This window comes from uncultured Eudoraea sp. (genome assembly GCF_947490415.1).
Lineage (GTDB): Bacteria > Bacteroidota > Bacteroidia > Flavobacteriales > Flavobacteriaceae > Eudoraea.
In genome coordinates this window covers 288,358-346,028 of the sequence record NZ_CANLGX010000004.1, presented here as the reverse complement: position 1 = coordinate 346,028, position 57,671 = coordinate 288,358, and the positions used below count along the sequence as shown (strand labels likewise).

Sequence of the window (57,671 nt, the reverse complement as noted above, 5' to 3'; positions counted from 1 at the left end):
TCGCCATCTGTAATAATTCCAACGATCTTGTCATTGCTAATAACAGCAGTCACGCCTAACATTTTTTCAGAAATTTCAATAATAACCTGCTTTACATCGGCATCAACGCCTACCTGAGGCTTTAAATTGTTTCCTACAATATCGGATACTCTCAGATAGAGTTTTTTACCAAGAGTTCCTCCCGGGTGATATTTAGCAAAATCCTGACTGCTGAATCCCCGCAATTCCAAAAGACAGATAGCGAGCGCATCTCCCATTACGAGTTGTGCAGTAGTACTGGTTGTTGGAGCCAGGTTATTTGGGCAGGCTTCTTTTTTCACAAAAGTGTTTAAAACAAAATCTGCATTTTCAGCAAGAAAAGAATCTAAATTGCCACACATTCCAATTAACTTATTATTTCCCAGTTTAATAAGCGGTACCAACATTTTTATTTCAGGGGTATTCCCACTTTTCGAGATGCAGATCACTACGTCATTTTTCTGGATTGTGCCGAGATCACCATGTATAGCATCAGCTGCATGCATGAAAATTGCCGGTGTCCCTGTAGAATTTAAAGTAGCTACTATTTTAGAGGCTATGATAGCACTTTTGCCAATACCTGTGATTACTACACGCCCAACTGATTCATAAATGCAATTTACAGTACTTGCAAATTGATCATCTAAAAGTGTGGACAAGTGCGCAATGGCGTCACTTTCAGTTATGATGGTATTTTTAGCCGTAGCCAATATAGCTTTGTGATTGCTCAATATGGTTCTAAAATTATGTGTTTACGGTTTTAGAAATTAACTTAATAAGTAAACAGATTTTAAAAGAATGTATTATATTTAAGAAAACAAAATTACATAAACTTATTTTATAGGAGATTCTAAACTACAAACAATATAATTTATCATTTCACCTTCCTGAAAACAAGAAGATATATCTTAAATTTAATAACGAATATCACTATAATAGCAGACTCGATATACTAAATTTGCAATGATTTTGAATGAAATTGAACTACATGCGGCGCTAAAAAAGTATTTTGGTTTTTCCAAATTTAAAGGACTTCAGGAAGATGTTATAAAAAACGTCATTCAAAACAAAAACACCTTTGTAATTATGCCTACCGGAGGTGGAAAATCACTTTGTTATCAGCTTCCTGCTCTTATAAAAGAGGGAACTGCTATTGTGGTATCTCCTTTAATAGCACTAATGAAAAATCAGGTTGATGCAATCCGGGGTGTTTCATCACATCACGGTGTTGCTCATGTACTGAATTCTTCATTAACCAAAACTCAGGTAAAGGAAGTAAAACAAGATATTTTAGACGGGATAACAAAATTGCTTTATGTAGCACCCGAATCCCTCACGAAGGAAGAGTATGTAGATTTTTTACAATCTGTACCTCTTTCGTTTGTGGCGGTAGACGAGGCGCATTGTATTTCTGAGTGGGGACACGATTTCAGACCGGAATACAGAAATCTAAGAGCTATAATAAACCGGCTGGGCGATGACATCCCCATCGTTGGTTTAACAGCAACAGCTACCCCAAAGGTTCAGGAAGATATTATTAAGAACCTTGCTATTACAGACGCGAAAGTTTTTAAAGCTTCATTTAACAGGCCCAATTTATTCTACGAAGTAAGGCCTAAGACAAAAAATGTTGATGCAGATATTATTCGTTTTGTAAAGAAGAATAGCGGTAAATCGGGAATAATTTATTGTCTAAGCAGGAAAAAAGTTGAAGCCTTAGCCCAAGTATTGCAGGTTAATGGGGTGAGTGCTGTACCTTATCATGCAGGATTTGATGCCAAGACACGTTCCAGGTATCAGGATATGTTTCTTATGGAAGATGTGGACGTGGTCATTGCAACTATTGCTTTTGGAATGGGAATAGACAAGCCAGATGTACGCTATGTAATTCATCATGACATTCCCAAAAGCATTGAAAGTTATTACCAGGAAACCGGCCGTGCGGGCAGAGATGGAGGTGAAGGTCACTGCCTCGCATTTTATTCTTATAAGGATGTGGAAAAGTTGGAGAAATTTATGTCCGGAAAACCGGTGGCTGAACAGGAAATTGGGAACGCCCTTCTTCAGGAAATTGTTGCGTATGCCGAAACATCTATGTCCAGAAGAAAGTTCATTCTTCATTATTTTGGAGAAGAATTTGATGAGGTGAATGGCGATGGTGCAGATATGGATGATAATGCCAGAAACCCGAAGAAAAAGGAAGAAGCGAAGGAAAATGTTGTCAAGCTAATCAAAGTAGTGCGGGGCACTAAAGAAAAGTTTAAGGCCAAAGAAATTGTTTTGGCACTTATAGGTTCTACTAATGCTCTTATTGCTTCTCACAAAACTGATGAAAAACCTTTTTTTGGCATTGGATCTGACAAAGACAAAGGTTACTGGATGGCATTAATCAGGCAGGTTCTGGTTGCGGGATTACTCAAAAAAGAAATTGAACAATACGGTATATTGCACATTACCAATGCGGGATCTTCTTTTCTTGAGAACCCTACTTCTTTTATGATGACAAAGGATCATGTTTATAACGAAGAAAATGATCAAGCCATAGTTACTGCTGCTAAAAGTGCAGGAGGTGCTGCAGATGAAAAATTATTGCGATTACTTAAAGACCTCAGGAAAAGTGAAGCAAAGAAATTGGATATCCCTCCTTTTGTCATATTCCAGGATCCTTCCCTTGATGATATGGCCCTGAAATACCCTATTTCCATGGAGGAAATGTTAAATATTTATGGAGTGGGTGAGGGTAAGGCAAAAAAATATGGAAAGCCCTTCTTGTCTCTTATTAAAACCTATGTTGAGGAGAATGAAATAATTCGCCCCGATGACCTTGTTGTGAAGAGTACCGGAGCTAATTCTGCTCTTAAGTTATATATTATTCAGAATGTGGATAGGAAGTTGCCTTTGGATGATATTGCCTCTGCAAAGGGTCTTGAATTGCAGGATTTAGTAAAGGAAATGGAACAAATAGTTTTTAGCGGTACTAAATTGAATATTGGTTATTGGATAGACGAGATACTGGATGAGGATCAACAGGGTGAAATTCATGAATATTTTTTGGAAGCTGAATCAGACAATATAGAAGAAGCACAAAAAGAATTTGATGGTGAATATGAAGATGAAGAATTGCGACTTTACCGTTTAAAATTTATGAGCGAGGTTGCCAATTAGGACAAATAGCATATCATTAGTAACAAAAAAAGGGCCCTCAGCATGAGGGCCCTTTTTGTAAGTCTAATCCGTTAAATTGTCTTTTTAAAAATATTCACTGGTAATGAAAGCAGCTATAACTCCGAAATAAAGGATCCCGAATACGAGGTATATTAGGGCCAGGGCCATTCCGACATAAGACAAAATACGGCCGCTTCTGACACTTTCATATCCCGAATAATTTTGGGGATGACTCTGATAGAGACCCTCTGCTTTATTAGCACTGCTTAAACCAATAATGCTAAATATTATTGCAAAAGGACCACAGCAAGTGATGGCTCCTATGATTGAAATAATGCCCATTGTTAAGGCATTACTCGCACCGGGTAAAGGCTGTTGATTCATAAAATATATTTTTCGAGGAGAGTTATTGCTCCCATTGTTCTCTCATTTCATTAACTTGTTCCATGTAGGCGTCCCAGCCGCCAATAGCAGAAATTGAATATAGGGCCCAGGCAAACCAAACAATTCCCAGAACTATTCCAATGATCGCTAAAATTTTAGCTGTTTTAAGCTGGCTGTAGTTGGAATATATTTCCGGATTTTCTTTATACTTATTTTCATCCTTATACACCAGAAAATAAGCAATACCTGCAAGAATGGCCGCCGGAAGGCCACCAAAACAGCAGCATAGATATGAAAGAATTGCCAGTACAATGGCTATGGTTACATTTGGTAGTTTTTGTTGTTCCATGAAGTATTGGTTTAATTATAAAAATTTTAAAATATAGTTGATCAGAATTGTTGTTACCGTGGCTATCATTAAGAATATACTAATCTTATTTGCGTATTTTATGGTCATTAAATTATCCAACAACAGAAAACCCATAAGTAGTATTAAAGGATAAATTGCGGGATACATTTTAAAAGCCTCAACAAATTCACCATGAAAGAGCAAAACAGCAGCCCTTTGAATACCACAGCCAGTGCATTCTATGCCTAAGAGCTGTTTATTCATACAGGGTAGCATATAATCTTCATTTATAAAAAGCAGGATAGATGAAGCGATTTTCATTTTGGCAGATTAATCAACTGAAAAATACTATTATTTTTGAGGAATGAAAACAAATCGAATCATTTATTTTTTGCTTATCATCGCAGGTACAACTATTATGGCAACAGGAGACCAATTGGTGAAGAAAGAGTATGCCATGTGTATTGGAATAATTTTACTGATGTTCGGAATTTATAAATCTTCGAAAGTTTGGTCAAAAACAGATGAGTAAATAATGAGAATGGACAATGAGAAATTTTAAAGAAGGAGACCGGGTAGAAGTCATAGACGACAACATTACAGGGATAGTTATAAATATTATGGACGATTTTATAACTATACGAACTGAAGAAGGGTTTGATATGGATTTTACAACATCTGAATTGATGCATATAGTAGGAATGAATTCCATAAAAGTAAGCAACTTAGAAGCTGCCCAGGTGAAGTCAGTCAAGGAACAGGCAGGGAAACCAAAAATCAGAAAAGTTAGCTCAAAAGAGCGCAGTGCGCCCAAAATGGAAGTTGATCTGCATATTCACCAACTCATTTCTTCTTCAAAGGGAATGACCAATTATGATATGCTGAATATACAACTGGAAACTGCTAAACGACAACTTGAATTTGCCATTCGCAAAAGAATACAAAAAGTTGTGTTTATTCATGGTGTTGGAGCCGGTGTTCTTAAAGAAGAATTGAATTATTTATTTAAACGGTACGAAAATGTAAAATACTATGATGCAGATTATCAAAAATATGGCTTAGGGGCTACTGAAGTCTATATTTATCAGAATTCTTGAACGCGTTACTCTTTGGTAGTTATGGTGCCAAAATCATTAATTATCAGGTCTGTTATCCTCAGACCTTCTGAATTTACAAGAGAAATACCACTTAATTCAATTTTGTGTTCATAGATCGTTGTATCATTTTCACTTTGCACTGTTGTAATAAATACTTCTCCACCTTGTCCTTCAAACTCCTCAACTACAGTTGGTGTGATTGGCGGTACCGCATCACAGAAATAATTTTTAGAGACATTGTCGGAAAAAGTCCGGTATGTTAACAGGGATTGCCCCGGAATTGCACTCTTTATTGTATCTGCAGAAACTTCATTCTTTAAGAGGCCACTTTGCAACTCAAGAATTAAAGCTTCGGCTGTATTGAGTTTAAAAAATAGCGTGCTGTTAACAGTTGTGGTAGATTCACAGAATGTGATACTGGTATCGTTAAAATCTATCGTTTCAATTATTAGATCACCATCATCACATGAGCTGAAGAAGCACAAAATAAAAATTAATAATATTCTGTTCATGCCTCAAATTTAAATGAATTTAAGGCTATTATCCTAGTGCATTGAGTTGATTTTATGAAGAGTTTAAGTTTATTTCGATTATTTTTGGCCTTGTTTCTCAATACACGACTTATACATGCAAAAGATCTATTTTGATAATGCCGCTACAACCCCCGTTCGGGCAGAAGTAATTGCAAAAATGCAGGATGCCCTGGTCAACTCTTATGGCAACCCTTCTTCTACTCACGGATTTGGAAGAAGCGCCAAAACAGAAATTGAGCAAGCACGTAAGACAATTGCCAAATATTTGAATGCCCAACCTTCTGAGATTATTTTCACATCAGGCGGTACCGAAGCAGATAATATGATCTTAAGAAGTGCAGTCAGGGATATGGGAGTAAAAACTATTATTACTTCAAAAATAGAGCATCATGCCGTATTGCATACGGCAGAGGCCCTGCAGAAGGAATTTGGAACCAATATTGAATTCGTTGACCTTGATAGTTTTGGTAATGCTGACCTTAAACATTTGGAGCAGTTGTTAGTAGCAGATGATTCAAAAAAATTGGTCAGTCTAATGCATGTAAACAATGAAATTGGGAATATTTTGGATATTCATAAGATAGCATTGATATGTAAATCAAAGGGGGCTCTTCTCCATTCAGATACAGTTCAATCTATCGGTCATTTCAAATGGGACGTACAAACCACACCTATTGATTTTATGGTGGCCGCAGCTCATAAATTTCATGGACCTAAAGGGGTTGGGTTTGCTTTTATAAGGAAAAACACTAATATAGAACCTCTAATACTGGGCGGTTCTCAAGAACGCGGATATCGGGCAGGAACAGAACCATTTCATAATATTGTCGGGTTAAAAGAAGCGTTCGTTTCTGCCTATGATAATCTGGAAGAGGAAAAAAAATATATTTGCGGATTGAAAGAATATTTTATCAAAAAAATCAAAGAAGCTATACCTGAGGTTAAATTTAACGGATATTCGGAAAACTTGGAAATGAGTACTTATACTTTGGTGAATGTTTGCCTGCCTTTTAGTAAAGAGAAATCTCAAATGCTTTTATTTCATTTGGATCTTAAAGGGATTGCTTGCTCAGAGGGGAGTGCCTGTCAATCCGGTGCCAATGGTGGTTCACATGTACTTGCAGAAATTTTGTCTGAGGAAGAACTGGAAAAGCCCTCTGTCAGGTTTTCGTTTTCAAAATATAACACCAGCGAAGAAGTAGATTATGTGGTTGAGGTTTTGAAAGAGTTTAATCAGACTTAGGATTTTTATTCATTCTCAACCTTTCCTTGTCATATGGAAATTTACGCACCAGTCTTTTCATCATTTTATCAATCAGGTCGGCTGTATTTCTTCCTGATTTTTTATTGATTTCATTCTCGTATTTCCAAAGTAATTTACCGGTTTTTCCATCACTTATTTTAATACCGATTCGACCGTAATTAGCATCACCAAGGATATAGTCCATAAAGCTAAACTCAACCGGAATTCCTTTAGAAATCAGGATATTTATGTCCAAATTCCCACTTATAATAGCATCCACCTCAAGTATTTCACAAAGTTCTTTAATGGTATAGGTGTCTATATTATTGTAAGTAATGTTTTTTTTGGCGAGAATGGCATTGGTGTTTTTAATATTTTGAAAATCTACAGTAAATTTTTTCTTTTTCTTTCCCAGTCCAAAATAAGTCTCCAGGGCATCCTGTACGGCATAGCCTTCTTTTTCTTCTAACTTCTTTGATTCTTCTTTGGTAATATTTTCCTCTAATGCAAGATGAGTAAAAAATGGAATAATAGCCAGCACATTATGATCCTTACTTAGGTCATCAAATTTACTGCTTTCGTAAACATTTTTTTGGGCATTGATTAAAGTGCCGCAGGCAAAAAGGGAAATAAAAAGTAATTTTTTCATTCTAAATTAGCTAAAAACGCATGCTTAATTTCAGGTTGAACACACGGGATGTCATATAATTGGGAACTGCAAACTCCAGTTTACTGTCCACGTCTCTTACCCATGTGTTGGTTATGGAGTTTTGATTATTAAATAAGTTATAAATCTCAAAACCAATATTTAATTCTTCAAAGCGATATAACCAGTGGCCTTTTGGGTATTGTTTGTTTAATCCTGCAAAAATATAGGAAATACCCAAATCTGCACGTTTATAATCTCTTAATCTATTCTGAAAATTATAAGGATCTGCATAACTTGGTGAACCTCCGGGTACTCCGGTATTGTAGACAAGATTCAAGTACATCCTTAAACTGGGTATAGTAGGGATGTAATCCTGCCACAATATGCCTATCTGAAATCTTTGATCTGTTGGCCTGGAAATATATCCTCTGTCATCTATATTTTCTTCAGTTTTAAGGAAACCCAGGCTTACCCAGGATTCTGTTCCCGGAACAAATGCACCATTCATTCTCATATCAAATCCATAAGCATACGCTTTTGCGTTATTTGTCGCGGCGTAACGAATTCTAACATCATCAAGCGTATATGGATTTACATTGGTCAAATTCTTATAATACAATTCACTTATCAGTTTAAAAGGCCGGTTCCAGAGTTCAAAGCTATATTCGTTGCCAAGTACAAAATGCACAGATTTTTGTGCTTTTACGTCCGGTTGAATTGTACCGGTGGGATCTCTTAATTCCCGATAAAATGGGGGTTGCTGATATACCCCTGCGGCAATTCTAAATAACATATCGACCTTCCAAGAGGGTTTTATTGCAAACTGGCCTCTTGGGCTGAAAATAATCTGAGAATTACTGGAAAATCCATCCCCGCTGACTGTCCAATATTGGGTTCTTAAACCTAAGTTATAATAAATGTTATTGGTATTCCACAGTGTTCTTCGGCTATATTGAAGATATCCGGATAAACGATTAGTTTTTACAAAATTCAAAGCAGAAACGGATGTGTAAGGAACTATTGCTGCGTTAAAAGGTTCTTGCGGTTGGTTGTTTATAAACTCATCAGTGGGTGGCCTTACAGAATAGCCTAAAGAGTCTAAAAACTCAGATTCACGAATCTGATCTCTAAAGTCCTCATGGGTATATTTAATTCCCCATTCCCAGGATTCCTCATTTTTACTCAGTTTGCCATTGTGTGCCAGATTCACTATGAGTGCGTCAAGGTCATTTCTTGCCCTGTTAAACTGGGTGCCCAATCCCCTTGTGGAAGTTACCTCCCCGAGATTATTGCTGCCAAGATCTGTATCAATCTCACCTAATTCATATTGTGAAATGACATCGGAATACTCTTCTTCCGTTGTATGGTATAGGGAGGTTATAAAACTTAGTGAAACATTATCATTTATATAATAATCCGCTTTTAGTGCCCCAAGACTGGTTTTATAATTATTATTTTCTTCGCCCTGATAATAGACCACAAGGGCCTTAGGATCTGTAATCGTACCAAAGTTGGTTTGTCTGGAAAGGGGGACATTTTTATAATCATTAACAGAAAGATTTCCTAAAAAGTTAAGGCTGAATTTTCTGGAGAAATGGTAAGTAAGATAAGTTTGTAAATCTGCAAAAGCGGGTGTGAAATTGGTATTGGTTTGCTGACTATTTACCAAAAGACTATTGTCTCTGTAGCGGAGGCCGGTTACACTGGAAAAATTGCTATTTTTAGATAAAGTTTCAAGTGTAATTCCTCCCCCAAGAAAACTAGCCTCTACATTCAATCCGAATTCTGTTGGATTTTTATATGTAATATCTAAAACGGAAGAGAGCTTATCCCCATAATGAGCCTGAAAACCACCAGCCGAGAATTCCAGATTTTGGACCATATCGCTATTTACAAAACTTAATCCTTCTTGCTGACCAGAACGCACAAGAAAAGGCCGATAGACCTCAATACCATTGATATAAACCAGGTTTTCGTCATAATTCCCGCCTCTTACAAAATACTGAGTGCTCAATTCATTATTAGAAGAAACTCCTGGGAGTAGCTTCAGCACATTTTCAACACCTGCATTGGCTCCCGGAATTTTTCGTACAAGTTGAGCAGAAATGGTAGTAATACCTTCTGCGCTTTTTTCTCCGGTTGCCGTAACTTCAACGCCATCTACCTGAATTACATCAGTTTTCATTACCGGGTTGAATTCAAAAGTTTCATTTGTGCTAAGTATTAAGTTTTCAAGGATTACATTTTTATGGCCTAAATGTGTGAAAATTATCGTTATTTCCTTATCGGCAATTACTTCCAATAAATAAAATCCGGTTGAATCCGTATAGGTGCCATGACCCTCGGTGGTGATATTTACATTGGATAATGGCTCTTCATTAATTCCCAGGACCACCCCGGTAATTGACGCCTTTTGCCCGCTCACCAAAGTAAGCGAACCCAAAAAAGAAAGAAGGAATAAGAGTTTAGAACACTTCAAAAGTTTATTTTCTGTAAAAACTACTGGTAAAGGTATTTGAATTCCCTACGTTATCTGTAACGATTACTTTAAGTTCACATTGCGTTTGATTTAGAATTTTATCGTCAAAATTATAGGTAAGTGTTTTTGTTTTGGGTTCGTATTCCATTAATATCCATTCACCATTTAATGTAGCAGAATAAGTGTCAATGCCACTTAAGTCATCAGAGACTATTAAACTGAGATAACGGTAGTTATTTAACCACTGCTTTTCCTTAAAGTTTTTGGAACGTATTTTCGGTGGAATTGTATCCTGTGCTAGGGTATAGGTCCCCAGGCTTCTGGTTCTGGTTGTGAAGGTTGTCCCTCTTTTAAAAGTGGTCATATAATTAGCTTTCTTTTTTTTGTCGAGACGGGCGATAAACAAATTTTTTCGTTCCTGCGGAGAGTATTTGGTTACATCAAAAGTTATTGTAAAGTTTTTGTGTGCCGGGATCCTGTTATTGTGAATTACAACCGTATCCGTACCTTTTTGCAGGTCCATATAAAAATTATCATAAAACGTATTTGCCGGAAAATAGACTTTTGCAGCACCCAGGTCATAATTATTAGGCTGCTTGGCGATAATAAAATAATCTGTCTTCAATTCCTCCTCAATTACCAGCGGCGGCTGTCTTTTTCCTTCAACGGGAATAACTAATTTTACAAGATTATCCTGCAGATCCTTTATAAGGATTTCCACCTTATAAAAAAGTCCTTCGTCTACATTAATTTTTCCTTCATTATAGATTTGTTTATATATTTCAAGTCGATTTCCAGGAGCAATAAAGCAGCGTTGTATGCGCTCGTTATATTTTCCAAAATGGTCATAATCTATCAGAGTGTTGATATATCGGGTTTCGTTAAATGAAAATGATTCGAAATTGAAATCGGTGTAAATTTTTCCATTCACTAATTGTTGTACAGAATAGATTCCATTCTTGTTGGCCGCGAGATCTTGCCTGTCATAGGTATTTATTCCAAAACCAATTGTTCCGGAGGCGTATACATTATCTGCCAGATAAGATCCATCCTTTTGTTTGTTGAATTTAATTTGAATCTTCTTACTACTTCTATTTACCTGTGCGTCTTCAGACAATGGATAAGCAAATAAGCTTACAAGGGTTGGATTGGTAGCATCCCGCACCTCTAAACCATAAAGAAGCGGGTTTGTTGGTTTTTCTGATATACTACTTCTTATTTCAAAATGCAAATGTGGCCCCGCAGATCCTCCGGTGTTCCCGCTATAAGCTATTACCTGATCTTTTAAGACCTTAAGGTCACCGTAATCCGGAAATACTTCAACTTCATATGATTTTTTCTCATATTGAAGCTTCTTAATAAAGGATTCAATTTCCGGAGAAAACTTTTGAAGATGTCCGTATACTGAAGTATAACCATTGGGATGGGCGATGTATATAACTTTCCCATACCCCCAAAGGCCTATTTTTATTCTTGTTACCGTACCATTCCCTATAGCATAAACCGGTAATCCTTGTCTCTGTTGGGTTTTTATGTCAATACCAGAATGAAAATGATTGGATCGTAATTCACCAAATGTACCAGCCAGGACTAAGGGTATGTCCAAAGGAGGCCTGAAAGTGTTTAGGGGGTACTTGTCCTGGCTCAATCCTGTAAGAAAGGAAAGAAGAAGGAGACTTAAAATAAGTATTCTCATAGCTGCTAAGTTGATGCGAATTTAATTAATACGAGTTAAACTTGAAAAAAAGGTCTTTTATCTACCATAATTTTCTTTAATATTTATTTTAATTTTTGGAATGGCCCAAATTATTGGATTTAAAGAATCACTTAAAGAATAATTGCAAAAACTATTGCGAAGTCGTTGGAGGTGTGTTAACTTTGTGTAAAACGTATTGTAATTTGCATATGAGCGAATTGGTTGAAATCGTTGATTCCTTAGAAAATAAAATTAGCAAGCTTCTGCATAAAATAGAATTGCTAAATCAATCTAAAATAAGATTGGAGCAGGAAATTGTGACACTTAGAAATGAGGATGAGACCATTAGGAATACCATTTTGGAATGGGAAGAAAGATATAATTCTCTCAAGCTTGCAAGCTCAATACTGGGCAGTGATAATAATAAGACTGAAGCAAAGCTCAAAATAAATACATTAATTAGAGAGTTGGATTATTGTATAGCTCAACTTGCTGAATAGTTGTAATAAGAAATATGGGAGAGAAGCTGAAAATAAAGCTCTCTATCGCAGATAGGGTATATCCTTTAACCATTGACCCGAGTCAGGAAGAAGGACTAAGAAAGGCTGCAAAGAATATAGAACAGCTTGCCAAGAAATTTGAGCAAAATTATGCCGTTAGAGACAAACAAGATGTTTTGGCTATGTGTGCCTTGCAGTTTGCCTCTAAGATTGAACAAAGAGGCATAGATAATACAGAGGATACCAAAGAAGTTACAGAACGTTTAAGGGCGTTGGATCAGCTGGTAAACTCTAAGCTTAGTATAAAATAAGTTCTTTAACATAATACAAAGTTACTGCCCACATTGGTATTTAATTTTTGACGAACTCAACACTAATTTGTTTGAAAAGGGTGAGTTTAGGTTGTAAAAGCAGGCCTTCTTGTAAAGGATCCTTGATCAACTTGTTAGCCCTAAACCTGTTTATTGGAGTTTGTACAGAACTTCACCAATGTGGGTTTTTTTATTTAAAATTGATTTTATGAATCATTTTGAGGCCTGATCTCGATTTGTTTTTCCCCGTTGGGGATTAGCAATAATAGTTTTAAAGTCAAATTACTTAGTGATTGCGCGGATCTTTTTAAGCGCTGCATTCATGCTTTAACCAGGGGCAGGAAAGTATTAATTATTAAAATAGGTTATGGATATTACAACAATTGCAATAGCAGCTTTAGTTGGTTTGGTAATAGGATTTATTGTTGCAAAGGTCTTAGAGAAAGGTAAGGCATCAAAGACTGTGACGAATGCAAGAAAAGAAGCAAATTCGATCTTAAAAACCGCCAATATTGAAGGCGAGAATATTAAAAAGGACAAGATTTTTCAGGCGAAGGAAAAATTTTTGGAATTAAAAGCAGAACACGAAAAGGTAATCATAAACAAAGACAAAAAGATTGCGGAATCTGAAAAGCGAACCCGTGATAAAGAATCGCAGATTAGTGGAGAACTGGCCAAGAATAAAAAGCTAAATGAGCAGCTTGAAATAAAACTTAAAGATCTCGAACACAAATCTGAATTTTATGATAAAAAGCAGTCTGAACTTGAAAAACTTCATAAAAGTCAGATTCAGCAGTTAGAAGTTATTTCGGGCTTATCTGCGGAAGATGCAAAAGATCAGCTCCTCGAATCTCTGAAGGAAACTGCCAAAACAGATGCAATGGCTTATTTACAGACCACGATGGAGGATGCTAAACTTACTGCTCAGCAGGAAGCGAGGAAAATCGTCATAAATACCATTCAGCGCATTGGAACTGAAGAAGCTGTTGAAAACTGTGTATCTGTATTTAACCTGGAATCTGATGATGTCAAAGGTCGTATTATTGGAAGGGAAGGACGGAACATCAGAGCACTGGAAGCTGCAACAGGTGTAGAAATAATTGTTGATGACACCCCTGAGGCAATTATACTATCCTGTTTTGATTCTGTTCGAAGAGAAGTGGCCCGACTCTCTTTGCATAAGTTGGTTACCGATGGAAGAATTCATCCGGCCAGGATTGAGGAGATTGTACGAAAAACTGAAAAGCAAATAGAACAAGAAATCGTGGAGGTTGGAAAACGAACGGTTATTGATTTGGGTATACATGGATTGCATCCTGAATTGATTAAAGCTGTGGGCAGGATGAAGTACAGATCTTCTTACGGACAGAACTTATTGCAGCATTCAAGGGAGGTAGCAAAACTTTGCGGGGTAATGTCTGCAGAATTAGGTTTGAACCCTAAAATAGCCAAGCGAGCAGGTTTGTTGCACGACATAGGTAAAGTACCAAATACTGAAGCAGAAGTAGAAACGCCGCATGCCATTTTAGGGATGCAATGGGCCGAGAAATTTGGGGAAAAACCGGATGTCTGTAATGCAATAGGTGCCCACCATGATGAAATAGAAATGAAGACTTTAATATCACCTATCGTACAGGTATGTGATGCTATTAGCGGTGCTCGTCCGGGAGCAAGAAGACAGGTATTGGATTCCTATATTCAACGACTAAAAGATCTCGAAGATATTGCCTTTGCTTTTGGAGGTGTGCAAAAAGCCTATGCCATTCAGGCAGGAAGGGAATTGAGGGTTATTGTTGAAAGTGAGAAAGTGAGTGATGAGAAAGCTGCACAACTTTCTTTTGAAATCTCGCAGAAAATTCAAACAGATATGACTTACCCGGGTCAGGTAAAAGTTACCGTTATACGTGAAACCCGTTCGGTTAATGTAGCGAAATAAGGCGTTTTCTTATACGAATTTAAAAACGAGCTTTAAGCTCGTTTTTTTGTTTCATATATATTTGGTTGTCCTGGTAAAGGACATTCGTATATAATGGCGGATATTTTAATCAACGACAAATTTAAAACCGGCGGTAATAATACCAGCACTTAAACCGGTATTTCTTTTATAATAATTATACCTTAAATCAATACTCTTCAAACCTACTTTCAATTTGTGTTGTTTCATGATAATATTGGTATAATTAATACCAAAACCAAATTGATTCGCATTGTATTCAGACAGGTCATAATCTGAAGTATAGAATTGCGAGGTGGAAAGATGTTCGTTATAAGGGGCAAAATAATCCGCGGCCTTTTGGTTGTAAAAACGATAAGATGGATATAAAGTGAACTTTTCTGCTATTTTTACAGGGACTTCAATACTTAGCGTATTGGAATAAATCCCCCAATCATCAAAATAATATCTATAAAATGAGCGTACTACCAGATATTCATTGATGAAAAAGTTGAGTCGGCCTCCCAGTGCAACTTTAAACCTGGAATCCGGCAAGCGTTCAATATCATCAGCCAGATGGAAATTATCTATAAAAGAATCTGCTACATCACTAAAATAGACCCGTTGAAAAGGTGTGGAAAGCAAACCTTGCTGCAGGACAAAATCGGCTAAAAAAGCTCCTTGTATGTTTTTGGAAAGAATTTGCGACAAACCAACGCCAAAAGAATAGGAATTTCGATTCTCATCCGTTAAAACAGTAAAAGACGGGTTGTAATCAGGGTTTCCTGTAATGGTGTTTTCTAAAAATAAAAAATCATTCAATCCCCTGCCACCCGGGGCAAAAGGACGAAGTTCATAGGGATATATAGCTTTCCATTTATCAAGAAATACATTTGCACTAAATCCAAGTTCTGTATTTTTCTCATTAAACAACCTGGTATAACTACCTCCAAAACCCAGTGAGGTGTAGTCATACTCCGTTGAAAATGAAAGTTTTCCGCTCCAGATAGAATTTCTGTCATCCGAACTATGGCTGTAATTCCCTGTAAGATTAACCCAGGTATCACTCTGCGAAGCGCCAGAGGCAGCGACAAAGGGATCTGCAAAACCTTTGTCAAATGGATTAATATTACTGGAAGAGGCAGAGGTATATGCCGATATACCAGCATCCACTGTTAGCACGTCATCATCATTTATAGGAATTGATATTACAAAAGTTCCGGTAACATCTGTTAATTCTTCCGTGCCAAGTCCACCTGTTACCGCTGCATTATCGCCATCCTGGGAATAGTAACTAGTTAAAATGTCTATTTCAGCGGTTTCCAAAACTCTTTTTTTATAATCCCCGTCATTTTCTCCCTGATTCTGAGCATGACAAATACCAAAGACCATGAAGAGAAAAATAAAAAAAATGAGTTTATATATTGTCATAGTTTTTCTATAACAGGATAGCGTTGAATTACTCTCATCCTCATATTAATTGCATCCACAACCTCCGCCTGTTTTACCGCCGTTTGCACCAACCGCTGCTTCGCGATAGGAATGAAAAATTGTAATATTTCTGTCGCACAACTTTTCTGATAGCTCCATATCAGGATCATTAATATTTACTTTTTCATATCCCTTTACAGCAACACAGCTGCTTAAAACTATTGGGATGCATGCTACTAAAACAATTTTTTTAATCATATCCTGTCTATTTCTATATTATCGGAAGTAAATACTTTCCCTTCTTTGTCGATAATTACGCACTCAACTTTGGGTAATTGATTTATTCTGTTTATTCCTGTTTCAATGCCCATTACAAATACAGATGTTGCAAGGGCATCGGCCAATTCTGCTTTTGGAGCAAATACAGTTACACTCAAAATACCGGTTGCGGGATAACCTGTTCGCGGGTCGATAATATGCGCGTATCGAATCCCGTTAAATTGCACAAATTTTTCATAATTACCCGAGGTTACTACCGCACCATTGGAAATTGGCAAAACGGCGGCTGCCTTGGTTTTATTTAGTGGATTTGTAATAGCTACGGTCCATTCATTACCATTGGGTTGTCTGCCCCATGTATTCATGTCTCCTGAAGCATTAATAATACCTGCCTGTACGTTGTTTTTGAGTAATAAGGCTTTTGCCTGGTCTGCTGCATATCCCTTTCCTATGGCTCCGAATCCAATTTTCATTCCTTTATCTTTAAGGAAAACCGATTTATTCCTGGAATCCAGAATTATTTTCTGGAATCCAACCTTAGAAACGGATGACTTTATTTCCTCTTTTGAAGGCATTTTTTTCATACTACCGTCAAATTTCCAGATTTTGTCCATAGACGCATAACTTATATCAAAAGCGCCATCGGTTAGACCTGAAAGACCAATAGCCCTTTCAATTAAGTCATATAATTCTGCACTTACTTTAACCGCCTTAATTCCGGCATTCATATTGATTTCAGATGTTTCGGAATTAGGGTCCCAGGAAGAAATAAGTTTTTCAATTCTTGAAATCTCGCCAATTGCAAGGTCTATTACTCTATTGGCCTCCGTTGAATCTTTTACGACCACAGTAATTTGAAAACCACTGCCCATTAATTTTAGGCTTCGATGAAAAGACTGCTGTGCCGATATGGGAACAGCAATTAAAAGAATAATAAAAAGGGTGCCAATTTGTTTCGCCATTTACCCGGAAAAAGATTCTAAAAGACTGATATATTCTTTAACTGATATTTTCTTATAACCGGTTTGTCCCAAAACCTTGCCATCTTTATCCAGGACAACAACCAATGGAAAGTAACCCTTGCTATTATATGTTTCCGCCAGTTGCTCATTCTTTTTCTGCTGCTCGGCCGGGAGCATATTTTGTTTTTTACGCGGGAAATCTGCCAGCAACATAACAAAATGGTCTGAAGAATAATTTTTGAATTCTTCAGAGCTCCATATCTGCTGATCAAGTTTTATGCAAGGTGCACACCAATCTGAGCCTTGAAAAACTAAAATTATCGGATTATTTCCAGATTTAGCCATTTCTTTGGCTCTCTCAAAATCGGTCTGCCAATCCTGGGCAAAAAGTGTTCCGGAAGCAAGGAAGATAGCTAATAACACGGTTTTTATTTTCATATGCAACGTTAACGCAATATTTAAATATTTCGTATTGGTTATCAAGGAATTTAAGTTTCTTTTATTAAAGGTATTAAATAGTGGTATAAACTATTATTCTTGCGGAATTTAAAAAAAAAACACTAAGTCTGGTGTGCTTCTTTAATAATATTGAATAAATCATCCGTATTAATTACCATTGCAAATTCATTGTGTAAACTGGCTAATTCAACTTCATGAATCATTTCAGCTTTGTATTTTGTTCCGTCGGCACCTACTTTATCAAAAGTAGCTGTTGCGTCTGCAACTAAAAATGTATCATATCCCAAATTCCCTGCCATTCTTGTACTACTGGATACGCAATGATCTGTAGTAAGTCCAACTATCACTACTTTTTTGATTTCCAGTTTATCTAATTGTTGTTTTAAATCTGTACCAATAAAAGCGCTGTTCACCTCTTTCTCTATAACTTTTTCGTTCGCCAATGGCTCTACAATATCCTTGAATTGGTTCCCAGGCTGGCCCTTGGCAAGCGGGGAATTTGGATTGGTTGAGTTGTGTTTAATATGAAAAATGGGAAACTTATGATTTCTCCAGAAGTCGAGGATTTTTCTTGCTTTTGATTCAGCTTGAAGATTATTTCTATGGCCGCCATAGTAGTCAATATCATCCAACCCTTTCTGAATATCGATAAGAAGTAATGCCGGTTTACCATCAGAGTTCATATTATTCAATTTTATAGAGAATTGGATTGAACGCTTTAGAAGCAACCATTACTTTATCCCCAATATTCAGGGATTGTACTTCAGATTTATCAGCAATTACTTTAACTACATTATTTTGAATAAGAACAGAGACAACAATGACAACATCCTGGGGCTCTATCTTCAATACTTCCCCTATAAATTTAAATTTACCGCTGATTTTTTTGTTAGAAAAGATCTCATTTGGAATCCCTTTTCTGGAAATTTTACCGTGTTCAAGCACAAAAACCCTATCAGACAGTTTCATAATTTCACCTATATCATGACTCACCAATAAAGTGGTCAGGCCATATTCATTATGAATTCTTGTAATGTAATCCTGGAGTTTCAGGCGAATTTTATAATCGAGAGCGGCAAGTGGCTCATCTAACAGGAGAATATCGGGTTTACAAACAAGAGCTCTTGCCAGGGCCACCCTTTGCTGTTGTCCTCCTGAAAGTGTTTGTGGTTTTCTATTATGCAGATCACCAAGTTCCATCATTTCTATAAGATCTGTAATTACTTTTTTATCCTGTCCTTTTTTAGATGCGAACTCCAGATTTTGTAGGACAGTCATATTTGGAAATAATGCATAATCCTGAAATACATATCCGATATTCCTATTTTGGGGAGCTAAAAAGATTTTATTTTTAGTATCAACCCAACTTGTGTTATCCAATGTTATTTCACCCTTATCTGGCTTCAATAATCCGGCAAGGATTCTTAAGGTAGAGGTTTTGCCTGCACCTGATTCACCATATAGTGTTACGAATTCACCTTTCTCAATTTGGCATTGAATACAAAGATTCATTGTACCATCAGAGGCGCTTAATTTTTTATGAATATCAATTTTAATCATTTCCAAAAGCGCTTTAGATACCCTCCATTTATCAAATAGACCATTAGCAGGACGCAAAAGGTAATTATAAATAATACTGTAGCATAGAAATTAGCCGCACCATAGTTCATCGCTTCTACTTCATCATAAATGGCAATGGAAGCGACTTTTGTCTTGCCAGGAATACTGCCTCCTATCATCAAAACAACCCCAAATTCACCTACGGTATGCGCAAATGCCAGCACAATACCAGTTAATAAGGAAGTTTTACAATTCGGCAAGAGGACTTTGAATAATGTGGTCCATTTTGATTTTCCCATTACCTGAGAAGCTTCTGTAAGGGAATGTGGCAGGATGCTAAGGCCCGATTGAATGGGGTGAACCATAAAAGGCAGGCTATAGATTATAGAGGCTAGAACAAGACCACCAAATGAGAATACCAGTTTAAGGCCAAGCCATTCATTTATCCAATTTCCAAATGCGTTTCCCGGACTGAAAGCAACAAGGAAATAAAATCCCAGTACCGTTGGGGGTAATACCAAAGGCATACTAATAAGAGTTTCTATAAAAGGTTTAGACCGGGATTTTGTATTTACCAACCAATATGCCATTGGTATTGAAATAACCAATAATATTGCTGTTGTAACAACAGCTAGTTTTAAGGTAATAAAGAGAGGATCCCAATTCATCATTCAGATAGCATAATTTCATTCGTTTTAACCATAGCACTTACAGTTAATTTTTCTTCTAAACCAAGCTGATCTACGGCATTAGTAGTAATAATGGAACTTATGTAGCCCGCTGGTGTACTGATCAGGATATTACTTAATAGTAAACCCCGTTCAATATGCTTAATTACACCTCTAAGCTGGTTTTGAATGCTTATTAAATGCTTTACGTCCTTACCAATAATAACTTCTGTTTCCTTAAATAAAACCTTAACCAAATGACCGGCTGTTAAATACGAAGCCGTTTCCGGAGTTTCTATGATGATGGCCTTAAACAGTATTTGATCAGAAAGCTCAACAGTAACCAGCGACAAACTGCCGTTTACATGCACTTCTTTAATATGGCCTTCTAAACTATTCATCTACCGAATATCCGAAATCTTTTAATATAATCTTGGCCTCATTGGAGAAAAGAAATTTATAAAATTTATCAGCCTGCAAATTATTTCTTTTAGATTGTTTTATGACCACTGCACCCTGCGAAATTGGGGTATAGTCAGAATCATTTATTAAAGCCCAATTACCCTTCCCTTTCATTTCTGGTGAAAGAACCACAGCTTGGGCTGTAAATCCGATTTCGGCTGATTTAGAATAAATAAATTGATTGGTTTGGCCAACACTTTCCCCATATACCAATTTATCTTTAAGACTATCCAAAAGCCCGTGCTTTTTTAGTACTTCCAGAGCTGCTAGTCCATAGGGTGCTGTTTTCGGATTTGCTAGTGCAATATGGTTAATAGCAGAATCATTCAAGGATTTTATCGATACCGGCAAGCCGTCGACCATGGTCCAGAGTACTAGTTTTCCATAGGCATAGATCTCAGGTGGCGCGGTGGTAAACCCTTTGTTATAGAGGTCCGAAGGATATTTCATGTCAGCCGAGACAAAAACATCAAAGGGGGCACCTTCCATAATTTGAGCGGTATGCTTACCCGAAGAACCCATGATCAATTCACAACTAATACCGGTCTTTTCTGTGAATTTTTCAATAATGGGCCCTAAAGCATATTGCATATTTGCAGCGGCCGCGATGGTAACTTTCGAGGATTCTTTATTTGTGCCATTGCAACCATAAACAAGCGCTATTAAAATGATTCCTATTACTTTAAAAGTCCAATTCGGCATAGGCTACTTCTTTAGTGATATCCTCAACATTACCCGGATATTCTTTTCCCCTTAACCGGCTTACAGTATGAGCTTTAAGTTCATCTTCAGGATATGATTGAATCAGTTCCTGAATAGTTTTTTTATCTAAATTGTCTTCTATATGCTCAAGCCATTTGTCTGCCAGTTCATCTGGTAAAATTAAAGGCATACGGGGTCCTGCTGCTTTTGGATTATTATGAATCTTGGACATCATAGAATTGCCCACCGTAGTAACAATAGAGAATGTATTGATCAATTCCCCAGTTTCTGTATCCATCCATTCGCTCCAGAGCCCTGCCAGTGGCATAGGTACATTATCCTTCCTGCTCACATAAAATGGATAGGTTTTGCCGGCATAATGGTGATGTTCATAAAAGCCGTCTACATAAATAATACATCGTTTATTTTTGGCTGAATTTCGAAAAGAGGGCTTCTCAAAAATGGTTTCTCCTCTTGCGTTGAGTGTATTGTTCCACAATTTTTTTAATTGTGCCTTATCTTTTACCCAAAACGGTACCAGGCCCCAGGTTGCAAGAGTTGGTTCATATGGAGAACGATCTGGATACATAAATAATTTTGGGTGATTAAAGCCTGACACATGATAAAGCGGCAGGTCTGATAAGGGCACCAGTTTTTCAATGATCTCCTCAATGGCTTGCTCGTTCCCATAATGCCTGGCCCGTTTTAACTGAGCTTCCAGACTTGCCTTGATATCGTAACACATAGCTTAATTTTTAAATCATGGAGAAGAATTAAATTTAAGAAATTTTGTTCAATAATTTAATGATGTTGTATTTAGGATAATTTTTGAAATCGCCACAATTATTGAAGACAACATGGTCTTTTGGACCTTATTTTTATAGTGGCATCCATATAAGTAGTGCCGACTGAATGATAAAGAACAAAATAAATGGAATTACAAAATACCCCATAATATCTCTTGCCTGCAATTTGGTCCCGCTTGCCATTACAGGAAAAATTATTAGTAAATAGAAAGGCTGCAGTGCATTACTCAGGCTTTCTCCATAGGCGATGCCCATTGACGCTCTTGCAATCATGGCGGTAACTTCTGATTCACTCAACCCTGCCCCAAGTTCTTTAACTACATTAATAATACCAGGTCCTATTACAGCAAATTCACCACCTGCCGATGGGATGGCGAAATTCACCAGACCCCCGGAAACATAAGCCAAAAAAGGATAATTAGTTAGGGTGGCAATTGATACCTGAAGTTCACCAATTTTTTCACCCAGACCGGTTGAAAGCATTATTCCCATAATACCGGCATAAAATGGATACTGAAAGAGTATACCTGAAATGTTTCTACTGGAGCGTTTCATAGAGATACTATAACGCAGTGGGGTTCTATGCAGAAACAGGCCCAGGATCAGAAACGTAAAAATGATAATATTAAAATTCAGATCAAACCCATTCAGATAAAAGTGATGGCCTATATAAATGAAACCAAAAGCTGCAATTGTCATTTGTAAAAGGGCACTGTTATTAAGTATATCTGAGACGGCGCGAAAAGGGAGTTTGAAAGATTGGGCTTCCATTTTTACAGAAGGTTCTTTTGGCAGATCATCTAGAACCAGGAGATCGGATAATTGCTTTTGGTTATTATTTTTAGGAATTAAAACATAAAATAATAGTGGACCTCCCACAACAAAGAGCAGTATCATTATAATGTTCAGTGATGATCCCAAAGTATAAGAAGTAGGTATCAGTTCTGAAAGAATTCCGGCTTCCATTAAAAAATTATTTTCGGTATTTAGTAATAGGGCAATTGAACTGGAAGCACCGGAAACCCAGCTTCCCAAACTAAAATAAACACAGGCGATTAGAAAAGGATAGTTTAAACCCTTTACTCTTACCGCCAATTCCCTGGCTAAGATGGCCACAATCACAATCATTCCAAAACTGATCAAGGCTATCAACGCACCAGAAATAAGAACAAATAAATAGACCTGCCCCGGGGTTTTTATAAAACGGGCTATCCAATTTATACCTTTTTCAACGGGAGCTGATTGGGCTATGCTATGGGCAGTTACAATAACCAAAATAATTTGCATTCCAAAGGCTAATAAGGACCAAAAGCCATCATACCATCCACTAAGAACGTTGATTAATGAAGCATCAGTCCAAATGAGTGCCAGGCAACCCGTAAATAATGTTAGGACTAAAGCAAAAACATAAGCACTTGGCATGTACTTAATAAAAAGATCTGTGAAAATTTTTCCAAGTGCTGAAATCATATTCTTTGCCAATCAGTAGTCTTTGGTTAACACTTAGCTGATAGATCTTTTAAATATAGCAGTTAAATGCTTAACAATAAATCTGAGTCAAAAAAAATGTGCGATGGTCACTTAAGTACATCGCACATTTATAGATTTATCAATTAGATTTTCTAACCCGAACAGGATACTCCGGCTGCTTTGGAATTACAGGGGGGTTATTCTTGAGCTGCTCCAAGATAACTTCAATGGCTTTTTCCAATTGAGGGTCGCCCCCTGAAATAACTTCTTTCGGCCATTGTTCAACCATAATATCCGGGGCAACGCCTTCATTCTCCACCCGGTAACCATCTTCATTCCAAAAGGCGACATTTGGAGCAGTAACTGATCCACCATCTATAAATTCAGGATAGCCTAAGACACCTACAAGCCCGCCCCATGTAGTTTTTCCAATTATAGTACCCAGTTTAAATTTTCTAAACATCCAGGGAAGATAATCTCCACCGGAGCCAGCTGTTTCATCCGTAATCATAACCTTAGGGCCTTGTATTGAGGCACTTGGAGCTTTGAGGTTGTTACCATATCTGAAATTCCAGGAAGCCTGATATGGTTTCTTCAGAATATCTATATAGTAATCTGCCAACTGTCCGCCGCCATTATGGCGTTCATCAACAATTATTGCCTTTTTATTAGCCTGTGGGAAGAAGTAGCGTTTAAAATATTCATGTCCGGCCCCTGCTGTATTCGGGACATACACATATGCTACCTGCCCGTTTGTAGCCTTGTCTACTTTTTTGATATTTTCTTCAACCCAATCCCTGTTTCTAAGGGAACGTTCACTTTCTACAGGGACTACCTTCACTTTTCGAGAACCAGACCCATCTGCTGAGGCTGAAACGGTAAGCTCTACTATTTTATTTTCAGTGTTTTCAAAGAAACTATAGAGATTTTGATCTGCAGTAACCTCATTACCATTTACAGCTATTAAATATTCCCCGACCACAATGTTCACACCAGGTTCCGTCAATGGTGAACGAAGCTCCGGTGTCCAGTTAAGACCTCCATAAATCTTCGAAAAGCGATACCTGTTGTTAACCACTTCATAATCTGCTCCAAGCAGTCCTCCACCTACTTTATCAGGGTTATTCATTTGATCACCCCGACTGCCAAACCTATGATGTCCTACTGCCAATTCACTGCACATCCATTCCATAACTCTGTAGAGATCACTTCTGCAAGTTACATCCGGTAGAAAACTTTTATATTTTTCTTTCATGGCATTCCAATCTGCCCCGTGCATTCCAGGGTCATAAAAATAATCCCTGTTCACACGCCAGGCTTCATCAAATATATTGGACCATTCTTGACGGGGATCTATTTTAACCTGGATGGCACCTATATTTATTACTCCGTTTTCTGGTTTTTTACCTACCTCTGTGATTCCCCAGATTTTCTCTTTCAGGTATAACATTTTTTTACCGGAAGCTGCAATAGAATACCAATTTGCCTCCATAATTTCCTCGTCTTCCCGTTTTTTTAAATCATACATTCTAAGGGACTGAGGATCACTGTAACTGCTATGTGGCTTGCGTGATAGATAAAACAATTTTCCCTCTTCGGAACAACTTAAGCCTGAATACATTCCTGGTGAAACAGGCAGGTCAATAATTCGATTAGAAATTTGACCCCAATCAATTTTCAATGGAGCAACCGTTTTATTTTCCTTCTTGTCATCTTTATCCGTGGAATCTTCTTTAGATTTTTCATCGTCCTCGTCATCTTCTTCATCATTTTCTTTAGCCAAAGGAGAAATAAGTTCTTTCTGTAACGTTACCAAATAGATGGAATTCGTCATTTCCATATCCTGGTTAGACTGATCAAACCAATTCACAACCGGACCGGCATCTGTAGAGGCAAGCATATAGATATATTTTCCACTTGGATCAAAGACTGGCTCACTAACGTTTGACAGGCCATCGGAAAGTTCAAAGGATTTATTCTGATCTACAGAATATACGTAGGCCCTTTCAAAATTTGTTTCAGTAATAATGGTGTATGACACCCATTTTGAATCATGGGACCATGATCCAAAAAGTTCCCTGAAAACCCCAGGAATGTATAACTTGTCTGTTCCAATTTTTGTGATTTTCCCATTGGATGTATCGGCCATGAATAAATTACGGCCATTGTCCACGAAGCATAGTTTCTTGCTATCCGGAGACCAATGTAAATAGGCGTAAAAACCAGAACCGGAAATAGGAAGCTTTTTTATAGTCCCATTTTCCAATGTTTTAAGATGCAGGCTATATTCACCCGAGGCGTCAGAAAAATAAGCTATTTGTTTACCGTCGGGGGACCATTGTGGGTATTTTTCATGAATCCCAGGAGTTTGACTAATGTTGTCTACATCACCTTTTTCAGCAGGTACGGTAACAACTTCCCCTCTGAAATCAAATATTGCCCTGGCACCGGAAGGTGAAATACCAGCACTGCGGATATAACTGTCTCCTGAAACATAACGAGGCCTTAATTCCAGCAAATCCGTGGCAATTGGAATGGTGATTTTTGTGCTGGTTAGAGAATTTGAATCAAATAAATGTACATATCCGGCTTGCTCGTAAATTAATTCATTGTTATTTGTATTCAGGCTTAGAACAGGGAAATCGTCATAATTTGTATGTTGGGTGACAACTTTAGAATCCAATTCATAGGCATATAAATTAAATTCTCCATTTCGGTCACTTCTGAAAAATACTTTATTTCCTATCCATTGAGGATTGGTATCATTACTTCCTGATGCAGGTTTTGGGACCTCCGTAACTTCATAGGTCTCAGTATTGTAAATCCAAATTCTCGACTGCGTGCCTCCCCTGTAATTTTTCCATTGGTTAAAAACTTCATATAAAGGGGTGTAAGCAATGTATTTTCCGTCTGCTGAATAGGATGCGCTAAAAGCAGTAGGAATGGGTAATTCTATAGCCTGTCCGCCCTTTGTTGCTATGGTATAGAGCTTGGCATGTCTGTTGGTGTAGGTAGATCTACCGGAAATAAACAGCACACTTTTGCCATCAGGGGTAAAATCCCTTACCTGATCCCAACCGGGATGCCATGTTAATCTTTTTGGAACTCCGCCATTTGCAGGAACAATAAATACGTCTGTATTTCCATCGTACTCTGCACTGAAAGCAATTGATGAACCGTCCGGAGAAAAGACTGGATTAGATTCTACTCCTTCATCAATGGTAAGGCGTCTGGAGTTAGCCCCATTTTTGTCGGCAATCCAGAGATCTTCTGCATAAATAAAAGCGATTTTATTTTTACTAATTGCAGGGCTTTTCATCAACCTGGTATCAACAGTGTTTTGAGCATTAATTTGGGAAAATCCTATTGTTAGTAATAGGGTTAGTAACAGGTAATATTTATAGCGTATTCTCATATGAATGGTATTATGGATTATTATAGATTTTCAATGTTTGCCGGAAGGCACTTTAGTATAATCTTCAGGCGTTAAATATAAGGTGGATTTTGGTTTTAGGAAATTCAGAGTTTAAATATTTATAGAACTTTTTATGAGATAAAAAATGGACTTTAATACAGGCTTAATTTGTAACCGGAAGATGATTGATCCAATTCTCCAAAACGCTTATGTATTTGGGATGTAACTTGGACCAATAAGGAAAATCATTCTGGCCAACATCATACATGGAGTGTGAAGCACCTTCTAACAGTATTATTTCATATGCTTTGTTTTGAGCTTTTTCAAGTGATTTAGTTATCATTTCGTAACTGTTTTCAGGTATTATTTCATCCATACTACCCTGTACAATAAGTACTGGTTGCTTAATTTTTTCAAAATAAGGTAGAGGGCTATACTTAAGTTTCCTATCTATCTCTATCTCATTAAGGTTTGGAATCCATACCATATTAAACCACGTTTTAGATTTAGACGCATTGATCTCTTTTTCAAGTGCTTCTATGGAATTTTCACCTGCAATAGTTTCAAAAACCTTTCGCTCAAAACTGGTTGCCTCTTCAATATTTTCATCGAGCTTCTCAATATTCCTGTTCTTCCAGTAATTAAGATCACTTTCCAATAAGGTAGAACCAGGACAACTCACGGCAATCCCATATTTCAAATCTTTTAATTCATTCAAAATATATGGGATCTTGCTAGCACCCTGACTGCTGCCTTTAATACCAATGTTTTTAATAGGGATGGTTGTCTTTTCAGTAAACCACTTGATAGCATTAATATCATCTGAAGCAAGTTCTTCTATGCTGGCCTGTGACCAATTGCCTTCAGAAATTCCTGTTCCCCGTTTATCATAAATAAAGGTGGTATAACCTCGTTTCGCAAAAAGCTGAGCTTCCGCTCTGGAAGCACTCCTGTCTGAATTGCCAGAGGAAGTGACAATAACTAAGCCTTTTTTATTGTCTTTAGAGGGATAATATATAGTACCGTTCAATATCAGATCATTAGTTTCAAAGCTTATGTCCTCACTTACCGGAGCACCTTTTATTACGGATAAAGTTTTATAGAGGGTATACGGGACTTTCATAGTATCCACGGTAAGTGAGCCCCGGAGCTCAGAATTATTATTCGCCCATAAATTTTTAAACGAATAGGTATGAAAATCACTTTGAAGTTTAAAGTTAATCGAATCGTCTTTTGCTTCTAGCTCCCTAAAAGGGATACGATTCGCGTTTTGTTCCAGGCTTGAAAAAAAGACTTTCCAGCTTGTAGAATCTCGTTCCATCTCAAATACTATTGAATCTTCAAAACTACCTTTTTTGAATAGGCCTATATATCTGCCACTTCGGTCAGATAAATCTGGCTTCGAATTATTGTTACAGGAAATTATGACCACGGTCATAATTAAATAAAGGAATTTTCTCATGAATGATAATAGTTTAACTGATAGAAACTGATTTCTTTTTTCTGCCTTCTATGCTGTACACCATAGGAAGTTTATTCCCAAGATGCTTAATCCTGAACTTTCCTGTTTCAGATTCAATGGTGAATTTAAAACAATTGTACGGGGAATAGTCATATTCTTTAAGCGAGGTCACTTCAATCCCATTTTGTGTCAGGCTTGTAATTACTTCTCCTATACTATGATTCCACATTATATATTTCAGAGTTAGATTAGCATCCCTTTTAGCATACGTTCCTGTTTCAGTTTCCATTATTGGACCGGAATTAAAATAATTGTAAGCTATCTTACTAAATTCATCATCAAACATCCAGACCACCGGGTGAAATTCTGCAAAAATAAGTCTGCCTCCTGGTTTTAAAAACCTGGAAATAATTTTACCCCATTTATTTAAGTCGGGAAGCCAACCAATAGTGCCATAAGTTGTATAGATAATATCAAATTCCTTATTTAAATGTTTAGGGAGATCATAAATATCACAACAAATAAAGTTTGCATCTATTTTTGTTTTCAAAGCTAATTCTCTGGCTCTGTCGATTGCTTTGTCAGAAAGATCAACCCCAGTAACGTGGGCACCGAGCCTCCCCAATGAGAGTGTATCCTGTCCGAAATGACATTGCAAATGCAAAATCCTCAGGCCATTTATATCCCCAAGGAGATTCAATTCTATATTTTTAAGGGATGTCTCACCATCGAGGAATCCTTTCATATTATAGAATTCAGATTCCATATGAGTATCAGTCTTACTATTCCAGGATGCCTTATTTATTTTGAGGTAATCAGAGTCCGAATCCATATATTAAAAGCTCGTTTATATATTCTGAAGATACTGTTCTTTAGATATTTTGTAATACAAGGAGTTCTCAATGCCTTTGCAACTATCTCTTTTCCAATATTGCATGGAAAGTTTTTCCAGAACTTTTATAGAGGCTTTGTTCTCCCATGCAACCCGGCCAATTATCTCATTTAAATTAAGATTCAAAAAGCCGTGTTCAAGGCAGGCATTGGCAGCTTCGGTGGCATAGCCTTTATTCCATTCTTTCTTAAAAAAACGAAACCCGATATCAACCATATTTTGCTCATTCAATTTTAGTCCACACCATCCAATGAAGGTGTTGGAGTTTTTTGTAATGACAGCCCATCTGCCAAAGCCGTTTTTTTTATATTCCCTGTAGTTGATGATAAATTCCCTTGCGTTTTCAATAGTTTCAAACGGGGGGTCACCTGTGTATTTTATAACCTCAATGTCAGAATTTAGTTCCCAAATATTTTCAGCATCATCAAGTACGAATTCCCGGAGGTATAGTCTGGGAGTTTCTATTACTTTCCTAATGCTTTTTAGGTTATCCATTGGACCGCAATTTGCCTGTTATTTCATTTTAGATTATTGCAATTTTACCCTTCTGCATTCTCTTTAATTAGTTTTATGACCAGCCCCATTTGCCCCAGATGATAAATATCGTGATGCAGCATACCTTCAATAGCAAAGGAATAGGGGTAAGTGCCTTTAAAATCTATATCGTAATAGTGCTCGTCTAAGAATTGATCATCCTTGCTTTGCAGAAGCATTATTACGTCTGAAAGGCTTTTTTTATATGCTTCCTTAAGTTTTTCCCAGCCAATAGATTCCAATTCCGAATTAGTAGGCCAATTTTCATGACTATCTGTCGTCAGGCTACCCTTACCGGTTTGGATTTTCAAAATCATGTCTTTTCTCCAACTGGTTAGGTGAGCTATTAATTCGGCAACACTATGAAGATGGGGTAATGGACGTTTAAAGGCCTCTTTTGCTGTAATTGCTGCAAATTTTTTTTCAAATGTTTCTCCTACCCATGGCTTTCCCTTTTGAAGCTCATTTAATTGCCTTATGATTGCTTTAATGTTAGAATTCATTATAAAATGGCCAATCTTTTATCTGCTATCACTAGTCCTTTGAACTAGTCATTAAATTTGCCCCTTCTTCTTATGTTATAATTCCGAGAGGATCGGTTTCTTTCCAATTACCCCTGGTGAAATCGGGAAAAGCCTGGGGAGCCCCATCGCTGCCCACGGAGCGTTCGCTTAGGGGTGAAACTGCGCTCCAAAAACATCCTTCATAAACATTTTGATCAAGGGGTAAGCCATTTCTAAGACATTCAATAATCCGATAGACCATCATTCCATCCATGCCTCCATGGCCACTTTCACTGGTAGTAGAGGACAAGCGCTTGTATAAAGGGTGATCATATTTTTCATAAACAGATGCCAATTGTTCTCCTTGAACCCATTGATGATGACTATCTGTAATACCTTCAATACCTCCCTCTAAGGCAACTCGGGTTGGGAAACCAGCCAAAATCCCTTTTGTCCCCTGTATTAGATTAAGTCTGGAATAAGGTCGGGGACTGGTTTCATCCCATTGCACCATAATTGTTCTTCCAAGACTTGTCTTTATTATCGAGGTATTCATATCACCTCCTTTAAAATCCAGCTGATTCCATTTATGGTCCTGAGGAAAATTTTCTTTTGCATAAAGAGCACGACCCCTTGCCGGAGTGGAATATGACACTAAACTTTTAAAGGTATCTTCTGTACGACCCAGATTCATATATTGTGCTACCGGACCCAGACCGTGGGTAGGGTAGAGGTTCCCGTTTCTTTTGGCATAATGGTAAGTACGCCAGGAACCTGTTCCGCGTTCAACCTCATTCATCTGTGTCCTTAAATCGTGAATATAAGCTGCCTCGCTATGCAATAGTTCGCCAATGACTCCTTGTCTGCACATATTTAAGAATAGCAACTCATCACGACCATAATTGACATTTTCCATCATCATACAGTGCTTTCTCGTCTTTTCTGATGTGTCTACAATCTTCCAGAGCTCTTCAATGCTAATAGCCAGGGGTACTTCAACAAAGGCATGAGCTCCACTGTTCATTACTTCAATGGCCATTGGAGCATGATTGGACCAGTTTGTGACAATAAAAACCATATCTGGTTTTACTTCTTTCAGCATCAATTTCCATGCATTCTCATCCCCAAAATAAGTAGCAATGTTTTGATGTCTTTGACCATTGCCCATTTCGGTAACCACGGCAGCCCATTTAGTGGCAAGATCTTCATAGAGATCACATATCGCAACTATTTCTGTCCCTGGCAGGGCAGCCGCAAATTGTAAATGAGCCGGGCCTCTGGCGCCTACTCCTATTACCGCAACTCGAATGGTTTCTAATTTTGGAGCGGCAAATCCACCCATGTACATTGCATTTGTCTCACGACTATTTTGGGAATGACCGGAAATAGGTATGATTGATGCTGCCGCAAGACCTGCAGCAGATAGTGTTGTCTTTTTTATGAAGTTTCTTCGGTCTAGGTTTTTCATCTGTAAACTTTTAATACTTAACAGGTAATTTACTGTTTTTTGATGAAATAAAGAATGGCTTTGAAACAAACTTGGAAGGATATATAATTTGAATTCAGGCCTTCAATATGAGAAAATCATAATGGTATAAAAGCCTATTAGCTGACTGGAACTCTTATTATTTACTAAACTATTGCTTAAAAGCATTTATATTATCTAATTGGAGCGATTAAATGGAATGCCAACGCTAAAGGTCAATCTAACTTTGTTAATATCATTTACCCAGGAGACATCAAAATTAACAGGACCTAAAATGGAATTATATGAAAATCTTGCTCCGGCAGATATTAAGGTGCTTGTTTCAATGGCATCTGACCATTTACCATTAGGTAAAAAGGCATCTTTGATATACTCATCAAAGTTTTCAAAACCAACAGAAGCAATGTTAAAATGTGGAGTGAAATATAATTTTTCAAAAGGATTTAGCTGAAGACCAATGTTCAGTTTCATAAATTGATTAATATTTAATTCAGCTTCATGTAGTCCCGAAAAAGTATAACTTTCTTTATTTGGAGAGACGAAATTTCCGCCCAGGAAGTATTTCGAAGAGTAGCCATAATCTGTAAACGAAATATCATCGGTTTCAAGTTGATCTTCAAAAATAAAGCCGGCAGATGCCCTGATGATCCCTGTAATCTTTGGTTGAAACGGCACTCTCTTTTCGTAGGTCAGGTTAAATTTGGTAAACCCATTGGTTTTTCCGTTTACATCCTCTAGATTATCATCGCTATAGGACAAATCAACATTATTTAATAGCGACCTCCCGATGTTGACATTTAAAAATGCTCCCTCAGTTGGAAAGAACACATCATTTAAGGAATTAAATAAATATTTAGCGTATACTTCTAAACTATTGGAAATATAATCATTCAACAAAAGCACATTTTCGTTGACATCAGGATCAACTTTTGGTTGTATATCGCTGTATTTGTAGTTGACCCCTATTCCTATATAACTCTTAAGTGAATTTATATTTTTATTTATCTCATTGTCATAGAGGAAGTTCCGATATCTAAAATTATCAGCAGCTTCTCCACTAATATAAATTCTTTGTCTTAATTGTTCACCAAAAGCTTCAGATCTCCACCACCAGTCTTTTAAGCTTCCAAAATTTTTTTGATATTGAAGTCTCAACATTGGTTGTTCCGCAATATCCAGCGATACCAAAAACCTGGAAGCTTTTCCAATAATATTTCTACCAGTGTAATTCAGAATCAGCCCTACACCCCTGTAGTCGTCATAATGCAACGAAGTTTTAGCCTGATGCTGAGATTTTTCCAGGCCTTTGATTTCAAACCCGGTGCTATCACCATACATAATAGCCTTATAATTGATCTCACTAAAAATTTCAGTACCCATGGCTCTATCTATGCCATTTTTGACATCTTCGATTGAATATTCTACATGTGGTTTAATATTGGTTCTCGCTTTTACCAGGTCCAGATTAGCCCTGCTGATACCCTTATATATTATGGTATCAAAAATGGCCATATCTTTTATTTGCGGTAATTCATGTTTTTTTAGCGGATAGTCTTTTAATTGTTCTGCCAGGTTTACCAATTCCTTCATATTTTCCTTTACAGCTATTTTTCCCTCTTCATAGATTTCCTGGCTTTTTCCAAAATCACCTGTAGAATAACTCAAATTGGGGATATGATCTATGAGTATATCACATAGCTCCCGATTCTCGGGATTCTTAAGATTACTCGCTAACATTCCGGTTTGAAATAAAATAGTGCCAATATTGTCTAACTTTTCGATAGGTGCCATTCCACCGCCAACATCACTTCCAATTATAATATCTGCACCCATTTTTTTAGCAATATCTGTTGGGAAATTATCCAGGATACCACCATCCACAAGCAAGGTGTTGTTATAAGGGACAGGTTTAAAAACACCGGGAATGGACATGCTTGATCGCATAGCCATAGCTAAAGAGCCTTCTTTTATCACTACTTCTTTGCCATTAACAATATCTGTGGCAACAGCTCTATAAGGGATGGGAAGTTTATCGAAATCATTAATTTTGTATGCAGGATAGGTCAGGACGGATAAAAATTCTCTTAAATTCTGATCCCCCAATAAAGAAGAGCTGATCTTTGGTTTGCCATTTGTCAAATCGAATTGAGCTAAATATCTTTTAAATTCACTTTTTTCTTCCATGCTTACATCAGACAAAGCAACCTTTTCCCTAAGGAGCTGATTCCAATTGACATTCAGTGCTATATTGGCAATACTGTCGCCCGAATACCCCATGGCGTATAGGCCCCCAACAATACTTCCCATGCTGGTTCCCACCACAAGGTCCGGGACAATTCCTAAAGAATCCAATAATTGTATAAATGGAATATGCGCAATTCCTTTTGCTCCGCCACCACTCAATACCACAACAACTTTTGGTTTTTTTTCCTGTGCTGAAAGAAATGGAGGGATTCCCATTAAAAGCACAAGGAAGATAATTTTAAAGTATTTTCTGATCATAGCTTATATTACATTCTGTCGGATCTGCTATTTATAATTTCAGGATCCTTCTCAGGGTATGGAATCCCGGCCTTTATTTTTATTCTTTTGCCATTAAAAATCAGAAGCAAAACCTGGCCAGAGAAGTATCAATCTATTCTTTTATACTTTTTCAGGATTTCAATAAGCAGGTCATGGGGCAATGCATATGCTTTATTGCCATTAATTCCTTCCATGGTCTCTGCCGCAACCATGGCGTTTATTATGGCCTCTTCCACAGATTGAACTGTGGCTTCAAACATAGGGGTGATGAGGTCATTGGAAAAAGTTTTTACTTCTGTTGTGTTGTCACGGTCAAAGGCATTTTCGTTTGCCGTGGAGAATGCAAGAAAAATATCTCCGGAACCATTACTGCCACGGCCACCGACTATTCCTATACCTAATGGAACTCTTTGGGCAATTCTCTTTAGTTGATGGGGTAATAAAGGAGCATCTGTTGCAACAATAACTATTATGGAACCGTCTCCTTCTTGCCGTCGGGATTGAGGTGCTGCCTTGTAAACATAATTCAGGGTGTCTTTCAGTTCCACTCCTACAGGGACCCCTGATATAGTCAGGTTCTTTTTTGCTCCAAAATTAGATTGTACCAATACTCCAACAGTGTATGTTGAATCTTTAATGGTAACAAGTCGGGAAGACGTACCAATTCCTCCTTTAAAACCTAAACACATCATTCCTGTACCGCCACCTACATTGCCTTCCACGACTTCTCCAGATGAGGAATTGTTAATTGCTTCTCTAACATGTTTCTCTTTTACATGAAATCCATAAATATCATTAAGAAAGCCGTCATAGGTTTCGGCTACCACAGGATAGGTATACCACCAGTCTTCACCACGATACCAATCTGTATCCACATACCATTTTAAAACGGCGTCTCTTACCACGCCAACACTATTGGTATTTGTTATCATTATGGGAGTTTCCAAAAAGCCGGATTCTGTAACCCAGGTTGTACCGGTCATTTCTCCATTACCATTAAGGCTATACCAGTTTGCGTAAACCGGATTAAATCTTTTTCCCCTGGGAAAAATTGCTGTAACTCCAGTACGTACAGGCCCTTCCCCAGCTACATTGTTGCCGTTTCCTGAGATTATAGTACTGTGTCCTACTTCAACACCTTTCACATCTGTTATCGCATTAAATGTTCCAGGTGTACCTACAAAAGGGACTCCCAGATCCCGTGCTCTGGGTTTTTGCGCATAAATAAATGAACAAAAAAGCAGTATAATCAGTAGGAAATTTATTTTCTTTAATCGCTTATTTTTCATAGTAAATCAGATTAGATTAACATTTAGATAATCCTATATGTTTTTACGAACCTCGTTCTGGTTTCTGCTCTTTGGGGGATATTATCTCGTTTCTCTCTTTTGGATGTCTTTAAGTCCCTGCGGTAAATGAACTACCCGTTGAGGGTAAGGGATTTCTATATCGAGTTCTTTAAATCTGTTGTAAATGGCAACAGATATATCACTTTTTGTTTGTAAGCCATTTTCAAAATAAACCCAGAAAAGCACCTTAAAGTTTAATGCACTTTCGCCAAAGTCAGTAAAAAGAGCTCTGGCAGGTGGGGTTTTCAGGACATCCTTATGCTCATTAGCTACTTGCGTTAAAACTTCAATAATCTCGTTAGGGTCTGACTTGTAAGTAGTTCCCACGACTATTTCAATTCGTTTAATAGTATCAGAAAGTGTCCAGTTTATAAGATCATTTGAAATTAAATTATTATTTGGAACAACTACTTCTGCACCATCATAGGTACTTATCCGCGATGAGCGTACCCCTATTTTATTTACCGTACCAAGCAAATTGTTGACCTCTACGGTATCACCAGGTAAAATTGGCCTTTCAAAAACTAATATTATACCGGAAATAAAATTCGATATAATGTTTTGCAACCCAAAACCGATACCCAAACCAAGGGCGCCTGCCATTAAATTAAATTTACTCAAATCTATACCAAGGGAGGAAAAAGCCAATATAAAACCAAATGCCAGTATAAAATATCGGATTACCAATGAGATGGCAGCGGGAATTCCTTTCGGCAGTTTTAGTATTTTTAATTTAACATCTTTACCATCCAAAAGAAATGAAATGAAACTGGTAATAAGAAATGATACCACGAGGATAGCAATAAATGTAAGTATAATGCCCAGTGTAAAGGTAATACTGCCTACTTTGTAAGGTTCAGAAAGTACACCATTAATAAAATCTGAAAGTGGTCTTAACAGATCTATCATTTTAAGAAAATAGACAGCCCATAATATGGCAACAAAGACCTTTAAGATTTGCAATATTTTTAATTCTAAAGTCCTTTTTTTAATTGGATCGAAATTCTCTTTTCTGCCAAAATGGTTGTGTATGGTGCCCAAAGCAATTCCATTAGCCATTTTCAAAATGGCATAAAAGACGATGGTCAATTCACTACTCTGTGTGCAAATTTTTATGGTTAGATCTGTAAGGTTTGTATATCCTAAAATATTCGAGACAATTGAAATGATCACTAAAAGATAAACCACTGGAGTAAGTCTTATCAAAAAACCACCGAATTGATTTTGGAATAAATTTCTTGTCTTCAAATATGGATAGGTAAAGTAAAGTAGAATTGCCGCAACTAATACGGCCTCAACAAGGAGGTATATTCTGTAATGAGGAGATGCAAACCAAAAATAGGTTTTAGCAGTATCCAAAATAAAAATAAAAATGACAAAGTAGATGATGTTTTTAAACCGTTTATCCATATAGTGCTGCACCAAAGGCAATGCACAAACAAGCATTAAAAAGGCTAAGATGTCATCAAAAAGCTGAGGGGTATTTATAAAGAAAAATTTTGCGCATAAAATAGAAATAAACACAATCCCCCAAACAGTTTTATTTACAATGAGATCTTTTGCTTTTTGCCGATCATCCTGTGGTTCTTTTATGTCATATTTAAGGTATGCCTTTTTAATATATATCACCCCGGCTATTAACAGACCAATAACAACCAGAAAGAGGTAAATATCATTTTCGCTGGATTTAGCAAAGTTGAAAATATTTCTAATATTATCCGAAACAGATTCGACACCTGCTCTTTCAGAAGAATCTGTTTTATTTATTTTAAATGAGGTCTTCCATAAAGTTGGATGACGTAAATAAAAGAGCTGATAAACATCTGAATTTTTTAAAGCAATCAATTCCTCAATGACTTTATCAATAATTAAGATCTGATCGTTAATTTTGGACTCAAGTTTTAGAAAGTAAATGTTTTCATTTTTAAATATTTCATTGACTCTCACTACTTCGTCTAATACACTTTTTATGTTTATTAAAAGTTCGGGCGGAACATTTTTCTCAATGGCATTTTGATAAGTCAACTCCCATATTTTCTCTTTGGATATTATATTCTCAGCTAATATGGTATTTCGTTCTTCATAAACATTAATTGTGCTTTCCCAACTATTTAAATAATCCCGATAACCGTTCCATCTATTGATTTGATTATCTATTTTTTGCCTATTTGGATTCGCTTTGATAAAGTTTTGAACATAACTCTGCCGTTCTTTTATCAGTGCTTCATAAACAGGGAGAAGAGAATCAATTTCAATGACCCTTTTCTTTGGCTCTATTTTGTTCTCAATCTGCTTTAATTGCTTATTGATTAGCTCCATTTCCTGTATAATATTAATCACAGGAATGGCCTTTGGCTGATTGACCAAAGTTGAATCAATTGTCTTTGTTTCTGAAGGTACTTGTGATAGTATGGCTGCCGGAGTTAACAATGCGCCACAAACGAGGAATAAACTTAAGAGTAATTTAAATTTTGCAAACATAAAACGTGCTATTGAATCCGTAGGCTAATATAATCTTTTTCTTTTGTAGACAACCTCGCTCCAGCACAGTCCTTGTGGTATTTTAGAATTACCGGGCTTTTATAAATCTTCTTTTTTAAAAGACAAAGTTTCATTTCCGTTGCCATCGGTGAATTTAAGAAATTGATTATCGACCTTGTAATTTAATGATTTGAACAGAGCCTGGTCAAAAGTATCCGGGACAGCCATTTCCATACACATCATTTTTGTACTCATCACAGGACCAAATGTTATTGTATCTGAAGTTATGTTTTCAATGCTTCCCGAATAGTTATTGCAGCCATTGTTTCCAAAAACCCTCATTTCAGAAAGTTTGAATTCTATGGTTGGAAGAGGGTTGCCCGGACTGATGAGATTTCCATGGATACTGTACAAGATCCACTTTGCATTCAGGTCAAAACGGCTATCCTTTTGTTTTTCCAGGACATTTATTAAAGAGTATTTAATGCCGGATGCATCTGCCGGTAAATTTTCTTTATCCAAAATTTCTTCTTTAAGTTCTATTTTCTGAAAGTATCCGGGTTCCCAAGTAAATCCCTCAATTTCGGCATAGAATAATTCCCACTGTGGCGTGTCTATGGAATCACCTTTATGAATCATTAAGCATTTCGTCTGACCTGCGCCATTGGTGCAGTTATTTTTCACGCTGTTTACCCAATAAATAGTGCTTTTTTGAGAGCTACAGCCTTCCAAAATAAAAATAGCAGCAAAAACCATTAAAATTGTCAGATAACTTTTAACCATATTATTAGTTGTTTTCATATGTGCGGCGTTGAATATGATTTTTATCATTTCCAGTGCATTAATCTTAGGATATCTTCGAAGGAATAAATGTATCTAAAAATTAATTAACATGATAAAAAAAAGAATCCTTATCATGGGAGCTGCCGGCCGTGATTTTCACAACTTCAATACCGTATACCGGGATAATGAGAGCTATGAGGTAGTAGCTTTTACGGCAGCACAAATTCCTAATATCTTAAATCGTAAATACCCACCTTCACTGGCGGGAGAATTATATCCTTCCGGCATACCAATTTATGATGAAAAAGACCTTATACAATTAATTGTTGATCTCAAAATTGATGATGTTGTTTTTTCTTATTCGGATGTCTCCTATGAACAGCTAATGCATAAAAGTGCCCTGGTAAATACTGCGGGTGCAAATTTTGTCTTACTGGGCAGAAAAGAAACCTCGGTTAAGAGCACTAAACCACTAATTAGTGTTGGCGCAACCCGAACAGGTTGTGGTAAGAGTCAGACTGCCAGGCGATTGATTGAAATCCTAATTGAAAATGGACTTAAAGTCGTGGCTATCCGGCACCCTATGCCCTATGGAGATCTTGAGGCACAGAGGGTACAGCGCTATGCCCGCCTCGAAGATCTGGAGAAATACGACTGTACCATTGAAGAAATGGAAGAATACGAACCTCATATTGTCAGAGGAAATGTCATTTATGCAGGAGTGGATTATGAAGATATTATAAGGGCGGCTGAGAATGATCCGGATGGTTGTGATATCATTGTATGGGATGGAGGAAACAATGATTTTCCATTCTACGTGTCTGATTTGCATATTACCGTTACGGATCCTCACAGAGTAGGCCATGGAACAAAATATTATCCTGGAGAAGTCACTTTAAGGATGTCTGATATTGTTATTATTAATAAAATAGACAGTGCACGCCCCAAAAATATTGATAAACTCCGAAGATTAATTACTCAAGTTGTTCCAAACGCAATTGTAATTGATGCTGCCTCGCCAATAAGTGTTGAAGATCCTTCCGTAATCCGAAATAAAAGGGTGTTGGTGGTAGAAGATGGACCAACATTAACTCATGGAGGCATGAAACTTGGGGCAGGTACTTTGGCTGCTGAAAAATTTGGGGCTTCTGAGATCGTAGATCCCAGGCCATACCTTGTAGGGCAATTGAAGGATACCTTTGAGACTTATCCGAAAATTGGAAAATTATTACCGGCCATGGGATATGGTGTTCACCAACTCAGGGATTTGGAAGTGACTATAAATAGTTGTGATTGCGATGCAGTAGTTATTGGTACGCCTATAGATTTAAACAGGGTGATAAATATTAGAAAACCAAGCACCCGGGTTTTTTATGACCTTCAATCTATTGGGAAACCCAGCCTGGAAGAAGTGGTTGAGGAGTTTTTAATAAAGCACAATATAGAAACCGGAATAGAAGAGATGGTTGAATAGGCTTTAAAGATATGTTATTTCTCTAAGTACAAGTAAAGAGTGCGATTGCACTCTTTACTTCTTTTAGGATTCTCCAGGTTCAAATGATACATTAAGTTGCTGTAATTTCGCTTCTTTTTCAGGCGTAAGTGTAAAAAAAACATTAATGACTCCGTTCTCCGCTTTAATGCTAAATCTACCTCTGAGTTGATTTTCGGGTTTAATTTCATTCGTGCTGAGAACTGTACCTGCTTTGTCAAAAATTTCTTTTGCCTCCGCCATCCTGTGGGCCCGGGATTTATCCATATAAAAGTTTTCTGCCAACAGTTCCACTTCCAAATCAGGACTCCAGTATTGAATTAATTGACTTACTTGTTGCTGTCTTTCCCTTAAAATAGCTGATGCGGGAAGTTTTCGAGGCTCTAAGTCCAGGTTTTCAAATAGTAATTTTTCTATTTTTTTAAGGGGCCATGGAGCTGTATAGGTAAGATTACCAAAGGCCATTATCCCAACTCCGTAGTCTGGATAAAATACATAATTACTTCCAAAACCGGGTAGTGCACCCCCATGTCTGATCAATTTTAGGCCTTTACAATTAGTATGGATCCCTAATCCGTATCCATAGCCGGATACAGTTGCGCAAGGTTTCTCGTTGAAGTCTGTGGCTTCCTTATTTAAGCTTGAAAATTGAGGCGTATGCATTTCTCTCAACGTACTTCTCTGAACGGGTCCGTTATCCGCATCGCTCCTGGGTGGCCAGGCAGAAAGGTGAAAACTAACATATTTGCTAAAGTCTTCTATAGAAGTTATTAATCCTCCCATGGCACCGTAAGATCCGTCATGAAGCATGGGTTCAGGTTTCCATTGATCATCTTCCCACCGGTATCCAATCGCCAACTGTTCCTTTGGAATTTTATCATATTCCCAATAGGTATGCTTCATACCAAGTGGCAGTAAAATATTCTCTGTGATATATTGCTGATAAGGCATTCCGGAGACATGGCTAATAATATTACCTAATAGGGCATATCCCGTATTACTGTATTCAAATGTATAGGAGGGAGGGTTAGAAAATGCGATACCTTCAGCAAGAAGATTTATGAGCATTTGATCCGACTCATCTAATTGACGGTCCCCCCAGGGATTATCTTCCGGGAAGCCGGCTGTCATTGTCATGAGGTTTTCAATATCAATGACAGGAGAATCAGAAGTGAGATATTTCAGTGATGCCATTTCGGGGATATAATCAGCGACCGGATCACTGAGTGATAATTTTCCTTCATCTCGCAGTTTCATAATAGCCATAGCCGTAAAGCTTTTGGTCATCGATGCTATTCGAAATGCAGACCCGGTAGTTGCGGGTAGTTCCTTTGTAATATCAAGCAGCCCGGTAGCCCCTGCAAGAATGAGTTCACTATCTATTACTATGCCGTATGCAACCCCGGGTATTTTGCGCTCTTTTGAATGTTCCTCCATCAGTTCCTGCATTTCGCCAGAAATACTCTTTATCTTTTCCACACGATTGTCATTGTAGAAAATAGGAGGGTCATAGGATGTGGAGACGGATTTGGCAGCTGAATCAATTTTTTGATCCCCTTTTTGCGGTGAGCTACATGAAATTAGCAGTGAAATTAAAAAGAAGGGGATGAAATTTTGTTTAGGAATTATCATTGTCTGTTTGAGTTATACCTTTTTCGTTAATATTTACTATTGGAATTCCCACTATTTCAACGGTTGAAGAAGCCAAAATTACTTTGCCATTGGTTTTTTTAAACTCTTTGCCAATCAATTCATTTAATATATGTTTGGTAAACCTCCTTTTTTTATAATCGACAATATATCTCAGGTTGAACTCAATCCAATTATCGGTCATGGTAATTGCCAAAGTAGGTTCCACCTTGGCATCTTCGATATAATATCGCTCAACAACATCCTTCCATTTAGTAATGGAGTTTGCTACATATTCAGACAAATTTTCAGTGGCTACCTTGATTATAATTTCTTTTGCCATTTCAACATCTGACCCATACCTGATAGGTAAATTAAACTCGTCCCATATAAAAGGGAAATCCTTGGAATAATTATAAATAGGGCCTTTGAAAACGAAAGCATTACTCAATTTAATTATTCTTCCACTGTAATTATCACTGCTAACCCATTCCCCAATTTCCATCATAGTCGTATAAATGCTGTCTACATCAATAACATCGCCTTTAATTCCATTTATCTCTATTCTATCGCCAGGTATATACACTTTTACAAAGAAAATATACAAAGACCCTGCAATGCTTAAGACTAACTCCTGAAGGGTAATTGCAATCCCCGCTGATAAAAGCCCAATAGCTACTGTGAAGTCCTTAATATTTCCCGTAAAATAGGAGAGCGTAAGAATTACCAGGATCAAATAACCAATGACTTCTATTCCCTTTTGAGACTTATATTTAACCTTAGTGTTTGGTAAATTTTTACGAATGAATCTTCTAAGGAACTGAATAAACCCAATTATCAACAATACCAGTACAAAGTATTTTATTAATGTTGTTGAAGTTGGATGATCTAACATCCATTCTCTTATGAGTTCTAAGGAATTCATTAATTTAATATTGGAATAATACGGTCATTAATAATCTTTCTTAAATGTTCCTCTAAATTTTTTCAATAATCATTTTCGTATAAGCGCAGCCTATTGTGAAGCTTATTCAATTCATTTTGTAAACTATCAATTTTTTGCAGCAAATTGAAAACGGCATCTATACCTTCAGTATTTATATTTAGTTCCTGATGGATTCGAATCATTTTTTCCACATCACTTATCTTCTCCTGATGAAGATAAGAAGTTTTTTCAACCGTTGTGATATTAATTAAACCCATATCATGTAGTTCATTAAAAAATGAAATTTCCACGCTATAATGTTCGCATAACTGTACGATTGGTATAAAATCTTTTTGTTCCATATCTATCTTAGTTTTGCCAGCTCCTCAAATAGTTCCTTTTCCTTGGGGCTTAAATTTGACGGTAATTTTATGTGATACGTAATGTACAAATCGCCAAACTGACCTTCTTTTTTGTACACTGGGAAACCTTTACCTTTTAATTTTACCTTCGTCAGGTTCTTTGTTTCCGGCTTCACCTTTAGCTTTACTTTTCCATCAAAAGTGTCAATAACTACTTCCCCTCCCAATAAGGCTTTATATAAGTCCAGATCAATCGTTGTATAGAGGTTGTCCTTGTCACGTTTAAATTTGGAGTGATTAAGGATTGAAAATTTGATATGCAAATCCCCTTTTGGGCCACCATTAACTCCTTCACCGCCATAGCCCTTAATTTTGATTACCTGTCCGTTCTTAACGCCTGCCGGAATTGTTAACCTGATATTTTTGCCATTTACAGTCAGCGTTCGTTTATGGGTGCGATAGACATCTCCCAGTTCCAACTGTAATTCCGCATTGTAATCCTGCCCTCTGAATTGTACATTTCTACCCCCACCTCCTGCAGATCCTCCACCAAACATGGAACTGAAGAAGTCTGAAAAGTCTTGCTCCGAATATTGGGCAGAGCCTCCTTGACGGCCACTTCTTTGATATTGCCGCTGCTGCTGCTGTGCTTTTTCATATTCTTCGGCATGTTTCCAGTCCTTCCCGTATTTATCGTATTTTTTGCGATTCTCCGGATTACTTAGAACCTCGTTGGCTTCATTTATTTCCTTGAATTTTTTTTCTGCTTCTTTATCGTCCGGATTTAGATCAGGATGGTATTTTCGGGCCATTTTCCGATAGGCTTTTTTAATATCATTTTCGGTAGCCTTTTTAGTTACACCCAGAACCTTATAATAATCAATGTAGGTCATTTAGTTATATACATTAAATATTGTCAAAAATCTATAGGTTGAATATTAAATCCTATGACTATTATCAGGATTCAGGTAGTTCCTTGTACTAAGGTAATCCGGGGTAATCATATTATTATTTTTTGCCGGATTATTTCAATTTTAAACGCTTAACTCCGACTACAATAATAATCACAATCAATATCAAAAAGAATAGAGTTGTCGACAGACTCTTTATTAGCGTAAAAAAGTTTGTTGTGCTGATTTGGGTAATTGATAGGTCTGGATAATCATTTATCATGGTGATTATTCCAATATTTTCCAGATAGTCAGCTATACCCGCTATGAGTGGGACCAGACACAAATAGAAAAAAGGGGTATTTAATTTGTCCAATTTTTTTAGAAAAAAGGCAATTAACAGGGAGTAGGTTATTCCAAAAAGGAAAGGGTAGATCATATCAACAGGGATTTGATTAAATAAGTAAACTCCTCGGCCTTCTTCTCCAAGCTTGCTGAAAAGTTCATTTACATATTCGGAATTGTATCCCTGTGGCATCATATCCAATAATTTCATTCCACCGGAATAAGCAACTGTTTTTGGAATGGTTACAAAAAGCATGAATGCATAAACAAGATTGGTAAGAAAGAACAGAAAGGCGACTTTTTTCCCTGTTAAATTTTCTGATATGATTTTTCTTAGCTTATTCACCGAACATTCAATTTGAACTAATTATGCTTCTATAAATCAGTTTTTTTAGGGTTTGATATACTTTAAGTAGCCATAAAACTCAAATTATAGCAATACTAAATCACTGGGTCATCTGGGTGCTAAATACTACTATTAAAGGTAGAAAAATAGTTTGGTTTATTCGTCCTAATTATCAATACATCGTATTGTTATTCACCGAAGTCTTTGGTATTTGTTGCATAGAATCCCAATGTTCCACAATTTTACCATTGGCATCAAACCTAAAGAAGTCCATGGTAACATACTCCTCATTATCCGGCCAAATCTGATGCGTATGAAGGGCTACCAAATCACCTTCAGCAACAGATCTCCTAAACTCAATGGATTTGTCTGGATATTCACTAGCCATCCTATTAAAATAATCAATAAACGGTTGAGTCCCGTCACCAACTAGTGGATTGTGTTGAATGTATTCCGCACCGACATATAATTCCACCGCTTTTTTTGGGTTACCATAATATGCCATTTTGTAAAATGCGATGGCATTTTCTTTATTTTGATTTAAAGTTTCATTCATTTGAGAGGGTTTAATATATTAAAACATAAACTTTGAATTTAAACTAAAATAGCCTGGAGGTTTATGCAATCCTGAGAGGTACGTAATCTAAAATTAGTAAACTTCCTGCCAGAAGAATCTATACATAGGTCCTAAAAACCTTTTGTTTAAGAATATATTTATTCTGAAATAGGTAATACAAATCAGAAAAAATAACTCCTAAACAGGAAAATGGTCAACATCCCCCAAAATGTACCGGTAGCCATACTCAGGATGGCCAATATAATTGCATGAGGCATCCATTTAGGTTCATAAGCTGCAGTAACTGCCGGTGCAGTAGCTATGCCACCTACATTTGCCATACTGGCTATAGGCACCCAAGCTGTATTCACGTTTAAAAGTTTTGCGACCAATAATAAGATGATAAAATGACTCAACAACCAGACAATCATAAATCCAAGAAAGCCCAACTCAAATTCTACCAGACTAAATTTCAATTTCAGTCCAAGAACGGCCATTACGACAAGGATAAGAATACCACCAAATTTTAGCACAAATCCAAAATTCCAGTTTTTAATTAGACTACTTAACAGCAATCCAATAGCAGACAAAACAATAATTTTTATCACAAAACTGTCAACCAAAGCATTAATGATAAAAACAAAAGTCGTTAAAATCAGAAAACAGAGCAGAGGACTTAGGCTTTTTCCTTCTCGCTTTTTAATGGCTTCCGGCATAGACAAATTAGTAATTTTTAGTTTCCGGTTTAAAAAATCACTTTCTTTAATGCCTTGAAACATAAGGATAGTCCAAATGTTAACCAGAATGTTATCCATTACCAATACCGTTAAAAAAATATTTTCAGGACATTCTACCAACTCTTTAAGCACTAATTGACTTGTACTTCCGCCAATCCATCCGCCTACAATAGGTGGAATACCTTTCCAATACTCCTGATTGATAAATAATTCTGAGATCAGCTCACTATCCAACAGAAATAGTGCCAGAATAAAAGGGAATACTGCGATCCAAAATGAGCCTGCAACAAACACCGCAATGGGCTTCCATCCAATTGATTTTAATTGGAGAAAAGACAAACTGCTCATTACTGCAATTATGGCCAATGGAATAAAATAGAGCTTACTGTAATCGTGAATCTCGTCTTGAGAAAGATCTATGTCCATTAAGGCGGTAATTCCTGCCGGAATAAGGTATGCAAACAAAATAGCGGGAAACCAATCAAGCAGAGATTTAATGTGCTTATTCTCCCATTGGTTTAAAAAGTAAACTAATATAACGGTAAAACCGCTGATTAACCACGGAATCATTCGTCAGCGTTTTGAAGAATTCCCAAATGTATAATTCTTCCTCCATTCATATTAACCGGATTACTACTTCTACCAATTATAATTCCATCTTCGGGACTAAGATATTCCTTGATTGTCGCTCCAAATGGATCCCTTAGGACGGCAATTAAATCATTCTTTTTCACCTTTTGATTCAATTGGGCCTTCACCTCAAGGTATCCGCCTTTATCTACATATATCCAATACGATTTTTTACATACAGTGGCTGTTGTTTCAACTTTAATTTTGTTGTCAGTCATCTCCAGCCAACTCATTATATTTTCAATGCCGTCTACACCTCGTTCAATTATTTCAGGTTGAAAGACCTGCGGGTTTCCATATTCTATGGTAATTGAAGGGATTCCCTTTAATATGGCTTCAGCTCGCATTGTTCTTGTAGCAGATATTTGATCATTGGCACTTGGCACCCCTTTGTTGTTTAAGATGATATCTGCATTCTGAAGCAAAGCCATTTTTTCCATTTTGGGATCGCTAAGATCTGCCCTGACATAAAGGGTATTTTCCCTTCCGAAACTTGCCGTATGCATATCTACCAGGTAATCTATTTTAGAAAGTATTTTTGAATTGATCTGCCAGACATATTGTTGCGATCTGTTTCCTTTTTCTTTCCCGGGAAAATTCCGGTTTAGGTCTTCTTTGTCAATATACCTTCTTTGGTGTAATGGAATACTGATAGCATTTAAGCCGGGAATAGCTATAATAGTTCCTTTTAAAGAGTTGATATCCATATCTTCAAGTACCTTATGTATTACCATAATACCATTAAGCTCATTCCCATGCAAGGCAGCTGTTAAGCCTAATACGGGCCCGGGATTTTTCCCTTTTGCTATGATGACTGGTATAGAAATGGGCTGAGACAGTCCATTATCTATTATTTTAAGCCAATAGGTTTCTAATTGACCGGGGGCAATGTTTCTTAAATCTATTTCCTCAATTAGCTGTGCGGTAGATTGTGCAGAAAGTGTTACTTGTATTACGAAGAGAAAAAGGAAATACACTGTTCTCATGATTTTAAACGAATTAGGTGGTTTTAATGAAAAAAAGTTGCATCTATAGGGTGTTCAAGGAAAATAGGTGTTATAAAATGGATTTTTTTGTTAAACGTATTCTGTTATCACAACACCTTCTAAATGTAGTAAAATCCGTGATTGAAAAAAGAGGACGTCAAAAAATATTGATTATTAATTTTATTCAGGAAAATCGGTGCTGTTTTTTATCACAAATTTTCTTGAGGCTTCTCCATCGACTAGTTGGTATTCAATTTGTCTTATTCCTCCGGTTGGATTTGCATTGGTATCTCCTTCCTTGTAAATTGGGAATCGCTGCGCCAGTGTGGTTTCTATAATTGAAAATTCATCATGGCCCATATACCCTTTTTTAAGCTCATCATTTTCTGAGACAGGAGGAAAATATATAGCACTAATTGATTTTCCATTATTTACAGAATAACCAATAACATCCCCGTAACTTCCACTACCATCTGATGAAAGGTATACCAATAGCTCGGGAAAACCATCGGAGTTTAGATCTTCAATTTCCGCATTTATAACAGTGCCCTCTATGATATGCGTGATGGGGTTGTTATCTACTTCCAGGCCATATGGAGTTATTTGAAGTTCTTTCCCGAACTCTATAGTCGTAGAGGAGACCAAAAATCCAATGCCCTGCAATTCTAAAGTCCTGGAAAAAATTGTCCTATCTATCTGAGTTTGGTCTAGGTCCCCATCTATTCTTGCATAATTTCCTATGAAATTGCCGCCTCCGGAGCAGTAATACTGCAGGCCATCTGCTTGTTCAGTTATTTCAGTACTGATATTGAGTGTGTCTTTATGAAAAGTAAACATCACGGTTAGACCATTCACAGCGGAAGTAAATAGGGAATCATTAACCTTATAGGCTTTTGTATCCAGGGTACAGGTAGGCTTCTTTTTATCTGCGCGAGATCTAACCGAGATAGCAATGGTGTTTTCACCTATATCTTTTACCGAAATAGCAATCCAGTCATAACCTTCATCTCTTTTCTGATAATAATCTGATACATAGTTTCCGGCAACTTCAGGAAGTTCTTGTTTTATCGTTTCAATTACGTCTTCTTGATCAACTTTTTTAATTTCATGTTTACAATTGATCAGACAAACAATAAATAAACTGCCAAGTGCAATTTTAAGAGATGAATTCATAGCTAAAAGTTATCTGTTTAAACAAAATCCTAATAAAAAGCTTAAGAGCAAATCTATTCTATTGAGCTCTACCTGAGACTGGCACAAACTTCGCTTTTAAATCCGGTTCTTCCATGTCCTTATCCAAAGGATACATAGGTCTAATAATATTTTTATATCCCAGGCGTTCCAGATCCTGATCTACTCCTCCGGGGGTAAGCGCCATAATCCAATCGCCCCTCATATCGTATAATTCAGGCACTAAATAACCAATTTTGACCACTACAATATCTGTATTTCTTGGGTCCAACCCAAGACTGGTAAAATCTACTTCTTTGTGGTAGGGCTTGCGCTTCTTGGTTACGATTACATCCACACTGCCTATTCTCACTACTACTTCGGTCTCGGCATGTTTATCGCCATGCTCAATGGCCATTATAACCCCATCTAATTCAACAGGTCCTGCATATCTGTCATCGACCATGGCTCCAACCGAGGCCTTTAAAGGATCTCCTACCTTTAATTCTTTGGCCTTTTCAATTAGTTCCGGACCGGGAATGGAAGCATAGATTAAAGAGGGCCCTTGTCCCGACTTAAATTCCTTTCTTTTTAGTATCTCGTTTAAAGTCCAGCTCACATCTCCTGCACCTCCGGCGGTAGGATTGTCTCCCATGTCGCTGATCATGAAAGGTTTCTTTTTACTGGCAATGGCCATGTCAAGACTTTCCAATAAAGTGGCGGTAGGGGCCACAAATTCAAATTCTGACCTTACCTGCCAAAAATGCTGTGCTAACTTTTCTGCGGCATCACCCACTTCTTTTTCATTATCTCCTGTTACCATTACCACTGCATGGTTACGGGCTTCATCTGCCCATGCATATCCGATCCAGATAGCAGCATCAATGACTCCTTTACTTTTTGTAGCATCAGGCAGCATTGCATACAAGCTTTTTCCCGGTTCTATCCTGGTACTGGTTTTTTCTCCCGGCAACAGTATTGGAACTGCTATCCAGGCTTTATATTTTGGTTTTCCTTTCCCGTTTTCTAATCTGCTTAAAAGATTATCAACTGCTCGTTTTTTTGATTCCAGAGCATCCTCATGGGGTGCCATTCGGTAACAGGTAATCAGATCTGAGTTTTCAGCCAGGCGCCGGGAAACATTGCCATGTAAATCCATTGAGGTGGATATCAGGGTTTCATATCCAACCACTTCACGGACACGCAGGATAAAATCGCCCTCCGGATCTTCCAGGCCTACAACACTCATTGCCCCATGAATATCAAAAAATAAACCGTCATATGGGCCATTTTCTTTAAGCATGGTAAGCGTTTTGGATACCAGAGATTCATAGGCTTCTCTAGTGACAATCCCACCCGGAAGGGCATGCGCCCTTAAGGTAGGGATCCATTCAGCCCGCTTTCGGTTAACTGAATCTTCAGCAAGAAACGGATAAAAGGTGAAAACATCTTCTGCAACCCTGGCATGGAATGCTTCTTCATGGGTTTGAGCGGGAGAAAAAGTACTAGATTCTATAGCCAGGCCCGCTATTGCTATGCGCGGTAACTTTATTTCTGGCACCTGTTTTCCTTCATTTTGCTTACAACTGCTTGCGAGGATAAAAAACAGGACGAACGACATTAAATTTTTTAGAACACTCATTTTCACTTCATTTCCTTTTGTTGTTCCAATTGATCTTTTCTTAAGGTTGGATATGATATCCCCAATTGTTCTATATAAGAATCATATTTGGATTCATCGTAATAAAATGGAACTAACATTGGAGCATATATTTCCATAATTTTTTTATTAAGATAGATTGCAGGTTTATCTGTTTCGGAGACCATGGGAACATATTTTTGCTTACTTATCTGTTCTTCATTATAGTATTTCCATGCCTGCTCTACCAGTTCCGGTTTTAAAAGTAAATCAAGAAGCGTCATGGCTTCAACTTTGGCTCCGGCTATTACTCCTTTGTGAGCAATTGGGGTTGCCATAGCAATAGCATTAGACCAATGGTGCCCTTGTAATCCTGGAATATTCGAAGGATACCTAAGTGTAACTGTAGGAACTTTCCAGGAAATATCACCAATATCATCCGATCCGCCACTCACGGGTTCTACAACCGGAAGACCTATGGTATCCAATTTTACGGCTAGTCCTGTTGTGTCTTTAGGCGAGTTTACTTCACGCTGAACTGCTTTTGCCAGCATTTGATCCGCTTCGCTCCACTCAGGTAAGCCTACTTCCAAAATATTGGAATACATATCTTCTGCAATCGGTTTATTGAAATGTCTTGGCCAGGCGGTTCCCAAAATCTTGCTGCTCATTGTGGTCCTTGTCATCATGGCCGCACCTTTTGCAATATCATTTGCTCTTTCATAAACCTCCATGATTTTCGGGTAGGTAATTTCCCTGAAATAATACCAGATAGAAGCTTGTGAAGGGACCACATTGGGCTGATCGCCTCCATTGTTTATTACCGAGTGAGATCTTCCCAGAGGATGCAGGTGTTCCCGATTGTATTGCCAGCCTATATTCATTAATTCAACGGCGTCGGCTGCACTTCTGGCCCTCCAGGGAGACCCCGCCGAATGTGCGGATTCTCCTTCAAAAGTATACTCTACAGAAATCATACCCGTACCTCTTGCAGGACCGTAAGAGACATTCATATTATTGGAAACATGTGTAAAAATGCAAAGATCAACATCATCAAAATAACCGTCCCTCGTGTAGTACGCTTTAGTTCCTAATTGTTCTTCTGCCACTCCTGGCCATATAATCAGAGTACCTGGAATTTTTTCGCGTTCCATTATTTCTTTTACGGAAAGCACTGCCACGACATTAAGCGGTGTTCCGGAGTTGTGGCCTTCTCCATGTCCCGGGGCACCTTCCACAATAGGATCATGATAGGCTACGCCCGGTTTTTGAGATGCTTTTGGAATACAATCCAGATCACTTCCAATGGCAATAACAGGTTTTCCTGTTCCCCATTTGGCCCACCAGGCCGTTGGAACCCCCGATATCCCATATTCTATTTCGAATCCATTCTCCTTTAAAATATCGGTAATGTATTTGGATGTTTGTTCTTCCTGAAAACCCAGTTCAGAAAAACTGAATACCTTATCTACCATTACCTGAGCCATTTTAGCTCTTGCCTCTACCTTCTCCTGAACTTCTTTTTTTAACAATGGCAATCGGTCTTCCTGAGTTTGAGCCTTAGCTGCGTGGAAGCCTGTAAAAAATGTTAAAAATAGTATGCAGATTTTTTTCATGGTCAGCTATTAAAAGTGTTAATGATTTAAATGTACAACAGGATTTTAAAAACAGAATAAAAATATTAATAAATCAATTGGATAAAAACTCCCTGATATCAAGAGATAATTTTAGGAAATCTGGTTCATGGGTATACATCATATGCCCGGCTTCATAGTAGCCCATTTTAACACGTTCTCTGCTAATACCATTTCGGGAAAATGTATATTCCGCGTCGAAAAATGGACAGATAAGATCATAATAACCGCTGGCTACAAATACTTTCATCTCTGTGTTTCTTTTCATCGTCTCTGCTAATTTTCGTGCAACATTTACGGCTGAGGGTTCCCAAAATTTACCATCAGGAACAGGACGCCATCTCCATTTATTGCCAATAGAGTCATTAGAGGTTATATAAGGGCGGTCCATTTTAACTTTAAGTTTATCGTCAAAATAATGATTTAAGGATGCTGTATATGCAGAACTTATCTGATAGTCTGCCGGATCACCAAGATGAGGTGTTTCGGAAACTTTATCAACTTCATCGCCCATAAACCTACCGTCCAGACGTCCTACAGCCAGTCCGCGATCTGATAGTAGTTGTTTTTGAAAACGAGGCATCAAAATTCTTAAATCAGATTTTAGTATATAGTCTTTATTCAGCCCTGTGAAATAACTGAGCTTTTCGGCTAATTCATTTTTTTCACTATTGCTTAATAATGAACCTTTATAAAGTGCGGGACTATAAACATTATAGGTGAAGTCCCGTGCCTCAATTAGAAAGGGTTCTAATTCTTTTCCCATCCCTGCTTTTTTATGATACCAGGCCGTTGCAGCCATACTTGGCAGGTAGGTTAAATAGGAAGTTATATTGTCGTGTACTGAGGTAGAACCGGCATAATCTAAAGCCTGGGAAATAAGAATTAAACCGTTCAAAGCCATATTTTGCCCTCCTTTTTCAAGTGCATTCGCAACCGCTGCAGCCCTGGTGGTTCCAAAGCTTTCTCCTGCGATATATTTAGGCGAAAGCCATCTGTTGTTTTCAGTAATCCATTGTCTCATAAATTTTGCAATAGAAGCAGCGTCTTCATTTAACCCCCAAAATTGCTCAACTTTGCCTTTTCCCACCACCCGACTGTACCCTGTACCTACAGGGTCTATAAAAACAAGATCTGTCAGATCCAAAAGACCGTTTTTATTTGTAATTAGATTATAAGGAGCCGCCCCATCGTCTTCTAAGGCATCTGAATTTACCTTTACTAATTGCGGACCAAACATCCCCATATGGAGCCATACAGAAGCCGAACCCGGCCCCCCGTTAAAAACAAAAGTAACCGGTCTTTTTGTAAGATCGCTTATACCTTCCAGGGTATAAGCAACAGACCAGATAGATGCCACTGGTGTATTCTTCTCATTTTTTAAGTAAGTTTCAGAAGCTGTTGCTATATACCTGATAGTTTTTCCACCGTTGATGATTTCGTGTTTTGATATAAAGGATTTTGCTTCTGGAATAAACAGACTGTCTTCTTTTTTTTCCTGCGCCTGAAGCATGAACAAAGGCATTAGCAAAAGAATTAGCAGGCCTATTTTAAACTGATTTATCATTCAATTGGTTTTAAGGGTTAATTTAGATGCAATTACTTCTATTTTTTAGGATTTTATCATTTTTTCCCGGGCCAAAAAATAGTAATGCCCCATTTATCAATATTGAAGTTTCCAAGATAGTGAATGAAGGAAACAGTTTCCGTTTTATTTAAATCTTTTTATTATGCTTCGAATATCACGGGTGAGTTGATAGTATAGATTATAGAAGTGATTAAGTGCAGACAAATAGTTTTAGTCTTTCACAGCACCCAACTCTGTATTTATTAAATTGATAATTGTATCTATTTCGCGGATGGCCTTACTATAAACTGAGTCTTTAGCAGAAGTCAAATAAATACTTTCCACAAAAATGTTTTGCATTTCCACCTCATAAAGTCTTTCAGGTTTTACGGCTTTAAAAGCATCAAAATTAACTACCCCTCGAAGTGCCGGGGATAATTCATTAATAATAATCTCCCAATGAATAGTTTCAAGCTTGTTGGCAAAGATGTAGGTGTTTTCCAATTGTTGAATTAAACTGGTTATCTCATCATTTTTAAGGAGCTTTAGGTTTCCACTGTTGACCAGGGTCTCATAAATATTACCGCTACTATTAAAATCGGAATATTGAGACAATCCCATAGCTATTAAGGCCAGTGAATCTGATTTAGTAAAATCCTGAGCCCTGATTATTTTGTTAGCGTGTTTATAAGTAGCCGAGAAATAGTTATTAAATGCTTTAACGTCGGTAAGTTCTTTCCTGTCATCTTCTATCTGTCGCTTAATATTCCGATAGGACTTATTTTCATCTTCCTTTTCCAAACGCTGATTATTCCAATTATTGATTTGTAAGGCTATCAGAATTCCAATGACCACCAAAATGATCTCACCTATGGCATAGAACAGGTATTTTGTAAACTTGTTTTCTGTAAATAATTGTTTCCTTGTATTTCTGAAAAACTTTATCATCTATTTCATCTTTGGTACTTCCCAGAAAGGTTAGTGACCGTATGGAATTTGAAAAAATGGAAAACTGAAATTAACCTAAGTATTTTTGGAAGACAAAATTGCTGTTAGGACTAATCCAAATCCAATGCCGGCAATCAAGCAAGCCACGAACCAAATAGGAGAGGTTTGCAGAAAGAAAAGGCCAACTCCCAAACCAATAAGCGTAGTCCCACCAATAGCCCAGGAACTTTTATCATTTTTGTTTATTGCCATCGTCTTTAATTTAAAATTGGTTTCAAAAGGTAGGATATCAACAAAAGACAAACTATGATTTATGTCATAAAGAAATACACCAAGGATATAAGAGAATTAGGAAAAGGGGAGATGAAAGTCACACGCTTATTGCACATCTTTTTGCATACTCTTTTGAAGTGAAATCAACGATTCTTGCCCTACCTTAAATAACCCTTTTTGAGGACGGTTGAGATCCACAATAAGTGTGGTGAGTGCGGCAAAGGCCAATATCATGGGAATTACAGCAATCAAACCCCTTGGTTTGGTAAAACCTGCTTTAATACCTATTATAGCCATGGTCACGAACGAGATGGCCAGAAGTGTTATCCAAATTGCAATAGGAATCCGATTTCGCAAACCTGCAGTAACCCTTTTTTCATGCATATCAATCACATTATTAATAGACTGAACCAGCATCGCCGTGTTGGTATTGGGAGTAACTAAGGCCGCATTCGATACTTCATTCCATAAAAGACTATGCAACTCAACTGATCTGACGAGCTCATTGTTGATATTTGTGCTGCTCAGGGCTTGCAGGCGCGTGTCAACATATTCCCTTAATAATCGCTTTACTTCGGTTTTGTATTTCGTATCAATAAGGTCTGCCCTTAGGTAAGAAGTTCCAATTTCGTTGGCTTCCTCAAGAACGTATTGTTTGCGCTGGTTATATTGTGAGGTGGCAATTGAAAATGTAAAAGCCAGCAGGAACCCCAGTAATCCAATAAGTCCTCCTACCATGGGTGTCAGGGTGCCGGGTTCCACCTCTTCTTGAAGACCTTTGCTACGCCTGCTAATTTGATAACCAATTTCAAAAGCGATCAATAGTAAAATAAAAAGACCAATATAGGTGAGATAAAATGGGATTGAATCTAATATTGAGGAATTCATATTTCTCTAAATTGTTTGAGTTCTATAAAGATTGTAATATAAATAGATTTTGCTTTATGAATACTAAGATTCTTAACTTAAAAAATATGGTTGATATAAAAGAAAAATAAATGGCAAAAAGCTAAGAATAAGAAAAACATCTTCCGAAAGTTATAACTCTTGTTAGAAGACGTATCGCTTTTCCTTCGCAAATTTTACTCAAAAAGAAGATTTATTAATTTGTCCCTTAAGAATTTTCTTCGCGTCTGAACCTAACTTTTTGTATATCTTCATGGCACTCAGTTCGGGCAAATCCAGTTTTTTTAGACGTTCTTTTTTGACGAAAAAAACATCGCCAGACATTGGGTTTGGGGCACCGGGAATATATACAGCACTTAATTCATCGTCAATTTCATCCATTAAAAAACCAATTTGCCATACTTCTTCAATATCTACAAGAACTACATCTTTTAAATCCTCAGAATCCCGGCCTGCGGCAGACTCGGTCATTCCTTTTAAGAGGGTATAACCTGGTATATGCGATAGAATTTTATCTTCGATCCATTTTCTAAATTGACTTGCTTTTGTTGATTTAGAAAACAAACCAGCCATAAAGCAGATCAGCAATAGTACAAGCAAAGCAATTATTCTCGATATGGTAATTCCTCCAATTGTTTCCAAAGGAATTAAATTGGCAATAGGGGCAACCAATTTTCTGAAAATTTCCAGGATCTTGCCTATAATCAAAAGAACTAAAACAATAGGGATCACAAAAAACAATCCCCCAATCAGGGTTGTTTTAATAAAAGATGTAATGTTTTTCATAGGAGCGATTTTTATAGTTAATCAAAATATGAAAATAATAAGTTCAATTTTGTAAAATAGTTATCTAAAGATAACTAAGCCACCATTTATCTCTATTAGTGCTCTTGTATTTATTGAACCGACTGCATGCAGGATACAATGCGATGATCAGCAATATCCATATAAGATAAACCAACCAGAGGCTGAATCCATATCCCTGAAGTTCTGGTTGCTCGTTTACCCAGAAGTCAATAACCATATCAGAAGCCTTAAACCCTGTAAATAAAGCAGCTATTAATGCCAGAAGGTGTATTATATAGATATGAATGATATAAAAGAACATGGGGACGCGACCAATGGTAATTAATTTATCAAAAAATGAACCCTTCCATTTTTCCGCTAATGCCAGAAATATTATTGAAGGCCCTATAGTGATTAATAAATACATTAGAGAAGGGGGGTACTTCGTAACGTTTAAAAATGAGATGACCGTAAAACCAAAAGATTTTTGAGATGACCACAGATAGGGATCTCCATAAATATTTATGAAGCGTAATATAAGAAATGCCAAAGTGATACTGATTCCCAAGAGCCACAATCTCTTGACTCTAAAAGCAGAGTCTACACCAGGCTTATAAAGTTCGCCAAAGTAATAGCCCAGCGGCATTACAAACACCCAGGGAAGTATTGGATAGGCGATAAATAGCTCTATATTACCTATGTTTACAGGGTTATACACATGCAGAAATGTCCATAGGCCGGACATAATCGGACCTTCCGGAGTAAATGTATCAAATGCGTTGTGTCCCACAATAACCAAAACGGATAGTAAAATCATCAGTTTTTTAGGAAGGTGTATAAATCCTGCAAGTAATATCATACTTAGCCCAAGGATCCAAATGACCATAAAAAGCACTACCGAATAATCAAGTTTAAAAAACCAGGCGAGTTTTATTATAGTAAATTCCACTATAACCAGCCATATGCCCCTTTTTAAAAGCCAAACCGACAGGGATTTTTTATCTCTTCGCTGGCCTACGAAAAAAGCTGAGGTACCTGCTAAAAAAACAAATACGGTAGCACAAAAGTGGGTCAAAAATCTTGTAATAAAAAGGGCACCAGTGGTTTTTGTTAAATCTGTGGGGTCAAAGAGAAATGCATCATAATTGAAATAATCCCGCACGTGATCCAAGGCCATGAGTACCATGACTAAACCTCTTAGCATATCAATGGAAGTAATTCTTTGCCTGGTGGTATTCATGGGCTATGTGTTGGTTTGGTTTTTCT

The 57,671-nt window shown here is 37.3% G+C and carries 54 protein-coding genes and 1 other RNA gene (1 of these 55 running past the window's edge); 9 read left to right on the top strand and 46 right to left on the bottom strand.

The window, feature by feature from the left end:
- Positions 1-749: the 5' portion of an SIS domain-containing protein gene (locus Q0874_RS12725; RefSeq protein ID WP_299163711.1), read on the bottom strand. The gene continues 217 nt to the left of window position 1, outside the view; the window shows 749 of its 966 coding nt (coding positions 1-749); it begins with the start codon at positions 747-749; its stop codon lies off the left edge, out of view.
- A 232-nt stretch (positions 750-981) separates the two neighbouring features.
- On the opposite strand from Q0874_RS12725, the gene recQ reads away from it, so the two are divergent.
- Entirely contained in the window at positions 982-3,183 is a 2,202-nt protein-coding gene (gene recQ, locus Q0874_RS12720; RefSeq protein ID WP_299163710.1) for a DNA helicase RecQ, read from the top strand.
- Between the two features lie 84 nt (positions 3,184-3,267).
- Here the strand turns inward: recQ and Q0874_RS12715 are convergent, their stop codons facing one another.
- Genes Q0874_RS12715 through Q0874_RS12705 form a run of 3 tightly spaced genes read right to left on the bottom strand, consistent with a single transcriptional unit; the run spans position 3,268 to position 4,237 of the window.
- Positions 3,268-3,567, bottom strand: a complete 300-nt coding sequence (locus tag Q0874_RS12715) for a CCC motif membrane protein (protein WP_299163709.1) — start codon at positions 3,565-3,567, stop codon at positions 3,268-3,270.
- 22 nt (positions 3,568-3,589) lie between these two features.
- Positions 3,590-3,916 carry a CCC motif membrane protein gene (locus Q0874_RS12710; RefSeq protein ID WP_299163708.1) on the bottom strand — a complete coding sequence of 109 codons (327 nt, stop codon included), beginning with the start codon at positions 3,914-3,916 and terminating at the stop codon, positions 3,590-3,592.
- A 15-nt stretch (positions 3,917-3,931) separates the two neighbouring features.
- Positions 3,932-4,237 (bottom strand): DUF2752 domain-containing protein, encoded by a 306-nt coding sequence (locus Q0874_RS12705; RefSeq protein ID WP_299163707.1) that lies wholly within the window; start codon positions 4,235-4,237, stop codon positions 3,932-3,934.
- Between the two features lie 43 nt (positions 4,238-4,280).
- On the opposite strand from Q0874_RS12705, the gene Q0874_RS12700 reads away from it, so the two are divergent.
- Together Q0874_RS12700 and Q0874_RS12695 are read left to right on the top strand one after the other, a co-directional pair.
- Positions 4,281-4,448 (top strand): hypothetical protein, encoded by a 168-nt coding sequence (locus tag Q0874_RS12700; RefSeq protein WP_299163706.1) that lies wholly within the window; start codon positions 4,281-4,283, stop codon positions 4,446-4,448.
- Positions 4,449-4,464: 16 nt separating this feature from the next.
- Positions 4,465-5,013 (top strand): Smr/MutS family protein, encoded by a 549-nt coding sequence (locus Q0874_RS12695; protein WP_299163705.1) that lies wholly within the window; start codon positions 4,465-4,467, stop codon positions 5,011-5,013.
- A gap of 5 nt (positions 5,014-5,018) precedes the next feature.
- On the opposite strand, the gene Q0874_RS12690 is transcribed toward Q0874_RS12695, so the two are convergent.
- The gene (locus Q0874_RS12690; protein WP_299163704.1) at positions 5,019-5,525 is read right to left on the bottom strand and encodes a hypothetical protein; all 507 of its coding nucleotides are present in this window, start codon (positions 5,523-5,525) and stop codon (positions 5,019-5,021) included.
- Positions 5,526-5,640: 115 nt separating this feature from the next.
- Here Q0874_RS12690 and Q0874_RS12685 point away from each other — a divergent pair, with 115 nt between their 5' ends.
- Positions 5,641-6,789, top strand: coding sequence for a cysteine desulfurase family protein (locus Q0874_RS12685; protein ID WP_299163703.1), 1,149 nt, complete (start codon positions 5,641-5,643; stop codon positions 6,787-6,789).
- Here Q0874_RS12685 and Q0874_RS12680 read toward each other — a convergent pair.
- From Q0874_RS12680 to Q0874_RS12670, 3 genes are read right to left on the bottom strand one after another with little or no spacing between them, the layout of a single operon-like run.
- On the bottom strand, positions 6,776-7,438 hold the full coding sequence (locus Q0874_RS12680; protein WP_299163702.1) for a hypothetical protein: 663 nt from the start codon (positions 7,436-7,438) through the stop codon (positions 6,776-6,778). The two genes, Q0874_RS12685 and Q0874_RS12680, sit on opposite strands and share 14 nt — an antisense overlap.
- A 10-nt stretch (positions 7,439-7,448) precedes the next feature.
- Positions 7,449-9,917: a TonB-dependent receptor plug domain-containing protein gene (locus tag Q0874_RS12675; protein ID WP_299163701.1), complete on the bottom strand. Its 2,469-nt coding sequence runs from the start codon at positions 9,915-9,917 to the stop codon at positions 7,449-7,451.
- A gap of 4 nt (positions 9,918-9,921) precedes the next feature.
- The gene (locus Q0874_RS12670) at positions 9,922-11,613 is read right to left on the bottom strand and encodes a M23 family metallopeptidase (protein ID WP_299163700.1); all 1,692 of its coding nucleotides are present in this window, start codon (positions 11,611-11,613) and stop codon (positions 9,922-9,924) included.
- A 209-nt stretch (positions 11,614-11,822) separates the two neighbouring features.
- Between Q0874_RS12670 and Q0874_RS12665 the strand changes: the two genes are divergently transcribed.
- From Q0874_RS12665 to rny, 4 genes are all read left to right on the top strand, one after another.
- A complete protein-coding gene (locus Q0874_RS12665) occupies positions 11,823-12,113 on the top strand; it encodes a hypothetical protein (RefSeq protein ID WP_299163699.1) in 291 nt (96 codons plus the stop codon).
- Positions 12,114-12,127: 14 nt separating this feature from the next.
- Positions 12,128-12,424, top strand: a complete 297-nt coding sequence (locus tag Q0874_RS12660; protein WP_299163698.1) for a cell division protein ZapA — start codon at positions 12,128-12,130, stop codon at positions 12,422-12,424.
- A gap of 54 nt (positions 12,425-12,478) precedes the next feature.
- Positions 12,479-12,586: non-coding RNA, 6S RNA (gene ssrS, locus Q0874_RS12655), on the top strand.
- 205 nt (positions 12,587-12,791) lie between these two features.
- The gene (gene rny, locus Q0874_RS12650; protein WP_299163697.1) at positions 12,792-14,360 is read left to right on the top strand and encodes a ribonuclease Y; all 1,569 of its coding nucleotides are present in this window, start codon (positions 12,792-12,794) and stop codon (positions 14,358-14,360) included.
- A 105-nt stretch (positions 14,361-14,465) separates the two neighbouring features.
- Here the strand turns inward: rny and Q0874_RS12645 are convergent, their stop codons facing one another.
- From Q0874_RS12645 to Q0874_RS12545, 21 genes are all read right to left on the bottom strand, one after another.
- Complete coding sequence (locus Q0874_RS12645) at positions 14,466-15,749, bottom strand: DUF3570 domain-containing protein (protein ID WP_299163980.1); 1,284 nt, start codon at positions 15,747-15,749, stop codon at positions 14,466-14,468.
- An 84-nt stretch (positions 15,750-15,833) separates the two neighbouring features.
- Complete coding sequence (locus Q0874_RS12640) at positions 15,834-16,046, bottom strand: DUF4266 domain-containing protein (RefSeq protein WP_299163696.1); 213 nt, start codon at positions 16,044-16,046, stop codon at positions 15,834-15,836.
- Positions 16,043-17,029, bottom strand: coding sequence for an FAD:protein FMN transferase (locus tag Q0874_RS12635; RefSeq protein WP_299163695.1), 987 nt, complete (start codon positions 17,027-17,029; stop codon positions 16,043-16,045). Before Q0874_RS12635 ends, Q0874_RS12640 begins: the two co-directional genes overlap by 4 nt.
- Complete coding sequence (locus tag Q0874_RS12630) at positions 17,030-17,467, bottom strand: thioredoxin family protein (RefSeq protein ID WP_299163694.1); 438 nt, start codon at positions 17,465-17,467, stop codon at positions 17,030-17,032.
- Between the two features lie 122 nt (positions 17,468-17,589).
- Positions 17,590-18,171, bottom strand: coding sequence for a cysteine hydrolase family protein (locus Q0874_RS12625; RefSeq protein WP_299163693.1), 582 nt, complete (start codon positions 18,169-18,171; stop codon positions 17,590-17,592).
- 1 nt (position 18,172) lies between these two features.
- The gene (locus tag Q0874_RS12620; protein ID WP_299163692.1) at positions 18,173-19,048 is read right to left on the bottom strand and encodes an ABC transporter ATP-binding protein; all 876 of its coding nucleotides are present in this window, start codon (positions 19,046-19,048) and stop codon (positions 18,173-18,175) included.
- Positions 19,045-19,716 carry a molybdate ABC transporter permease subunit gene (gene modB, locus Q0874_RS12615; RefSeq protein WP_299163978.1) on the bottom strand — a complete coding sequence of 224 codons (672 nt, stop codon included), beginning with the start codon at positions 19,714-19,716 and terminating at the stop codon, positions 19,045-19,047. Before modB ends, Q0874_RS12620 begins: the two co-directional genes overlap by 4 nt.
- Positions 19,716-20,117, bottom strand: a complete 402-nt coding sequence (locus tag Q0874_RS12610) for a molybdopterin-binding protein (RefSeq protein ID WP_299163691.1) — start codon at positions 20,115-20,117, stop codon at positions 19,716-19,718. The genes modB and Q0874_RS12610 overlap by 1 nt, the downstream gene beginning before the upstream one ends.
- Positions 20,110-20,880: a molybdate ABC transporter substrate-binding protein gene (modA, locus tag Q0874_RS12605; RefSeq protein ID WP_299163690.1), complete on the bottom strand. Its 771-nt coding sequence runs from the start codon at positions 20,878-20,880 to the stop codon at positions 20,110-20,112. Before modA ends, Q0874_RS12610 begins: the two co-directional genes overlap by 8 nt.
- Complete coding sequence (locus Q0874_RS12600; RefSeq protein WP_299163689.1) at positions 20,861-21,625, bottom strand: SOS response-associated peptidase; 765 nt, start codon at positions 21,623-21,625, stop codon at positions 20,861-20,863. The genes modA and Q0874_RS12600 overlap by 20 nt, the downstream gene beginning before the upstream one ends.
- Before the next feature lie 133 nt (positions 21,626-21,758).
- A complete protein-coding gene (locus Q0874_RS12595; protein WP_299163688.1) occupies positions 21,759-23,156 on the bottom strand; it encodes a TIGR00366 family protein in 1,398 nt (465 codons plus the stop codon).
- A gap of 139 nt (positions 23,157-23,295) precedes the next feature.
- Positions 23,296-26,571: a S41 family peptidase gene (locus Q0874_RS12590; protein ID WP_299163686.1), complete on the bottom strand. Its 3,276-nt coding sequence runs from the start codon at positions 26,569-26,571 to the stop codon at positions 23,296-23,298.
- 163 nt (positions 26,572-26,734) lie between these two features.
- Entirely contained in the window at positions 26,735-28,033 is a 1,299-nt protein-coding gene (locus tag Q0874_RS12585) for a prolyl oligopeptidase family serine peptidase (protein ID WP_299163684.1), read from the bottom strand.
- Between the two features lie 13 nt (positions 28,034-28,046).
- Complete coding sequence (locus Q0874_RS12580; protein ID WP_299163682.1) at positions 28,047-28,865, bottom strand: bifunctional 2-polyprenyl-6-hydroxyphenol methylase/3-demethylubiquinol 3-O-methyltransferase UbiG; 819 nt, start codon at positions 28,863-28,865, stop codon at positions 28,047-28,049.
- Positions 28,866-28,880: 15 nt separating this feature from the next.
- Positions 28,881-29,420: a GNAT family N-acetyltransferase gene (locus Q0874_RS12575; RefSeq protein ID WP_299163680.1), complete on the bottom strand. Its 540-nt coding sequence runs from the start codon at positions 29,418-29,420 to the stop codon at positions 28,881-28,883.
- Positions 29,421-29,464: 44 nt separating this feature from the next.
- Positions 29,465-29,962, bottom strand: a complete 498-nt coding sequence (locus Q0874_RS12570) for a DinB family protein (RefSeq protein WP_299163678.1) — start codon at positions 29,960-29,962, stop codon at positions 29,465-29,467.
- A 70-nt stretch (positions 29,963-30,032) separates the two neighbouring features.
- Entirely contained in the window at positions 30,033-31,430 is a 1,398-nt protein-coding gene (locus Q0874_RS12565) for a Gfo/Idh/MocA family oxidoreductase (RefSeq protein WP_299163675.1), read from the bottom strand.
- A 195-nt stretch (positions 31,431-31,625) separates the two neighbouring features.
- Positions 31,626-33,950 carry a patatin-like phospholipase family protein gene (locus tag Q0874_RS12560; RefSeq protein WP_299163674.1) on the bottom strand — a complete coding sequence of 775 codons (2,325 nt, stop codon included), beginning with the start codon at positions 33,948-33,950 and terminating at the stop codon, positions 31,626-31,628.
- Positions 33,951-34,078: 128 nt separating this feature from the next.
- Positions 34,079-35,260: a P1 family peptidase gene (locus Q0874_RS12555; protein ID WP_299163672.1), complete on the bottom strand. Its 1,182-nt coding sequence runs from the start codon at positions 35,258-35,260 to the stop codon at positions 34,079-34,081.
- An 81-nt stretch (positions 35,261-35,341) separates the two neighbouring features.
- A complete protein-coding gene (locus Q0874_RS12550; RefSeq protein ID WP_299163670.1) occupies positions 35,342-37,801 on the bottom strand; it encodes a mechanosensitive ion channel domain-containing protein in 2,460 nt (819 codons plus the stop codon).
- Positions 37,802-37,900: 99 nt separating this feature from the next.
- Positions 37,901-38,602 (bottom strand): DUF4377 domain-containing protein, encoded by a 702-nt coding sequence (locus Q0874_RS12545; protein ID WP_299163669.1) that lies wholly within the window; start codon positions 38,600-38,602, stop codon positions 37,901-37,903.
- A 91-nt stretch (positions 38,603-38,693) separates the two neighbouring features.
- On the opposite strand from Q0874_RS12545, the gene Q0874_RS12540 reads away from it, so the two are divergent.
- Positions 38,694-40,058, top strand: a complete 1,365-nt coding sequence (locus Q0874_RS12540) for a cyclic 2,3-diphosphoglycerate synthase (protein ID WP_299163668.1) — start codon at positions 38,694-38,696, stop codon at positions 40,056-40,058.
- A 63-nt stretch (positions 40,059-40,121) separates the two neighbouring features.
- On the opposite strand, the gene Q0874_RS12535 is transcribed toward Q0874_RS12540, so the two are convergent.
- From Q0874_RS12535 to Q0874_RS12455, 17 genes are all read right to left on the bottom strand, one after another.
- Positions 40,122-41,708 (bottom strand): serine hydrolase, encoded by a 1,587-nt coding sequence (locus Q0874_RS12535; RefSeq protein WP_299163667.1) that lies wholly within the window; start codon positions 41,706-41,708, stop codon positions 40,122-40,124.
- Positions 41,695-42,630: a mechanosensitive ion channel family protein gene (locus Q0874_RS12530; protein WP_299163665.1), complete on the bottom strand. Its 936-nt coding sequence runs from the start codon at positions 42,628-42,630 to the stop codon at positions 41,695-41,697. Before Q0874_RS12530 ends, Q0874_RS12535 begins: the two co-directional genes overlap by 14 nt.
- 62 nt (positions 42,631-42,692) lie before the next feature.
- Positions 42,693-42,992 carry a chaperone modulator CbpM gene (locus tag Q0874_RS12525; protein ID WP_299163664.1) on the bottom strand — a complete coding sequence of 100 codons (300 nt, stop codon included), beginning with the start codon at positions 42,990-42,992 and terminating at the stop codon, positions 42,693-42,695.
- A 2-nt stretch (positions 42,993-42,994) separates the two neighbouring features.
- Entirely contained in the window at positions 42,995-43,885 is an 891-nt protein-coding gene (locus Q0874_RS12520) for a J domain-containing protein (RefSeq protein ID WP_299163663.1), read from the bottom strand.
- 130 nt (positions 43,886-44,015) lie between these two features.
- On the bottom strand, positions 44,016-44,573 hold the full coding sequence (locus Q0874_RS12515; RefSeq protein ID WP_299163661.1) for a hypothetical protein: 558 nt from the start codon (positions 44,571-44,573) through the stop codon (positions 44,016-44,018).
- A 172-nt stretch (positions 44,574-44,745) separates the two neighbouring features.
- Positions 44,746-45,129 carry a nuclear transport factor 2 family protein gene (locus Q0874_RS12510; protein ID WP_299163660.1) on the bottom strand — a complete coding sequence of 128 codons (384 nt, stop codon included), beginning with the start codon at positions 45,127-45,129 and terminating at the stop codon, positions 44,746-44,748.
- Between the two features lie 182 nt (positions 45,130-45,311).
- Positions 45,312-46,436: a DUF819 family protein gene (locus Q0874_RS12505; protein ID WP_299163658.1), complete on the bottom strand. Its 1,125-nt coding sequence runs from the start codon at positions 46,434-46,436 to the stop codon at positions 45,312-45,314.
- A complete protein-coding gene (locus Q0874_RS12500) occupies positions 46,433-47,482 on the bottom strand; it encodes a succinylglutamate desuccinylase/aspartoacylase family protein (RefSeq protein ID WP_299163657.1) in 1,050 nt (349 codons plus the stop codon). The genes Q0874_RS12505 and Q0874_RS12500 overlap by 4 nt, the downstream gene beginning before the upstream one ends.
- A 180-nt stretch (positions 47,483-47,662) precedes the next feature.
- Complete coding sequence (locus Q0874_RS12495; RefSeq protein WP_299163656.1) at positions 47,663-48,655, bottom strand: PliI family lysozyme inhibitor of I-type lysozyme; 993 nt, start codon at positions 48,653-48,655, stop codon at positions 47,663-47,665.
- A 58-nt stretch (positions 48,656-48,713) separates the two neighbouring features.
- Positions 48,714-50,294 (bottom strand): M81 family metallopeptidase, encoded by a 1,581-nt coding sequence (locus Q0874_RS12490; protein WP_299163655.1) that lies wholly within the window; start codon positions 50,292-50,294, stop codon positions 48,714-48,716.
- A 2-nt stretch (positions 50,295-50,296) separates the two neighbouring features.
- Positions 50,297-51,907 carry a peptidase dimerization domain-containing protein gene (locus tag Q0874_RS12485; protein WP_299163654.1) on the bottom strand — a complete coding sequence of 537 codons (1,611 nt, stop codon included), beginning with the start codon at positions 51,905-51,907 and terminating at the stop codon, positions 50,297-50,299.
- 73 nt (positions 51,908-51,980) lie between these two features.
- Positions 51,981-53,492, bottom strand: a complete 1,512-nt coding sequence (locus Q0874_RS12480) for a peptidase S10 (protein ID WP_299163652.1) — start codon at positions 53,490-53,492, stop codon at positions 51,981-51,983.
- A gap of 231 nt (positions 53,493-53,723) precedes the next feature.
- Entirely contained in the window at positions 53,724-54,440 is a 717-nt protein-coding gene (locus Q0874_RS12475) for a DUF6090 family protein (protein ID WP_299163651.1), read from the bottom strand.
- Positions 54,441-54,515: 75 nt separating this feature from the next.
- Positions 54,516-54,692 (bottom strand): hypothetical protein, encoded by a 177-nt coding sequence (locus tag Q0874_RS12470; RefSeq protein WP_299163650.1) that lies wholly within the window; start codon positions 54,690-54,692, stop codon positions 54,516-54,518.
- 126 nt (positions 54,693-54,818) lie between these two features.
- Positions 54,819-55,601, bottom strand: coding sequence for a DUF4239 domain-containing protein (locus tag Q0874_RS12465; RefSeq protein WP_299163649.1), 783 nt, complete (start codon positions 55,599-55,601; stop codon positions 54,819-54,821).
- A gap of 198 nt (positions 55,602-55,799) precedes the next feature.
- On the bottom strand, positions 55,800-56,405 hold the full coding sequence (locus tag Q0874_RS12460) for a DUF502 domain-containing protein (protein WP_299163647.1): 606 nt from the start codon (positions 56,403-56,405) through the stop codon (positions 55,800-55,802).
- Between the two features lie 64 nt (positions 56,406-56,469).
- Positions 56,470-57,645: a DUF1624 domain-containing protein gene (locus tag Q0874_RS12455; protein WP_299163645.1), complete on the bottom strand. Its 1,176-nt coding sequence runs from the start codon at positions 57,643-57,645 to the stop codon at positions 56,470-56,472.
- Between the last annotated feature and the right edge of the window lie 26 nt (positions 57,646-57,671).

Coding starts and splice junctions, on each gene's coding strand:
- recQ (WP_299163710.1), top strand. CDS start 982: ATGATTTTGAATGAAATTGAACTACATGCGGCGCTAAAAAAGTATTTT.
- Q0874_RS12715 (WP_299163709.1), bottom strand. CDS start 3,567: ATGAATCAACAGCCTTTACCCGGTGCGAGTAATGCCTTAACAATGGGC.
- Q0874_RS12710 (WP_299163708.1), bottom strand. CDS start 3,916: ATGGAACAACAAAAACTACCAAATGTAACCATAGCCATTGTACTGGCA.
- Q0874_RS12705 (WP_299163707.1), bottom strand. CDS start 4,237: ATGAAAATCGCTTCATCTATCCTGCTTTTTATAAATGAAGATTATATG.
- Q0874_RS12700 (WP_299163706.1), top strand. CDS start 4,281: ATGAAAACAAATCGAATCATTTATTTTTTGCTTATCATCGCAGGTACA.
- Q0874_RS12695 (WP_299163705.1), top strand. CDS start 4,465: ATGAGAAATTTTAAAGAAGGAGACCGGGTAGAAGTCATAGACGACAAC.
- Q0874_RS12690 (WP_299163704.1), bottom strand. CDS start 5,525: ATGAACAGAATATTATTAATTTTTATTTTGTGCTTCTTCAGCTCATGT.
- Q0874_RS12685 (WP_299163703.1), top strand. CDS start 5,641: ATGCAAAAGATCTATTTTGATAATGCCGCTACAACCCCCGTTCGGGCA.
- Q0874_RS12680 (WP_299163702.1), bottom strand. CDS start 7,438: ATGAAAAAATTACTTTTTATTTCCCTTTTTGCCTGCGGCACTTTAATC.
- Q0874_RS12670 (WP_299163700.1), bottom strand. CDS start 11,613: ATGAGAATACTTATTTTAAGTCTCCTTCTTCTTTCCTTTCTTACAGGA.
- Q0874_RS12665 (WP_299163699.1), top strand. CDS start 11,823: ATGAGCGAATTGGTTGAAATCGTTGATTCCTTAGAAAATAAAATTAGC.
- Q0874_RS12660 (WP_299163698.1), top strand. CDS start 12,128: ATGGGAGAGAAGCTGAAAATAAAGCTCTCTATCGCAGATAGGGTATAT.
- rny (WP_299163697.1), top strand. CDS start 12,792: ATGGATATTACAACAATTGCAATAGCAGCTTTAGTTGGTTTGGTAATA.
- Q0874_RS12645 (WP_299163980.1), bottom strand. CDS start 15,749: ATGGTCTTTGGTATTTGTCATGCTCAGAATCAGGGAGAAAATGACGGG.
- Q0874_RS12640 (WP_299163696.1), bottom strand. CDS start 16,046: ATGATTAAAAAAATTGTTTTAGTAGCATGCATCCCAATAGTTTTAAGC.
- Q0874_RS12635 (WP_299163695.1), bottom strand. CDS start 17,029: ATGGCGAAACAAATTGGCACCCTTTTTATTATTCTTTTAATTGCTGTT.
- Q0874_RS12630 (WP_299163694.1), bottom strand. CDS start 17,467: ATGAAAATAAAAACCGTGTTATTAGCTATCTTCCTTGCTTCCGGAACA.
- Q0874_RS12625 (WP_299163693.1), bottom strand. CDS start 18,171: ATGAACTCTGATGGTAAACCGGCATTACTTCTTATCGATATTCAGAAA.
- Q0874_RS12620 (WP_299163692.1), bottom strand. CDS start 19,048: ATGATTAAAATTGATATTCATAAAAAATTAAGCGCCTCTGATGGTACA.
- modB (WP_299163978.1), bottom strand. CDS start 19,716: ATGAATTGGGATCCTCTCTTTATTACCTTAAAACTAGCTGTTGTTACA.
- Q0874_RS12610 (WP_299163691.1), bottom strand. CDS start 20,117: ATGAATAGTTTAGAAGGCCATATTAAAGAAGTGCATGTAAACGGCAGT.
- modA (WP_299163690.1), bottom strand. CDS start 20,880: ATGCCGAATTGGACTTTTAAAGTAATAGGAATCATTTTAATAGCGCTT.
- Q0874_RS12600 (WP_299163689.1), bottom strand. CDS start 21,625: ATGTGTTACGATATCAAGGCAAGTCTGGAAGCTCAGTTAAAACGGGCC.
- Q0874_RS12595 (WP_299163688.1), bottom strand. CDS start 23,156: ATGATTTCAGCACTTGGAAAAATTTTCACAGATCTTTTTATTAAGTAC.
- Q0874_RS12590 (WP_299163686.1), bottom strand. CDS start 26,571: ATGAGAATACGCTATAAATATTACCTGTTACTAACCCTATTACTAACA.
- Q0874_RS12585 (WP_299163684.1), bottom strand. CDS start 28,033: ATGAGAAAATTCCTTTATTTAATTATGACCGTGGTCATAATTTCCTGT.
- Q0874_RS12580 (WP_299163682.1), bottom strand. CDS start 28,865: ATGGATTCGGACTCTGATTACCTCAAAATAAATAAGGCATCCTGGAAT.
- Q0874_RS12575 (WP_299163680.1), bottom strand. CDS start 29,420: ATGGATAACCTAAAAAGCATTAGGAAAGTAATAGAAACTCCCAGACTA.
- Q0874_RS12570 (WP_299163678.1), bottom strand. CDS start 29,962: ATGAATTCTAACATTAAAGCAATCATAAGGCAATTAAATGAGCTTCAA.
- Q0874_RS12565 (WP_299163675.1), bottom strand. CDS start 31,430: ATGAAAAACCTAGACCGAAGAAACTTCATAAAAAAGACAACACTATCT.
- Q0874_RS12560 (WP_299163674.1), bottom strand. CDS start 33,950: ATGATCAGAAAATACTTTAAAATTATCTTCCTTGTGCTTTTAATGGGA.
- Q0874_RS12555 (WP_299163672.1), bottom strand. CDS start 35,260: ATGAAAAATAAGCGATTAAAGAAAATAAATTTCCTACTGATTATACTG.
- Q0874_RS12550 (WP_299163670.1), bottom strand. CDS start 37,801: ATGTTTGCAAAATTTAAATTACTCTTAAGTTTATTCCTCGTTTGTGGC.
- Q0874_RS12545 (WP_299163669.1), bottom strand. CDS start 38,602: ATGAAAACAACTAATAATATGGTTAAAAGTTATCTGACAATTTTAATG.
- Q0874_RS12540 (WP_299163668.1), top strand. CDS start 38,694: ATGATAAAAAAAAGAATCCTTATCATGGGAGCTGCCGGCCGTGATTTT.
- Q0874_RS12535 (WP_299163667.1), bottom strand. CDS start 41,708: ATGATAATTCCTAAACAAAATTTCATCCCCTTCTTTTTAATTTCACTG.
- Q0874_RS12530 (WP_299163665.1), bottom strand. CDS start 42,630: ATGAATTCCTTAGAACTCATAAGAGAATGGATGTTAGATCATCCAACT.
- Q0874_RS12525 (WP_299163664.1), bottom strand. CDS start 42,992: ATGGAACAAAAAGATTTTATACCAATCGTACAGTTATGCGAACATTAT.
- Q0874_RS12520 (WP_299163663.1), bottom strand. CDS start 43,885: ATGACCTACATTGATTATTATAAGGTTCTGGGTGTAACTAAAAAGGCT.
- Q0874_RS12510 (WP_299163660.1), bottom strand. CDS start 45,129: ATGAATGAAACTTTAAATCAAAATAAAGAAAATGCCATCGCATTTTAC.
- Q0874_RS12505 (WP_299163658.1), bottom strand. CDS start 46,436: ATGATTCCGTGGTTAATCAGCGGTTTTACCGTTATATTAGTTTACTTT.
- Q0874_RS12500 (WP_299163657.1), bottom strand. CDS start 47,482: ATGAGAACAGTGTATTTCCTTTTTCTCTTCGTAATACAAGTAACACTT.
- Q0874_RS12495 (WP_299163656.1), bottom strand. CDS start 48,655: ATGAATTCATCTCTTAAAATTGCACTTGGCAGTTTATTTATTGTTTGT.
- Q0874_RS12490 (WP_299163655.1), bottom strand. CDS start 50,294: ATGAGTGTTCTAAAAAATTTAATGTCGTTCGTCCTGTTTTTTATCCTC.
- Q0874_RS12485 (WP_299163654.1), bottom strand. CDS start 51,907: ATGAAAAAAATCTGCATACTATTTTTAACATTTTTTACAGGCTTCCAC.
- Q0874_RS12480 (WP_299163652.1), bottom strand. CDS start 53,492: ATGATAAATCAGTTTAAAATAGGCCTGCTAATTCTTTTGCTAATGCCT.
- Q0874_RS12475 (WP_299163651.1), bottom strand. CDS start 54,440: ATGATAAAGTTTTTCAGAAATACAAGGAAACAATTATTTACAGAAAAC.
- Q0874_RS12470 (WP_299163650.1), bottom strand. CDS start 54,692: ATGGCAATAAACAAAAATGATAAAAGTTCCTGGGCTATTGGTGGGACT.
- Q0874_RS12465 (WP_299163649.1), bottom strand. CDS start 55,601: ATGAATTCCTCAATATTAGATTCAATCCCATTTTATCTCACCTATATT.
- Q0874_RS12460 (WP_299163647.1), bottom strand. CDS start 56,405: ATGAAAAACATTACATCTTTTATTAAAACAACCCTGATTGGGGGATTG.
- Q0874_RS12455 (WP_299163645.1), bottom strand. CDS start 57,645: ATGAATACCACCAGGCAAAGAATTACTTCCATTGATATGCTAAGAGGT.